General features: G+C 65.1%; 35 protein-coding genes. 12 read left to right on the plus strand and 23 right to left on the minus strand.

Annotated features, from left to right (window positions below; translation table 11 throughout):
- Window positions 1-100 precede the first annotated feature (100 nt).
- Window positions 101-1,306 carry a CaiB/BaiF CoA transferase family protein gene (locus tag AC0L3X_RS13660; protein WP_063985441.1) on the minus strand — a complete coding sequence of 402 codons (1,206 nt, stop codon included), beginning with the start codon at window positions 1,304-1,306 and terminating at the stop codon, window positions 101-103.
- Window positions 1,307-1,422: 116 nt separating this feature from the next.
- Window positions 1,423-4,422, minus strand: coding sequence for a bifunctional proline dehydrogenase/L-glutamate gamma-semialdehyde dehydrogenase PutA (putA, locus tag AC0L3X_RS13665; RefSeq protein ID WP_231143619.1), 3,000 nt, complete (start codon window positions 4,420-4,422; stop codon window positions 1,423-1,425).
- Between the two features lie 114 nt (window positions 4,423-4,536).
- Here putA and AC0L3X_RS13670 point away from each other — a divergent pair, with 114 nt between their 5' ends.
- Window positions 4,537-4,998 (plus strand): Lrp/AsnC ligand binding domain-containing protein, encoded by a 462-nt coding sequence (locus tag AC0L3X_RS13670; RefSeq protein WP_038954741.1) that lies wholly within the window; start codon window positions 4,537-4,539, stop codon window positions 4,996-4,998.
- A gap of 170 nt (window positions 4,999-5,168) precedes the next feature.
- On the opposite strand, the gene AC0L3X_RS13675 is transcribed toward AC0L3X_RS13670, so the two are convergent.
- The 4 genes from AC0L3X_RS13675 to AC0L3X_RS13690 form a co-directional block, all read right to left on the minus strand.
- Complete coding sequence (locus AC0L3X_RS13675; RefSeq protein ID WP_008134691.1) at window positions 5,169-5,369, minus strand: cold-shock protein; 201 nt, start codon at window positions 5,367-5,369, stop codon at window positions 5,169-5,171.
- Between the two features lie 208 nt (window positions 5,370-5,577).
- Window positions 5,578-5,886 (minus strand): SorB family sulfite dehydrogenase c-type cytochrome subunit, encoded by a 309-nt coding sequence (sorB, locus tag AC0L3X_RS13680; RefSeq protein WP_063985439.1) that lies wholly within the window; start codon window positions 5,884-5,886, stop codon window positions 5,578-5,580.
- A gap of 12 nt (window positions 5,887-5,898) precedes the next feature.
- Window positions 5,899-7,098 (minus strand): SorA family sulfite dehydrogenase catalytic subunit, encoded by a 1,200-nt coding sequence (gene sorA / locus AC0L3X_RS13685; protein WP_283017702.1) that lies wholly within the window; start codon window positions 7,096-7,098, stop codon window positions 5,899-5,901.
- 217 nt (window positions 7,099-7,315) lie between these two features.
- Entirely contained in the window at window positions 7,316-9,046 is a 1,731-nt protein-coding gene (locus AC0L3X_RS13690; RefSeq protein ID WP_155794894.1) for an adenylate/guanylate cyclase domain-containing protein, read from the minus strand.
- A gap of 428 nt (window positions 9,047-9,474) precedes the next feature.
- Between AC0L3X_RS13690 and AC0L3X_RS13695 the strand changes: the two genes are divergently transcribed.
- Window positions 9,475-10,980: a glycosyltransferase family 39 protein gene (locus AC0L3X_RS13695; protein ID WP_063986685.1), complete on the plus strand. Its 1,506-nt coding sequence runs from the start codon at window positions 9,475-9,477 to the stop codon at window positions 10,978-10,980.
- Window positions 10,981-11,236: 256 nt separating this feature from the next.
- Complete coding sequence (locus AC0L3X_RS13700; protein ID WP_063985436.1) at window positions 11,237-11,479, plus strand: hypothetical protein; 243 nt, start codon at window positions 11,237-11,239, stop codon at window positions 11,477-11,479.
- Between the two features lie 12 nt (window positions 11,480-11,491).
- Here AC0L3X_RS13700 and AC0L3X_RS13705 read toward each other — a convergent pair whose 3' ends face one another.
- The 4 genes from AC0L3X_RS13705 to AC0L3X_RS13720 form a co-directional block, all read right to left on the minus strand.
- Window positions 11,492-11,695 carry a hypothetical protein gene (locus AC0L3X_RS13705; RefSeq protein WP_063985435.1) on the minus strand — a complete coding sequence of 68 codons (204 nt, stop codon included), beginning with the start codon at window positions 11,693-11,695 and terminating at the stop codon, window positions 11,492-11,494.
- A 313-nt stretch (window positions 11,696-12,008) separates the two neighbouring features.
- On the minus strand, window positions 12,009-12,143 hold the full coding sequence (locus AC0L3X_RS13710) for a hypothetical protein (protein ID WP_256376432.1): 135 nt from the start codon (window positions 12,141-12,143) through the stop codon (window positions 12,009-12,011).
- A 586-nt stretch (window positions 12,144-12,729) separates the two neighbouring features.
- Window positions 12,730-13,755 (minus strand): YcjF family protein, encoded by a 1,026-nt coding sequence (locus tag AC0L3X_RS13715; protein WP_063985433.1) that lies wholly within the window; start codon window positions 13,753-13,755, stop codon window positions 12,730-12,732.
- Entirely contained in the window at window positions 13,752-15,221 is a 1,470-nt protein-coding gene (locus AC0L3X_RS13720) for a YcjX family GTP-binding protein (RefSeq protein WP_063985432.1), read from the minus strand. Before AC0L3X_RS13720 ends, AC0L3X_RS13715 begins: the two co-directional genes overlap by 4 nt.
- A gap of 179 nt (window positions 15,222-15,400) precedes the next feature.
- Between AC0L3X_RS13720 and trhA the strand changes: the two genes are divergently transcribed.
- Window positions 15,401-16,096: a PAQR family membrane homeostasis protein TrhA gene (gene trhA, locus AC0L3X_RS13725; protein ID WP_028151267.1), complete on the plus strand. Its 696-nt coding sequence runs from the start codon at window positions 15,401-15,403 to the stop codon at window positions 16,094-16,096.
- A 93-nt stretch (window positions 16,097-16,189) separates the two neighbouring features.
- The gene (locus AC0L3X_RS13730; protein ID WP_063985431.1) at window positions 16,190-16,984 is read left to right on the plus strand and encodes an SDR family oxidoreductase; all 795 of its coding nucleotides are present in this window, start codon (window positions 16,190-16,192) and stop codon (window positions 16,982-16,984) included.
- A gap of 75 nt (window positions 16,985-17,059) precedes the next feature.
- On the opposite strand, the gene AC0L3X_RS13735 is transcribed toward AC0L3X_RS13730, so the two are convergent.
- Window positions 17,060-17,521 carry a MarR family winged helix-turn-helix transcriptional regulator gene (locus AC0L3X_RS13735; RefSeq protein WP_084795397.1) on the minus strand — a complete coding sequence of 154 codons (462 nt, stop codon included), beginning with the start codon at window positions 17,519-17,521 and terminating at the stop codon, window positions 17,060-17,062.
- Window positions 17,522-17,596: 75 nt separating this feature from the next.
- On the opposite strand from AC0L3X_RS13735, the gene AC0L3X_RS13740 reads away from it, so the two are divergent.
- Window positions 17,597-18,373, plus strand: coding sequence for an SDR family NAD(P)-dependent oxidoreductase (locus AC0L3X_RS13740; RefSeq protein WP_063985429.1), 777 nt, complete (start codon window positions 17,597-17,599; stop codon window positions 18,371-18,373).
- A gap of 110 nt (window positions 18,374-18,483) precedes the next feature.
- Here the strand turns inward: AC0L3X_RS13740 and mdlC are convergent, their stop codons facing one another.
- The 4 genes from mdlC to AC0L3X_RS13760 all read right to left on the minus strand — a co-directional run bounded on the left by mdlC (window position 18,484) and on the right by AC0L3X_RS13760 (window position 23,396).
- Complete coding sequence (gene mdlC, locus AC0L3X_RS13745) at window positions 18,484-20,106, minus strand: benzoylformate decarboxylase (RefSeq protein ID WP_063985428.1); 1,623 nt, start codon at window positions 20,104-20,106, stop codon at window positions 18,484-18,486.
- Window positions 20,107-20,246: 140 nt separating this feature from the next.
- Window positions 20,247-21,098, minus strand: a complete 852-nt coding sequence (locus AC0L3X_RS13750; protein ID WP_063985427.1) for an HTD2 family dehydratase — start codon at window positions 21,096-21,098, stop codon at window positions 20,247-20,249.
- A gap of 15 nt (window positions 21,099-21,113) precedes the next feature.
- Complete coding sequence (locus AC0L3X_RS13755) at window positions 21,114-22,217, minus strand: CaiB/BaiF CoA transferase family protein (RefSeq protein WP_063985426.1); 1,104 nt, start codon at window positions 22,215-22,217, stop codon at window positions 21,114-21,116.
- A 9-nt stretch (window positions 22,218-22,226) separates the two neighbouring features.
- On the minus strand, window positions 22,227-23,396 hold the full coding sequence (locus tag AC0L3X_RS13760; RefSeq protein ID WP_063985425.1) for an acyl-CoA dehydrogenase family protein: 1,170 nt from the start codon (window positions 23,394-23,396) through the stop codon (window positions 22,227-22,229).
- A gap of 125 nt (window positions 23,397-23,521) precedes the next feature.
- Between AC0L3X_RS13760 and AC0L3X_RS13765 the strand changes: the two genes are divergently transcribed.
- Window positions 23,522-24,442 carry a LysR substrate-binding domain-containing protein gene (locus tag AC0L3X_RS13765; protein ID WP_063985424.1) on the plus strand — a complete coding sequence of 307 codons (921 nt, stop codon included), beginning with the start codon at window positions 23,522-23,524 and terminating at the stop codon, window positions 24,440-24,442.
- Between the two features lie 234 nt (window positions 24,443-24,676).
- Here AC0L3X_RS13765 and AC0L3X_RS13770 read toward each other — a convergent pair whose 3' ends face one another.
- Window positions 24,677-25,951: a cytochrome P450 gene (locus AC0L3X_RS13770; RefSeq protein WP_063985423.1), complete on the minus strand. Its 1,275-nt coding sequence runs from the start codon at window positions 25,949-25,951 to the stop codon at window positions 24,677-24,679.
- 54 nt (window positions 25,952-26,005) lie between these two features.
- Complete coding sequence (locus AC0L3X_RS13775) at window positions 26,006-27,271, minus strand: cytochrome P450 (protein WP_063985422.1); 1,266 nt, start codon at window positions 27,269-27,271, stop codon at window positions 26,006-26,008.
- Window positions 27,272-27,661: 390 nt separating this feature from the next.
- Here AC0L3X_RS13775 and AC0L3X_RS13780 point away from each other — a divergent pair, with 390 nt between their 5' ends.
- Entirely contained in the window at window positions 27,662-28,816 is a 1,155-nt protein-coding gene (locus AC0L3X_RS13780; protein WP_063985421.1) for a YjgN family protein, read from the plus strand.
- 3 nt (window positions 28,817-28,819) lie between these two features.
- Window positions 28,820-29,932, plus strand: coding sequence for a M48 family metallopeptidase (locus AC0L3X_RS13785; protein ID WP_063985420.1), 1,113 nt, complete (start codon window positions 28,820-28,822; stop codon window positions 29,930-29,932).
- Window positions 29,933-29,997: 65 nt separating this feature from the next.
- Here AC0L3X_RS13785 and upp read toward each other — a convergent pair whose 3' ends face one another.
- From upp to AC0L3X_RS13800, 3 genes are read right to left on the minus strand one after another with little or no spacing between them, the layout of a single operon-like run.
- Window positions 29,998-30,627: a uracil phosphoribosyltransferase gene (gene upp, locus AC0L3X_RS13790; protein WP_014492299.1), complete on the minus strand. Its 630-nt coding sequence runs from the start codon at window positions 30,625-30,627 to the stop codon at window positions 29,998-30,000.
- 57 nt (window positions 30,628-30,684) lie between these two features.
- Entirely contained in the window at window positions 30,685-31,923 is a 1,239-nt protein-coding gene (locus AC0L3X_RS13795) for a URC4/urg3 family protein (RefSeq protein WP_063985419.1), read from the minus strand.
- 7 nt (window positions 31,924-31,930) lie between these two features.
- Window positions 31,931-33,187 (minus strand): GTP cyclohydrolase II, encoded by a 1,257-nt coding sequence (locus tag AC0L3X_RS13800; RefSeq protein ID WP_014492301.1) that lies wholly within the window; start codon window positions 33,185-33,187, stop codon window positions 31,931-31,933.
- 383 nt (window positions 33,188-33,570) lie between these two features.
- Here AC0L3X_RS13800 and AC0L3X_RS13805 point away from each other — a divergent pair, with 383 nt between their 5' ends.
- Window positions 33,571-34,698 (plus strand): threonine synthase, encoded by a 1,128-nt coding sequence (locus AC0L3X_RS13805; protein ID WP_063985418.1) that lies wholly within the window; start codon window positions 33,571-33,573, stop codon window positions 34,696-34,698.
- Between the two features lie 49 nt (window positions 34,699-34,747).
- On the opposite strand, the gene AC0L3X_RS13810 is transcribed toward AC0L3X_RS13805, so the two are convergent.
- Window positions 34,748-35,458 (minus strand): DUF2927 domain-containing protein, encoded by a 711-nt coding sequence (locus AC0L3X_RS13810; protein WP_473316460.1) that lies wholly within the window; start codon window positions 35,456-35,458, stop codon window positions 34,748-34,750.
- A gap of 189 nt (window positions 35,459-35,647) precedes the next feature.
- Window positions 35,648-36,226: a L,D-transpeptidase gene (locus AC0L3X_RS13815; RefSeq protein ID WP_063985416.1), complete on the minus strand. Its 579-nt coding sequence runs from the start codon at window positions 36,224-36,226 to the stop codon at window positions 35,648-35,650.
- 269 nt (window positions 36,227-36,495) lie between these two features.
- Here AC0L3X_RS13815 and AC0L3X_RS13820 point away from each other — a divergent pair, with 269 nt between their 5' ends.
- Together AC0L3X_RS13820 and AC0L3X_RS13825 are read left to right on the plus strand one after the other, a co-directional pair.
- A complete protein-coding gene (locus AC0L3X_RS13820) occupies window positions 36,496-38,043 on the plus strand; it encodes an acetolactate synthase large subunit (RefSeq protein ID WP_028151250.1) in 1,548 nt (515 codons plus the stop codon).
- A 38-nt stretch (window positions 38,044-38,081) separates the two neighbouring features.
- Window positions 38,082-38,612, plus strand: coding sequence for a hypothetical protein (locus AC0L3X_RS13825; protein WP_063985415.1), 531 nt, complete (start codon window positions 38,082-38,084; stop codon window positions 38,610-38,612).
- Window positions 38,613-38,806: 194 nt separating this feature from the next.
- On the opposite strand, the gene AC0L3X_RS13830 is transcribed toward AC0L3X_RS13825, so the two are convergent.
- On the minus strand, window positions 38,807-40,345 hold the full coding sequence (locus tag AC0L3X_RS13830) for a peroxidase family protein (RefSeq protein WP_231143615.1): 1,539 nt from the start codon (window positions 40,343-40,345) through the stop codon (window positions 38,807-38,809).
- Window positions 40,346-40,755 lie beyond the last annotated feature (410 nt).

Consider the following 40,755-nt stretch of genomic DNA (forward strand, 5'->3'; position numbering starts at 1 on the left):
CCCGCCCCCCCCCCCAAACAAACCCCCCACCCCCCGGGTTGGTTTTTTCCGGGGGGGGGGCCGCGCCCCCCAATGCACGGGGGTTGCGCCAGCGACGCTTCTAGCCGACCGCCCCCGAACCCCGCAGCTGCTTGATCGCCTTCTCGTCGTATCCCGCCCCGCGCAAAATCTCGTCACTGTGCTCGCCGACGGCGGGCGGCTTGCGCGGCTGGACCTTCTTGGCGCCGTCGATCCAGATCGGGCTGGAGATGGTGAGCATGGTGTCGTTCTCGAACGGCACCAGCACCTCGTTGTCGAGCATCTGCTTGTCGTTGGGGATGTCGTCGAGAATGCCGACGATGCCGAACACGAGGCCGTTGCCGTCGAGGATCTTGCGCCATTCGGCAAGATCCCTGGTGGCGAAGGTCTCGTCAAAAATCTTGATCAGTTCGACCGAACGGGCGTGACGGTCGGCCTTGGTGGCGAAACGCGGATCGTCAATCAGGTCCTCGCGTCCCAGGCATCTGGCCAGTATCGGAAACTGCTTCTCCTCGCTCAGCAGCGACAGGATCAACCAGCGGCCGTCCTTGCACTGGTAGTGGTTGGCCACGGCGTTCAGCGCACGTTCGCGCGGCCGCCTCTCGGCGAACTTGGAGCCGCACAGTTTTGCCTGCGCCAGCGTGCCCGCGGCCCACACCCCGTTCGCCATCAGATTGGAGGCGACATGCGAGCCCTTGCCGGTCTTCTCGCGCTGATACAGCGCGGTGACGATGGCGCCATAGAACGCCATGGCGCAGGGATGGTCGCCCATGCCGGCGACCGAGCGGGCCGGCGTCGTGTGGGTGTCGGCGCGGACGAGGTCCATCAGGCCTGAACGCGCCCAATAGGCGTTGCTGTCGAAGCCGGGCTTGTTGGCCTCTTCGCCCTTTTCGCCATAGCCGGTGAAGGAGGCGTAGATCAGCCGGTCGTTGAGATGGGCGAGATGATCATAGGTGATGCCGAGCTTGGCGCGCACCGGCGGCGGCATGTTGGTGATGAAGACGTCGGCCTCTTCGACCAGCTTGTAGAGCACGGCCTGCGCCTCCGGCTTGGAGAGGTCGAGCGCGATGCTTTTCTTGTTGCGGGCCTCCAGCAGCCAGGCGAAATTGTGCTCGCTGGTCGGATAGCCCGGAATGTTGGGCAGATTGCGGTAGGGGTCGCCGGCGCCGGGCGGCTCGATCTTGATGACGTCGGCGCCGAAATCCGACAGCACGGTCGCGGCGGCGGGCGCTGCGATGAAGCTCGCGCAGTCCAGAACCTTGAGCCCTGCAAAAATGCCCTTTTCCATCGCGGCGTAGCTCCCTCGCTCTTGTTGTTTCCCGCGCGCTGGAATTGGCGCAGGTCAAGTCATGGCAGCATTAGACCGATGTTTCGGCGGGATGCAACGGCGCCAGGCGCAGGGCTTCACTCCTCCCCCGCAAGCAGCGCGGCATTGCCGCCGGCTGCCGCGGTGTTGATCGTCACGGTCTGCTCGGTCGCAAAGCGTGCGAGATAATGCGGGCCGCCCGCTTTCGGGCCGGTTCCGGACAGCCCGTTGCCGCCGAATGGCTGCACGCCGACCACGGCGCCGATCATGTTGCGGTTGACATAGATGTTGCCGACCTGGACGCGATCGATGATCGCCTCGATGGTGTCGTCGATCCGGGAGTGAATGCCGAGCGTGAGTCCATAGCCGCTGCGCTCGATCGCCTGCAGGACGCGGTCGAGGTTTTCCGCGCGATAGCGCACGACGTGCAGGATCGGGCCGAACACCTCCTCGGTGAGCTGGCCGGCGTCCTTGAGCTCGAAAATGTGCGGGGCGACGAAGCAGCCGTCGGGCGCAGTGCCTGCAAAGTGTAGCCGCGCCTCGCACTTCATCCGCGCGATATGCGCATCGAGGCGCTGCTTGGCCTCAGCGTCGATCACCGGACCGACATGGGTCGCGACATCGCCGGGGTCGCCGATCTTCAATTCGCGCGCCGCGCCCGCGATCATCTCGATCATGCGGTCGGCGACATCCTCCTGCACGAACAGCAGCCGCAGCGCCGAGCAGCGCTGGCCGGCGGAGCGGAAGGCCGAGGTCACGACGTCGTCGGCGACCTGCTCGGGCAGCGCGGTCGCATCCGCGATCATGGCGTTGATACCGCCGGTCTCCGCGATCAGCGGCACGATCGGCCCCTCCTTGGCGGCGAGCGTCCGGTTGATCAGGCGCGCGACCTCGGTCGAGCCGGTGAAGACGACGCCGGCGATGTCGGCATGCGCCGTCAGCACGGCGCCGATGCGGCCGTCACCGGTGACGAGATGCAGCGCGCTCCTGGGAATGCCGGCCTCGTGCAGCAGCGCTACGGCCTCACGCGCGATGCGCGGCGTCTGCTCGGCGGGTTTTGCGATCACGCTGTTTCCGGCCATCAGCGCCGCCGTGACCTGGCCCATGAAGATCGCCAGCGGGAAATTCCACGGCGAGATCGCGACGAAGGCGCCGCGGCCGCGCATCGCGAGCGCATTGCTCTCGCCGGTCGGGCCCGGCATGGCGGCCTCAACGCCGAACAGCTTTCGACCCTGTGCGGCATAGTAGCGGCAGAAGTCGGCGGCCTCGCGCAGCTCCGATAGCGCATCGTCCAGCGTCTTGCCGCCCTCGGCTTGCAGCAGCGCGATGAAATGGGCGCTCCGGCTCTCCAACAGATGCGCGGCCTGCTCCAGTGCGGCCGCGCGCGTGGCCGCCGGCGTTCGGCTCCAGGCGGCAAAGCCGGCGCGCGCAGCAGTCACCGACGCATTGGCTCGGTCCGGCGTTGTGTCGGCTATGGGCTTGAGGTCGGCTGCCTCGGCCTTCGCGTCCGCCAGCAGCCGGTCGAGCGCCGCGCGCGCGCCGAATTCGACGCCGCGCGAATTGCGCCGGTCCGGCGCGAACAGATCGCCCGGCAACGGAATTCTGGGATGGGCCGCCGCTTGCGGCCGGACGATGGCATCGGCCGGACGCTGCAACAGCGCCACAACCGGCACACGATAGTCGGCCGCCTGCGCCACGAACGACGAGTTGGCGCCGTTCTCCAGCAGCCGCCGCACCAGATAGGCGAGCAGGTCGCGATGGCTGCCGACCGGGGCATAGGTGCGGTAGGCGATGTCAGGATGATCCTTGGCGAGCTGTTCGTAGAGCGCTTCGCCCATGCCGTGCAGGCGCTGGAATTCGAAGCCGCCGCCATCTTGCGCAAGCTCCAGCACGGTCGCGACCGTCAGCGCGTTGTGGGTGGCGAATTGCGGAAAGATGCGCGGCCGCAGACTCAAAAGCTTCGAAGCGCAGGCGACGTAGTTCAGATCCGTCATCGCCTTGCGCGTGAACACGGGATAGCCGTCCAGCCCGCGCTCCTGCGCGCGCTTGATCTCGGTGTCCCAATAGGCGCCCTTGACCAGCCGCACCATCAGCTTGCGGTCATGCGCGCGGGCGAGCGCGTCGACATAGTCGATCACGGCGCTCGCGCGCTTCTGATAGGCCTGGATCGCCAGGCCAAAGCCGTCCCAGCCGCTGAGCGAGGGATCGGCGAGCGTTGCCGCGATCACGTCGAGCGACAGCTCCAGCCGGTCCGCTTCCTCGGCGTCGACGGTGAAGTTCAAATCATGCGCCTTGGCGCGCTGCGCCAGGTCCAGCAGTTGCGGCACCAGCTCGCCCATCACGCGGTTGCGGCTGATGGCCTCGAAGCGCGGATGCAGCGCCGACAGCTTGACCGAGATGCCGGGCCGGTCGGGCAGGGGATAGCTGCCCGCAGCCTTGCCGATGGTCAGAATCGCGCTCGCATAGGCGTCGAAATAGCGCCTGGCGTCCTCCGCCGTGCGCGCGCCCTCGCCGAGCATGTCGAAGGAGTAGCGCGTCTTTTGGCCGGAGCGCGGCTTACCCCGCTCCAGCGCCTGCTCGATGGTCTCCCCCAGCACGAAATGGTTGCCCATCAGCCGCATCGCCTGGCGCGTGGCGGTGCGCACCGCCGGCGCGCCCAGCCGCTTCACCAGCCGGCCGATGGTGCCGTCGGGCGTCTCGCCGGGCTGGATCACTCGCGCCGAGAGGCCGAGCGCCCAGGCCGAGGCATTGACCAGGAAGGCCGTGGACTTGGTCTCGTGGTGGATGAAGTCGCCTTCGCCGAGCTTGTCCTCGATGAACTGGTCGGCGGTGCGCGCGTCGGGCACGCGGAGCAGCGCCTCGGCCAGCACCATCAGGGCGAGCCCCTCCTTGGTCGAAAGCGCGAACTCCCGCAGCATGTCCTCGACCCCGCCAAGCCGGTCGTCGCGCTTGCGGATCGCCTCGATCAGCCGCGTCGCGGTGCGGTCGATCCGCGCCTCCTGCGGCGGGCCGAGATGCGAAGCGGGCAAGAGTCGCGCGGCAATCTCGGCATCATCGGGCGCATAGGGGGCGGTGAAGGGCGGCGGGATGTTCGGCATGGCGTGTCCTGTGGCTCGAATCCAGGATAAGGCCCGCTAGACCGTAGTTCGATAGACAAATTAGCCATTTTGCCTTAGAAAATGAAGATCATTGGTACATTGGCCACATAAAATATGGAACTCGATCGAATCGACCGGAAGATCCTCTCAATTCTGCAGCAGGACGGGCGCATCGCCAATGTCGAGCTTGCGGAGCGCATCGGGCTTTCGCCGACCTCGGTCGGCGAGCGGCTGAAGCGGTTGCAGCGGGAGGGCTTTGTCGAGGGCTACGGCGCGCGGCTCAATCCGCACCGGCTCGGCCTGGGTCTTCTGGTGTTCGTCGAGGTGCTGCTCGACAAGACCACGCCGGACAATTTCGAGCGGTTCGCGCGCGCGGTGAAACTCGCACCCGAGGTGCTGGAGTGTCACATGGTTGCAGGAGGCTTCGACTATCTTGTGAAGGCGCGGCTTGCGGACATGACCGCCTATCGACGCTTCCTCGGCGAGACGTTGCTGTCGATGCCGGGCGTGCGCGAGACGCGAACCTATGCGGTGATGGAAGAGATCAAGCGCGACGCACCATTGCCGGTGGACTAACGAAGGGCCGTCGCGATTGTCATTGCTGTGGCGTTGAACGAGCGGTCTTCGCGGGAAAATAGCTCTCCGTGTGCAATCGCAACGCCCGTCGTCGAATGCACTGGCCGTCTTCTAAAATTTTTTTGGCCCGGCTCCCGGACAGATCCGGGAGGCAGCAAAGGCTGCCGGGCTTATACTTTGAGGTTCTCTGCGGAGGTCTTGCCCCGGTTTGCGATCTCTTCGTATTCCACCGTCTGTCCTTCGTTCAGGGACGACAGACCGGCTTTCTGCACTGCCGAGATATGCACGAACACATCCTTGCCGCCCGACGCAGGCTGGATAAATCCATAACCCTTCGTCGGGTTGAACCACTTGACCGTACCTTTAGCCATCACGTCTTCTCCGCGGGTCTTCCTCCGAGATCTCGAACCGCCAGTCCCCGCCAACCGGCCGGTTCGGTCCTAACAGGATACGCGGAATGTGGCCGGCTTGGTAGCTCAAACCATATCGGCATTTCGCCGAATTCCGCTCAACTTCGCAGCGATTTTGCCGATTCTGCCCGTTTCGCGGTCAATTGATCGGCACGCCGCGCGCCATCCGTCAATAAGTCGCGGCCAGATAATCGACGATCTTGCCGACATCGGCATCGTCGATCGGGGCGCCATAGACCTTGATCATCTTGGTCACCTCGGCCTGCCAAAAACCTTTCTTGTCCTTCATCGGCGGCTGCGTGTTGACGTAATCGGCCGAGTGGCAGGCGCTGCAATTGCCCTGCACGACCTCGAGATTGGGGCCTGGCTTGAAGGCCGCGACCTCGTCGGGCGTCTTGTAGTTGAGCGGCGCTGCAAGCGCCGAACCCACCATTGCGGCGACGGTGAGTGAGATGGCGAGGAGAACGGTGCGCTGCATGATCATTCTCTCTCAGGCCACGGTGACGCGGACGGTTTCGACGACGTTGCGTAGATAACCCGCAGGGTTCCAGCGTGGCGCATCCGGCTGGGTCTCGCCGCCATTGCCGGTGGCGCGCACCCTGAGCTCGTGGGCGCCCGCCGCGAGCTTCACCGGCAGCTTCCATTCACGGAATGAGTATTTGCCGAGATCCTTGCCGAGCTTGGCGCTGACCCAGGTCTTGCCGCCGTCGGTGGAAACCTGGACGTCCTTGATGCCCTTGCCGCCGTCGAAGGCGATGCCGCGCAGCGTCGTGCCGCCTGCCTTCAGCTTGGCACCGTCGGGAACGCTGGTGATGAAGGATCGGATGGTGAAGCGGTTGATCGGGATCGTCGCCTTCGGCGCGGTGCCCGGCTCGACCGCATTGTTCGGCGTGTCCGGAATGCGATAGGCCGACTTCATCCAGAAGCCGTCATAGACATTGTCGATGACGGTGATCTCGTTGAGGTGCTTGACCCAGTAGGTGCCGTAATAGCCGGGGACGATCAGGCGCAGCGGAAAGCCGTTGAGGAACGGCAGGTCCTCGCCGTTCATGCCATAGGCCAGCATCACCTCGCCGTCGGTGGCGTGCTCGAGATCGAGCGCCTTGACGAAATCGGGCGTCTTGTCGCTGACGGGGCCGTCCATGCCGTTGAAGGTGACCTGCTTGGCGCCGCTCTGCACGCCTGCCATCTCCAGCACGGCCTTCAGCGGCACGCCGCGCCAGCGCGCATTGCCCATCGCGCCGTTGGCGAGCTGGCCACCGGCGACACGCGGCTCGGAGAAGCCGCGGCTGTTGCCGGAGCACTGGTTGACGGCGACGATCTCGGTCGCCTTCATTTTCCTGATGTCCTTGAGCGACAGCTTGAGCGGCTTGTCGACCTTGCCCTTGACCTCGAGCGTGAACTTGTCGGGATCGAGATTGTAAGGCAGGTCCGAGAGGTGATAGCGCACGAAGAACGCGTTATTCGGCGTGATCGGACCGTCGTTGAAGATCGCGAACGGCGTCTCGAGCTGCGGCGGCCGGCTGGTCAGGCCGATCATCGGCCGCTTCTGCGGATATTTCACCAGCGGCCGCTCGCCATTGGCGAAGGGAAGCGTGACGGTGTCGAGTGCCAGCGCCTTGGTGGAATTCAGTGTGGCCGCCATAGCGGCAAGGCCCGCTCCTTTGAGCAGGTCGCGTCGATCGAACATTCTCGTCTCCTCCCGGAGCTTTTCGTTGGACCGCAGTCATCACCGCGATCCCGCGCTCATCTGTCGCAACGATCGAGATGAAGTCAATTCGTGCTTTCGCAGCAGGCCCATGTCGCTGCGTTGCAGCAAGCCGGTGTTACGTTCGTAACGAGATTGCCGAGCTGTAGCCGCAGTGACAGTGCACTCCCTCTCCCCGCAAGCGGGGAGAGGTGAAGAATCAAGCTGCGACGCGCTCGCTTCGGTCAACCAGCGCCGACAGCTGCCTCGTGTCCGCAACCACGCGCACGGCCAGGGGCTCGTCGCGGCCGCGGATCGCGACCTCCTGCTGCGGCAGCGCATCGTCGGCAAGGCCCGCGGTACGGCGGACCTCCTCCGAGACGATTGCTTCGCAGGCCAGTGTCTTGGTCATGTCCTGGAGCCGGGCCGCGACGTTGACGGCATCGCCGAGCGCGGTGAAGACGATGTGATCGCGATAGCCGATGTCGCCGATGATGACCTCGCCGCCGTGAATGCCGATGCCGAAGCGGATCGGCTGGCGGAGATCGTGGCTCAGGAGCTCGTTGAGCTCGTCGATATGCGTGGCGATGCCGGCGGCAGCCTTCAGCGCTTGCCGGCAGGCGGTCTCCGGATCGGCTGACAGCCCGAACAGCGCCAGCATGCCGTCGCCGACGAACTGGTTCGGCTGGCCGCCATTCTCGATCACGGCCCGCGAGACGGCGCCGAGGAAACGATTGACGATGAAAACGGTGTCGAATGGCAGCCGCTTCTCGGCAAGCTGCGTCGAACCGCGCATGTCCACGAACAGGCTGACGAGGTAGCGCTCCTGGCCGATTCTGGCCGATGTCGAGGCCTGCCCGTCCGCCGAATGCGTGTGGGGCGTGAACAGCTGGAAGAAGGAGAGGTCGGAGTCCGGCCGCAGCTGGCAGGCAAGCCGGATCGAGGGATCGGCAGTGCCGACGCGCGCGAGCACGAAGGCCTCGCGCTGCGACGGCTCGGGCAGGGCGGCATGGTCACCGATGATGCGGATGCGGCAGGTCGAGCAGCGGGCGCGGCCGCCGCAGACGCTGGCATGCGGCACATTGTGGCGCAGGCTCGCCTCCAGCACGGAGAGGCCCTTCGGCACGCGCACCGTCTTGCCGTTGCCGTAGGACAGCGCGATCATGCCGCGGCGCCGCTCGCGCAAGGCGCGCACGCCGCGTGCCGCCAGCGCCAGTCCGAGCAGGCCGACATAGCCGATGGTGAGGCCGCCGGTGATGCGGTCGAGCGTCGCGGCTTCCGCGGTCGAGCCGAGCTGGCGGCGGGTGAGATTGTGCGTGCGCCATTCGCCGTCGTCGACCTCGATCTGCACACTGCGTCCGCCCTGGTAGACGCCGAGCAGCGACAGCGTCGGGATCAGCACGGCGGCGGCGAGCAGATAAGGCGCGGCGCGCGCGAAGAACGGCTTCAGGCGCAGCCAGAAATAGATGCCGATGCAGCCATGGACCCAGGCGATGATCAGCAGGACCGTCATGGTCCAGATGCGGTTCGACGTGACGAAGAACAGATAGAGTTCCTGCGGATAGAGCTTCTGGTGTCCGTACAACGTGTAGCCGAGCCGGACGCCGATCACATGGGCCATGACGAGGGCGGGGATGCTCAGGCCCAGCACGAGCTGGAGCGGCTCGATCGTTCGCCAGCGGAACTGGCGGCGCTGATAGAGCGCGTAGATTCCGAGCCCCATATGCGTGAGCGCGGCCGTATAGAACACGATCGCGATGGGGAGGAACCGCCAGAACGCCGTGTGATAGTAGACCCCGATCTCCATGGCATCGACCGAGATGTTGCCGAGCGCATGGTTGAGGAAATGGCTCACCACGTAGGAGAACAGGATGACGCCGCAGACCAGCCGAACCTGCCGCATGCTGGTCGCGCGGGACAGTTCGGACAATCGTGAGGATGCAGTGGCCATGATTCGGTTTGTATCAGTTCATGAAGGAGAACAGCCAGCGTAGCGTTTAATTCCAGGGGCGGACAGCTGGCCTGATCACATGCGCGGCAAGGTTACCGAACCGTAGGGTGGGCAAAGGCGCGCGCCACACCCACCGCTGTCGTCCCGGACAAGCGGCGCGGCGATCCGGGATCCATAGCCACAGGATCGGATTTGACGAAGACTCGTGGTTACCAGTTCGCGCCACGACTCCTCCCTGTGGCTATGGGTCCCGGGCTCGCGACTATGTCGCGCCCCGGGACGACAGCGATATGCGCGGCGCCCCCGCATTGACTCCCCCTCCCAGGTTGGCGAAAAGCGCGGCCGTGACGACAGCCCCTGATATCACTACGCCCGCAGCCGGCGCCGTGCGCCGGCCCCTCGTCGTGGCCGTGCTCGTCATCGCCGCGATGACGCTGCTGCGCATCGTCTACGCCTCCGCCATCGAGCTGCGCACCGACGAGGCCTATTACTGGACCTGGTCGAAGGAGGGAGCGCTCAGCTTCCTCGATCATCCTCCCATGATCGCCTGGTTCATCCGTTTTGGTACCGCGATCTTCGGCGACACCGTGCTCGGCGTCCGTTTCGGCGGCATCGTCGCGATGCTGGTCACGCAGCTGCTGCTCGCCGACATCGTCCGCCGCCTCACTCATGATGCGCGCGCCATCATGTTCGCGGTGCTGATGCCGGAGGCTGCGCTCTATTACGGCCTGCTGATGGCCAAGGTCGCGCCGGACGTTGCCATGATCCCGTTCGCGGTGGCGATGATGTGGTCCCTGGTGCGGCTCGCGCAGGGCGGCGATGGACGCTGGTGGCTGGCGGCGGGCCTGTTCGCCGGACTGTCGATGTTGTCGAAATTCACCGCGATCATGTTCGCGCCGGCGGTCGCCGCGTTTCTGCTGGTGCCGGATTGGCGCTGGCGCTGGCTGCGCAGTCCTTACCCCTATCTCGCGGTGCTGATCGCGATTGCCGTGTTCTCCCCGGTGCTGATCTGGAACGCGCAGCACGACTGGGCCTCGTTCCGTTTCCAGGGTGTGCGGGCCACCGCCAATTACGGCATCTCGCTGCGCACGATCGGCGACTACATCGGCCTGCAATTCGGCCTGGTCGGCTTCGTCATGCTGCCGGTCGTGCTGTCAGGCCTCGTGATGACGGCGTGGCGCGGCTATCGCACGCGCGAGCCGGTCGCGATCCTGCTGTCGACCGCGGTGCTGGTGCCGTTCCTCTATTTCTTGTTCAAGTCGACGACGCTCAGGGTCGGCGACACCTGGCCGATGTTCATGTGGCCGGTCGGCTTTGCCGCCGCCGCGGTCAACCTCGTCATGCTGTCGCGCGAGCACTGGTCGGCGCGGATGATCCGGTCGAGCATTTTCTGGCTCAACACGGCGGTCGTCACGGGGATCGCCTTCGTCGTCATCGTGTTCCTGTACTACGTCGCCGCGCCCTGGAATCTCCTCGGCAAGATCGATCCGATCGGCGCCGAGGCCGGCTACGAGCAGGTAGCTGCGCGTGCGCAGGCCGCGCTCGACGAGACCGGCGCGACCTGGATCGCGACGACGGACTATCGCACCTACGCGATGATGCGCTGGTTGTTCAGGGGCCGCGTGCCCGTCGTCGAGATCAACGAACGCGGCCGCTTCCAGGATTTTCGCGATCCCGGCATCGATCGGATCAGCGGGCATGCAGGCATCTATGTCGGGCGAGAGCCGGACAATCGCGCACCGGTGTGGGGATCGATCCCGGCGAAGCGCGAGCAGCTCGGCCAGGTCGAACGTCGGTGGCGCGGCGTTCTGACGGATACCTACGTGATTGAGAAGCTCACCGGCTGGACGCCGGAACTCTCGCCGCCAACGGATTCGCCGCTGTTTCAATGGCGGGTGCTGGCGGGGGAATTCGAGAAACGTACGCTCGCCTAGCGAGGCAACCTTCTTCCCTTCTCCCCTTGTGGGGTCCCAAAGGCAAACGAGGCCACGCGTTGAAGCGGCCTAGCGTGACATGAGAACAACATAGAGCAGAAATCTGAGCTGATCGCTTAGCTGCAACCAGCATTTTTCCCGACATTCACAGGCCGCCATCCCAGATTACCACCCGCTCAAGCATTTAAGCCGCTAAGCTGGAGCTATCGTGACGAAACATATTTTCTCTTATTGATATTATCTGCGGGGATAGGACATGTTTGATGTCTATCGCAATGGCAAGCGGGACTTCCTCGTCGTCAGCAACGGCTCTCCGATGCCCGCGCTCTACTCTTCCAACAAATGGCGCAAGAGCAGAGCGAGAGTTCTCAAGGTCAGCGACGAGATCAGGGCAGCCGTCCAGGAGCGAGGTTATTATCTTGGCAGCGTGCGGGTGACCAAGAAGGACCTGATCCACACCGGGTGCACCGTTGCCGATACGACACCGGGCAATCTCTAAACATCCGGCCGACTAGGTCGGCAACCGCGCCAGCCCGGCCTCAATCACGACGATGTCTTCCTCGATCTGCCGGATGGTACTCCTGCAGTCGATCCCGGTACATGCATCGAGATCTGCGATAAGTTTGCGACGCTGTGTCCGAAGCTCATCAAGAGCTGCTTGGTCCTTGAGGGAAACGTAGCCCTCCACGATCAGCTCAATTGCACCTGCCGCCATCAAACTCCCCACGCCTTGTTAGCCCCGTCAAGGCACTCCCGACCAGGCGAGGATCGATCGTGCCAATTGGTTGCGCGGCTCAATCCCGCGCACTGAGTTCTTCCAGAACAACGCGCCTCCGCAGCTCGTGCGCAGCAGCGGTCAAATGAGACCCTGCGATCAGCCCGAGCCGCTTCAATCTTGGGAGAGCGACGGGGTCACACAGCTCGATCGGGAGCCCGGCGCCCAATATCGCAATGGCGCGTTGCTCCTCCGCGTCGAGATCAGTCCAGGGGATGCCCTTCATCACCGGCCTCAAATCGTCCAGTGCACCTCAAAATCCAAACGCGCGCCTGATTTGCCGCAGCATATCCGTGGCCGCGTCGGTGTACCGACCATTGGTCAGGTATCGATCCAGCTGCAGTGTGCTGATCAGCGCCACAAGCGCTGCCATTAAGCCCTTAAACATTGGGCCTCTCCTGAAAGAGACCGCCAACCGAGCGTGTCGAAATATTGAGACGTTCTCAGAATGCGCGCCGCATATGGCGGCCTAATATGCAAATGGTGACATTGACTGGTAACCAGTTTCTTAACGGGCTGATGCGCCGTGGTATGGGGCGGCCAGAGGCTGACTTGAAAGCGGCGACTTGAATTGCCGCCTCCTTGTGCTCAGTTGCCATTAACTGCGGCACATAATCCTCCAATACTCGAAAGGGCTAACTCGATAGTTCGCTTGCGAGGTGCGGCTTGACTGAGCAAGGTCATTTTACCGGACAATTGCCCTTTAACCCCGTCCGGGTCTGCCTCAGATCAGCCGGCGAGGGATGATATTCCGCTCGTTGGCTCGATTGGGTGGCATCAGCTGCTCGGAGCCTTTCGTGTGGTCCTTTGCTGTTGCGGCACTGTTCCTGGCGCTGTTGGTGTTTGGTGCGGTCGGGTTTATCATTGTCAGCTTCGACTTTCCCGATGAACCGCGAGCTTAAGCTTCGCTCATTCAGGCGCCGCGCCATGTGTCGGTCCGGCGAATGGCGCGAACGATGGCGCGGATAGCGCCGCTACTCCTCGTCCTTCTTCCGCAGCAGATCCGTCGCGAGGTCCGACAGTTTTGGCGGCGGCAGCGCCGCGAACGGCAGCGGGCGCGTCACGTCGATCGCGGCCAGACCCAGCCGCGCGGTCAGCAATCCGTTCAGCACACCTTCGCCGAGCCGCTGCGACAGCTTTGCCGCGATGCCATGGCCGAGCATCTGCTGCACCAGGCTGTCGCTCGCGGCCATGCCGCCGGTGATAGCGAGATGGGCGATCACGTGGCGGAGCAGGCGGATCATGCCGAGCGCGCCGGGGCGGCCGCCATAGAGAAAAGCGAGCTGACGGATCAGGCGCAACGCGGCTACGAACACGAACAATACGTCGATCGCCGCGCGTGGTGAAACTGCGGTCACGATCGAGACTTTTTGTGCGGCCGACGACACCAGTCGCCGCGCTTCCGCATCCAGCGGCGACATCAATTCGCGCTCGGCAAGCCGGATCATGTCGGCGCCGTCGATGATCTCGCCCGTGTGGCTCTCCAGCGTCGCGCGCGCGCGTGCAAGCTGCGGATTTTGGTGCGCGATCTTGAGCAGGTCCTGCACGATCACGCGGCTCTCCTTGCGGTCGTCACTGGCAAGGACTGCCGCGGCGCGCGCATGCAGCTTCTCGATGGTTGCAAGGCGCGCCAGACCAAAGGCCTCGCGCCCGATCACCACCGCGAGCGCCAGTGCGGTGACGAAGGCGAATGCGAGGCCGACGAAGCCGAGCGTTTCGCTGCGCGCAAACAGATCCTCGATCAGACGGACCACGCCGAGCCCGGTGCCGAGCAGCGTCAGCCCGCCGAGCCCGGACCAGAACAGCGTGCCCCAGGGAAAGCCGCGACGCGCCGGGAGCGCGGCCTCGATCGGCACCGGCAATGCCTGCGGATCGTGCTCGGGCGTGATCTGGATCGTGGTGCGGCCAAGCCGCGCCGCTTCGTCGGCTTCGGTGACAACGACGCCGGGATCGTCGAGCCGGAACGTCGCCGGCCGCCGCGGCTTGGATCGGTCGTTCATGACAGCTTGTCTCCGATCAGGAACTGCAGGGCACGGTCGAGGCGGATGTGTGGCAGCGCCGGCTCGTCATTGCCTTCGCGTTCGAGCTTTGGCGGACGGAAGCGCAGGAAGCGAAAATCGCTCTTCTCGGCGGCCTGGGTCGCGAGGCCCCGGAATGCGTCGGTGCCGTTGAACAGCGCCTCGGGGTCCGGCGGCAGGTCACCCGGAAAGGTCGCAACCTCCGTGTTGCCGTCAAAGAACTCGCCGCCGGCGCTTTCGCCGGCCGCTGGCGTTCCCAGGATCGACGGCAATTTGTCGCGGCCATGCGCGACCTGGGCCTCGCGCGTGGCGCGAACGGCGGCGAGCGCCACCACGTCGATCTCCGCGCCGGTATCTTCCGCACGCACCACTGCCCGGGTGACCGCGCGGCGCAGCACCGCCTCGAGCCGGTCGTGACTGGAATGATGCAGATGGTCCGCCTTGGTCGCCGCGAACAGGATGCGGTCGATACGCGGCCGGAACAGGCTGGAGAGGAACGTGCTGCGGCCGATGCGGAAGCAGTCGAGAATTCCGGCAAGCGCGGCTTCGAGATCGTGCAGCGCTTCGGGGCCGGAGTTGAACGCGGCGAGCGCATCGGCCAGCACGATCTGGCGATCGAGCCGGGCAAAATGATCATGGAAGAACGGCCGCACCACGACGTCCTTGTAGGCCTCGAAGCGGCGGACCATCATCGCCCACAGCGAGCCGTCCGGTGCCTGGCCGCCCACGCGTACGTCGAGCGGCGCAAAAGTCAGCGCCGGCGTGTCGGCGAGATTGCCGGGCATCAGGAAGCGGCCGGGCGGCAGCAGGCTCATCGCAAAGCGCTCGTCGCGGCAGGCGCGCAAATAGCCGGTGAAGAGCTTTGCCGCGGTGAGCGTCGCCTGCTCGTCCTCGCGCGCCTCGGGCTTGAGCGTCGCGAGATGCGCGTGCCAATCCCCCGCAAGATGCGCGCGGGGCGCCTCGCGCGACAGCGCGAGGCTTTCGACCGACCATTGCTCATAGCTCTTCTGGAGCAGCGGCAGGTCGAGCAACCACTCGCCGGGATAATCGACGATGTCGAGCGTCAATGTGCGATCGGCGCCGTTCTGGCGCTGATAGTCGATGACGAGCCTGAGTTCGCTGATGTCGACGGTCGAGTTCGGCCAGCGCCGCTCCTCGAGCAGCGCGCGCAAATGGTTCTCATAGGCGAAGCGCGGCACGGCGTCGTCCGGCTGCGGCGCCAGATGCGCCCGCGCGATCCGGCCGGAGGCATAGGCCTCGAACACCGGAAAGCGGCCGCCGCGGGTGAGGCCGTGGATCAGCGCGGTGATGAATACGGTCTTACCGGCCCGTGACAGGCCGGTGACCCCGAGACGCACCGTCGGGTTGAAGAAGTGCTCGCCATAGTCGATCAGCGCCCTGGCCGACAGCCGCGCTTCTTCGACCATATCCTGGAAACTGAATGCCATATGAACGTGATTGATCTCGGGGCGGGCGGAACAGTGAAGCCGTTCACAAAAGTGGCAATTGCGTAGGGAAAATCAAGCTTCATACTTCCACCGCCTTTGTCGGCAAATCAGCCGTTTGAACGATGCGCCGATCGCGAAAGACCCTACAAGAGGGCATTGTCTGAGCCTTGCGGATTGCCATGACCGTCTTCCAGCTGAAACAGCTCGCATCCACCTCCGTCCACGCCGCGGCCGACGCGATCGGCTGGAACTACGACCGTGCCGAATTGATCGCGGACGGCGTGATCCACGCGATCGGCGTGTTCTGCGGCATCGTCGCCGCCACGGTCCTGGTGGTGCTGACGGCGGTTTATGCCGACGCCACCAACATCGTCGGGGTCTCGATCTATGTCGCCGGCCTGCTCTCGATGCTGGTGCTGTCGGCGACCTATAATCTCTGGCCGGTCTCGCCGGCCAAATGGCTGCTGCGGCGGTTCGACCATTGCGCGATCTATCTGCTGATCGCGGCGACCTATACGCCGTTCATCCTCGAGGTGAGGGACAGTGTGTTCGCGCTGGTGCTGCTCGGCGGCGTCTGGTGCGTCGCGATCCTCGGTATCGTGCTGAAACTTCTCTACCCCGGCCGGTTCGACCGCGTCGCAGTCGGAATCTATCTCGCGATGGGCTGGAGCGGCGTGATGGTCTACGACGCCGTGGTCAAGGCGCTGCCTGCGCTGGTGCTGGGCTTCATCCTTGCGGGCGGCCTGCTCTACAGCTTTGGCGTGATCTTCCATGCCTGGCGGCGGCTGCGCTTCCAGAATGCGATCTGGCACGGCTTTGTCTTGGCCGGCGCGGCGTGCCATTATACCGCGGTGCTCGACCTCGTGTTGAGCTGAGCAAGATCCGCGAAGCGGAATTAGCGAAGCGGTATAAGATAGCGAAGCGCTATCCGAAAAGAGAAGCGCTACAAGACAAAGAGGAGACGTCGCATGCAGGTGACCGGCAAGGTCGTGGTCGTCACGGGCGGCGCAAACGGCATCGGCAAGGCGCTGTGCGAGGCCTTCCACAAGGCGGGTGCCGCCAAGGTCGTCGTCGCGGACATGGACGCCGCCAATGCAAGAGCCGTCGCCGCCACGGTGGATGGTGCGGCCTTCAGATGCGACGTCGCGCAGGAAAAAGAGATCGCCCACGTCATCGAGGAGACCGAGCGGCAGTTCGGCCCGATCGAATTGTTCTGCTCCAATGCCGGCATCGGCGGCGGCTTCGATCCGATGTCGGTGAATGCCGGCGGCGCCTCGGACGAGCCCTGGCAGCGGAGCTGGGCGATCCATGTCATGGCCCATGTCTATGCGGCGCGGTATCTCATTCCCCGCATGAAGGCGCGCGGCGGCGGCTATTTCCTCAACACGATCTCGGCGGCAGGCCTGCTGTCGCAGGTCGGAAGCCCCGCCTATTCCACCACCAAGCACGCCGCGGTCGGCTTTGCCGAAAATCTTGCGATCTCGCACAAGGCGGACAATATCAAGGTCTCGATCCTCTGTCCGCAGGGCGTCGACACCAACATGCTGCGCTCGATCCCGAAGGGCCCGCAATCCGGCGACGGCGATCTCACGCCGGAGCAGGTCGCGAAAGACGTGCTCGCCGGCCTCGCGCAGGAGACCTTCCTGATCCTGCCGCACCCCCAGGTGCTCGGCTACATGCGCAAGAAGACCGAGAATTACGACCGCTGGATCGGCGGCATGGCCAAGATCCAGGCGAAGATGCGGGAGGAGTTCGGGAAGTAGCCGGCGCAGTTTCCGCGATTGACCCTGTCATGCCCCGCCTAGTGCGCAATTGCGTACGGGGGGCGGGACACCTAGCTACGCCGCCGACTCCCCCTCGTCCTCCATCCGGCTCTGCCGCAGCGCCCGCGCATAGAGCATCATGCCCTCGCGCACCGTGCGCTGCTCGGTCTCTGTCAGCGCGGCCAGCGCGCCGCGCACCTGCTGGCGTCCGAACGCGTGCAGCGCCTCCAGCGTGCGCCGGCCCTTCGCCGTCAGCGACAACAGCTTGCTGCGCGCATCGGCTTCATCAGGCGTCTCCCGCAGCTCGCCGCAATCGACCAGCTTGCGCACCAGGCGGCTGACGCTGGATTTCTCCAGCCGCAGGAAATCGCCGAGCTCGCCTGAGTTCATCGGGCCGCGGATGCCGATCTCCAAAATGGTGTGCACCGCCGAGGGCGGATAGTCCGAGGCCGCCACCGTCGCATCCATGAAGCCGAGCTCCCGCACCATCAATCGCGAGGCGGCGCGGATGTCGTCGATCAGCGCAAGCTCGGCCATCTTGACTCCCAGCATATAGTTGTATCATACAACTATATGCGCGCAACGTCGCGCGCAAGCGTTTTGGAGTGAGCCATGAGCGGAACTGTGCCGGCCGGGATGCGGATGAGAGGCAAGGTCTGCCTCGTCACGGGCGGCGGCAGCGGCATCGGCCGCGCCACGGCGCTGCGGATGGCCTCGGAAGGCGCCGAGGCGATCGTCGTTGCGGGGCGGCGCGAAGCCGAAATCAAGGACACCGCCGCAGCGTGCCGGGAGCTCGGCGCTGACGCGATCGCGATCCAAACCGACATCACGCAAGAGGATGACGTCGAACGTCTGGTTCGCACGGCGGTCGAGCGTTGCGGCCGGCTCGATGTCGCCTTCAACAATGCCGGATTCCAGGAGCGCCGTGCGCCGCTGGAAGAGCAGGGCACGGAGATCTACGACACGGTGTTCGACACCAATGTCCGTGCGCTGTTCCTGTGCCTGCGCCATCAATTGCCGGCGATGCTGGCGCAGGGCCGCGGCAGCATCGTCGTCAACGCCTCCGTCAGCGGCGTGCGCAATCCCAATCCCGGCTTCTCGCTCTACTCGGCCTCGAAGGCCGCCGCGATCTCGCTGACACGCTCGGCCGCGATGGAGAATGCCCCGCGCGGCATCCGCATCAACGCGATTGCGCCGGGCCGGGTCGTCACCGACATGATGCTGCGCGCCGGCGTCGGCGATGTCGCGACCGTCAGTGCGGGCCTGCCGCTGCGGCGGATGGGGAGCCCGGAGGAAGTCGCGGAGGCCGTGGTGTGGCTGTCGTCCGACGCGTCATCCTATGTCGTCGGGCACGTGCTGGCGGCGGACGGGGGATTCTTGGCGTCGTGATGTCGTAGTCGTAGTTCGTAGCCCGGATGGAGCGCAGCGTAATCCGGGGCCGACTCGCTTGCGGCACGATTCCCGGATTTCGCTTCGCTCCATCCGGGCTACGCGCCCCCCTAATGCTTCTGCCCGTACAGCACCGGCACCGTCGAATCCACGACGACCTCGACGAGGCTCGTCCCCTCGAACGCCATTCCGCGCTCGAGCGCCTCGCCCAGTTCCGCGGCCTTGCTCACCCGCACCGCATGGCAGCCCATGCCCTCGGCGAGCCTGACGAAATCGATCCCCGGCAGTTCCAGCCCCGGCACGTTCCTCACCTGCATCACCTGGCTGAACGAGCGCATCGCGCCGTAGCCGGAATTGTTGATGACGACAATGGTCAGCGGCAGTTTTCGTTGCGCGGCGGTCCACAGCGCCTGGATCGAATACATCGCCGAGCCGTCGCCGATCAGGCACACCGTCCGCTGCTTCGGCTTGCCGAGCGCCATGCCGACCGCGGCGGGCAGCGAGTAACCGAGGCCGCCGCTCGCCATCGTGTAGAAACTGTCCTGGCCGCGCATCGGCATGAACTTCTGCATCGCCGGCCGGTGCGAGGGCACTTCCTCGACCAGTGACGCGTCGTCCGGCATCGCCTGCGACAGCGTATGCAGCAGGAATTCAACCGGCAGCGGATCGGCGGCCTGCGGTGCCGACGGCAGCGTGCGGCCCTTTGGCGTGGCGCGTTTGCTCTCCGGCAGCAGGTCGAGCAGCAGGCTGAGCGCCGGCTTCATCGTCGCGACGATGCTGGTGCCGACCGGCGTCACCGCGGCCGCGTCCGGATCGTCGGTGATCTGGAAGATCGTCGCGCCGCTGTCGAAGATCGCGGCATGGCCCTCGACATGAAAGGTGAACACGGGCGCGCCGATAACCACGACCACATCGTGCTCACGCAGCGCGTCGGACAGCTGCGCCGGCGAGGCGTGCAGGAAGCCCGCGAACTGCGGATGACGCTCGGGGAACGAGCAGCGCGCGGAGAACGGGCTGACCCAGACGCTGGCCCTGGCCTTCTCGGCCACGCGCACCATCAAATCGACCGCGCCGGCGCGGTCGACGCCGGGGCCGACCACGAGGGCGGGATTCTTGGCTGAGCCGAGCGCGGCGACCAGCGCCTTCATCGCGTCAGGCTCGGGCCCGATCTCGCGGCTGACCTTGCGCGCATCGACCGGTGCGGTCGCATGGGCCCAATCGTCGATCGGGATCGACACGAAGGTCGGCCCGCAGGGCGGCTGCATCGCGGTGTAATAGGCCCGCGCGATCGCGGCCGGAACGTCCTCGGGCCGGGCCGGCTCGACGCTGTACTTGACGTAAGGCCGCGGGAATTCCGAGGCGCGCTCGGCATAGAGGAACGCCTGCAAGGGCAGGATCGAGCGCGCCTGCTGGCCCGCGGTGATCACGAGCGGCGTCTGGTTGCGGTGCGCGGTGTAGATATTGCCGAGCGCGTTGCCGACGCCGGCCGCCGAATGCAGATTGACGAAGCCGGCATTGCGCGTCGCCTGCGCGTAACCATCGGCCATGCCGACGGCGGAGGCTTCCTGCAACGCCAGCACATAGTCGATATCATCAGGCCAGTCGCTCAGGAACGGCAGCTCGGTCGAGCCGGGATTGCCGAACACCCTGTCGATGCCCAGCGAGCGCAGCAGATCGAGCGTCGCCTGCTTCACGGTGACGGACTTGCTGCCGCTCTTGCCGTTCTTGGCCATGGTTTCCGTCCCCTGTAAATTCCTCATCCTGAGGAGCGCGGAACGCGCGTCTCGAAGGATGAAGGCCCGGCTGGTGGCCTCGCCCTTCGAGACGCGCGCGAAGGGGTGCGCTCCTCAGGGTGAGGGTCTAATAGCGGTGCCTACCACACCGCCGTGCCCTTCATCGTCGGCTGTCCCTCCGCATTCGCGGTCCACAGCTCCAGGCCCGTCTCGGTCTCGTTGGCGTTGATGGAGAACTCGGTGCCCTCGAACAGCGGCTGAAGGCCGCGATAGGTGAATTTCCTCGGCGCCTTGCCGTCGTGCAGTTTCGCCGCCATCTCCACGATCAGCGCCGCTTGCAGCGGGCCGTGGAAGATCAGGCCCGGGTAACCCTCGACCTTGGTGACGTAGTCACGGTCGTAATGGATGCGGTGGCCGTTGAAGGTCAGCGCGGAATAACGAAACAGCAGCACGGGATCGGACACATGCGTCTCGCGGTGCTGCGCCTTGGGCGGCGGGGGCGGGGCCCTGGCGCCGGCGGGCGCGCTGCTCGTCATCTCGCGATAGACGATGTCCTGCCGCTCGCGGATGGCAACGCCCCGCGGCGACGAGATGCTGTGTTCGACCGAGACGAAGCACAGCGTGCCGGTCGAGCCCGATTTCACCTGGACGTCGGCGATGCGCGAGGTCCGCGTCGATTCATCGCCGACGCGCAAGGGCTGCAGGAACTCGATCTCGCCGCCGGCCCACATCCGGCGTGGCAGCGGCACCGGCGGCAGGAAGCCGCCGCGGGTCGGATGGCCGTCGGGTCCCAGCATCGACATCGGAAACACCGGCTGCGCCAGGCACCAGTGTACCGTGAACGGCGCGGCGTCACCCTTTTTGGGCTCGCCGACCTCCTGGAACAGCGTCGCGCGCAGGCCCTTGACGAGCTGCGCGGTGACGATGTCGGTGGCCTCGGTGCTGCGGCCGATCCATTGCCGCAAGTGATCGATGTCGAGCTTCTCGGTCATGACGCCTCGCTCTTGTTATGACTTCTTGGCCGGCCGCTCGCCGATGCCCGGCACGGCGCCGTAGCTGCGGGTGTCGCCGACGATGATCGGCGCCGGCGCGGGATAGCTGACGCGCCCCTGCGGCGTGTCGACCTCGATGCGGCGCAGATGCGGATGATTGGTGAGGTCGGCCATGGTGTTGACCTCGGCAAAGGCGATGTCGGCGTCCGACAGCCGCTTCAGCAGCTCGTCGCGCGTCATCTTGCCGAAGATATCTGCGACCGTCGTGTCGGTGAAATCGCGATTGCGCACGCGCTCGACCATGTTGGCGACGCGCGGATCGGCCGGCAAATCGGGCTGGTCGAGCACCTTGACGCAGAGCGTCTTCCACTCGCGCTCGCTCTGGATCGAGATCAGGATGTCCTTGCCGTCCTTGGAGGTGAACACGCCGTAGGGCGCGATCGAGGGATGGCGCAGGCCCATGCGCTTGGGCGGATTGCCGGCTTCGGAATTGAGCAGCGGCACGGTGCACCAGTCGGCCATCACGTCGAACATGGAGATGCGGATGTCACAGCCCTTGCCGGTGCGCCCGCGCGCGATCAGCGCTTCCAGGATCGCCGCATGCGCGGTCGCGCCGGTCGCGACGTCGACGATCGACATGCCGACCCGCGAGGCGCCGTCAGGGTTGCCGGTGATCGAGGCAAGGCCGCTCTCGGCCTGGATCAGCAGGTCATAGGCCTTGCGGTGGGCGTAGGGACCTTCGTCGCCATAGCCGGTGATGGTGCACGAGATCAGCTTCGGATAGTCCTTCAGCAGCCGCTCGCGCGAAAAGCCGAGCTTGTCCATCGAGCCCGGCTTGAGGTTCTGGATCAGCACGTCCGCGCTCGCGATCAGCTTCTCGAGCTCGGCGCAGCCTTCCTTGGTGGCGAGATCGACCACCGCCGATTGCTTGCCGCGGTTGAGCCACACGAAATAGCTGCTCTGGCCCTTGGCCGCCGCGTCATAGCCGCGGGCGAAATCGCCCTCGGGCCGCTCGATCTTGATCACCTCTGCGCCGGCGTCTGCCAGCCGCGACGAGCAGAACGGCGCCGCGACCGCCTGCTCGACCGCAATCACCCTGATCCCGTCCAATGCTCCCATGATGCGACCTCAGTACGAGCGGGGCATGCCGAGCACGTGCTCGGCGACGTAGGACAGCACGAGGTTGGTCGAGATCGGCGCCACCTGATAGAGCCGCGTCTCCCGGAATTTGCGCTCGACGTCGTACTCCTCGGCGAAGCCGAAGCCGCCATGGGTCTGGATGCAGGCATTCGCTGCCTCCCAGGACGCATCGGCTGCCAGCATCTTGGCCATGTTGGCTTCGGCGCCGCAGTCGAGCCCGGCTTCATATTTGCGCGTGGCTTCCTTCACCATCAGCTCGGCCGCGCGCATCGAGGCGTAGGCCTTGGCGATCGGGAACTGAATGCCTTGATTCTGGCCGATCGGCCGGCCGAACACCGCGCGCTCCTTGGCGTAGTTCGTGGCCTTGGCAATGAACCATTTGGCGTCGCCGACGCATTCGGCCGCGATCAAAATGCGCTCGGCATTCATGCCGGAGAGGATGTAGCGGAACCCCTTGCCTTCCTCGCCGATCAGATTCTCCGCCGGCACCTTCATGTCGGTAAAGAACACTTCGGTGGTGGCGTGGTTCATCATGGTGCGGATCGGGCGGATCTCGAGGCCGTTGTTCTTGGCCTCGCGCATATCGACGATGAAGACCGAGAGACCATCGGTGCGCTTCTTGCTCTGCTCCTTCGGCGTGGTGCGCGCCAGCAGCACCATCAGGTCGGAATGCTCGGCCCGGCTCGTCCAGATCTTCTGGCCGTTGACGATGTAGCTGTCGTTGCCTTCCTTGCGCGCAAACGTCTTCAGCGAGGAGGTGTCGGTGCCGCTGGTCGGCTCGGTAACGCCGAACGCCTGAAGCCGCAATTCGCCGCTGGCGATCTTCGGCAGGTACTTCGCCTTCTGCTCGTCATTGCCGTGCCGCAGCACGGTGCCCATCGTGTACATCTGGGCGTGACAGCCACCGCCGTTGCAGCCGGCGCGTTGGATCTCTTCGAGAATCGCAGCCGCGGCGGAAAGCTTCAGGCCCGCGCCGCCATATTCCTCGGGGATCAGCACCGAGAGATAGCCGGCCTGCGTCAGCGCGTCGACGAAGGCCTTGGGATAGGCCATCTCGCGATCGAGCTTGCGCCAGTATTCGCCGGGAAACTGCGCGCAGAGTTTTGCGACGGCTTCGCGGATGTCGGCGTGATCTTCGGTGTGGTGTTCTTCACTCATGGCGTTTCCCGTATCTAGCGGCAGTCAAGATAACGCCGGCCGACCCTCTGGCGTTGTGAAAACATCGCCAGCCCCCTATGCTCATTTGCTATAGCGTATGAAGTAGCCTTCGAGGATTGGCAAGCATGGATTTCCGGCAGCTCAGGACCTTCAGTTGCGTGGCGGAGCTCGGCAGCCTCTCCAAGGCGTCCGACACGTTGCGCGTGGCGCAGCCGGCGCTGAGCCGGCAGATCAAGCTGCTGGAACATGAGCTGCGCACCGAATTGTTCACCCGCAACGGCCGCGGCATGGTGCTGACGGAAGCCGGCCGTCTCCTGCTGGCACGCACCTCCGGCATCGTGCGGCAGATCGACCAGATCCGCGACGACATCCAGTCGACCAAGGGGCCGCCGTCCGGCCAGGTCGTGCTCGGCCTGGTTCCGACCGTGAGCTGCGTGCTGTCGGCGCGCTTTGCGCGCCGCTGCGTCGAAAAATTTCCCGGCATCTCGCTGCGCATCGTCGAGAGCTACAGCGGCCATCTCGTCGAATGGCTGCATCGCGGCGAGATGGATCTGGCCATCCTCTACGGCCGCTCCGCCGATCTGCATCTCAACGTGGAGAGCCTCGGCCGCGACAATATCGTCGCGGTTGGCCCGCGCGGCTGCGGCCTCGCGCGCAAGAAGAGCGTCGATGTCGGCTGGCTGCTGCGCCAGCGGCTGGTGCTGCCCAGTCATTCCCACGGTCTCCGCGCGCTGATCGAGCACGCCGCCGCCCAGCGCAAGATCAAGCTCAACGTCCAGCTCGAGGCGGATTCGTTCCGCGTGTTGACGAGCCTCGTCGAGGAAGGCCTCGGCTTCGCGCTGCTGCCGCCCTCGTCGGTCCACGGCGAGGTCGCCGACGGACGGCTGGAGACCGCGCCCGTATCCAAGCCGATGACGCGCGAGCTCATTTTCGCCTCTCCGATCGACCGTCCGGCCTCAACGGCGTCGCTCGCCATCACGACGCTTCTGCGCGAGGAAGTCGCTGCCTGCCGCAAGGAAGGCCTGTGGGACATCAAGTTGAGTTAGATGCACGCGTGTCCTAGAACAGCCGCGCGCCAACTTGGCTTCGCATCTGGCGCGACCTGTCATGCCGGAATTTTATAGCTGGGCTGGACGATGCGTGAGCGTGCGCTCCCAGCCTCACCCTCAGTGTCATCGCCCGCGAAGGCGGGCGATCCAGTATTCCAGAGGCTGCAGTGCTCGAGCCGAGAGGCCGCGGCGTACTGGATGCCCCGCCTTCGCGGGGCATGACAGTGGGGCCTACCCCGGAATCCTCACCGGCAGCGACTCATAGCCCTTGATGAAGCTCGAATAGATCCGTTTGGGCTCGCCGACCACCTCGATGCGGTCGAAGCGCTTCAGCATCTCCTCCCAGACGATCCGAAGCTGCAGCTCGGCCAGCCGCATGCCGACGCAGCGGTGGATGCCGAAGCCGAAGGAGAGGTGGGTGCGCGGGCGGGGGCGGTCGATGATGAAGTCGTTCGGCTTCTCGAACATCTCCTCGTCGCGGTTGCCCGAGACGTACCACATCACGACGCGGTCGCCCTTCTTGATATGCTTGCCGCCGATTTCGGTGTCGGCAAGCGCGGTACGCCGCATATGCGCCAGCGGCGTCTGCCAGCGGATCACCTCGGGCACCATGGAGTCGATCAGCTCCGGATTGGCGCGCAGCTTGTCGAACTGGTCCGGGTTCTCGCTCAGCGCCAGCACCGAGCCGCTCATGGTGTTGCGCGTCGTGTCGTTGCCGCCGACGATGAGCAGGATGATGTTGCCCATGAGATTGTCGGGGTCCATGAAGCGCGTCGCGTCGTTATGCGCCATCAGCGACAGCAAATCGTTGCGCGGCGCGGAGTTGACGCGTTCGTTCCAGAGCTTGGACATGTAGGCGTAGCACTCGTCCATCTCGCGGCGGCGCTCTTCGGCCGAGGCGACGATGCCGCTCTTGGGCAGCGCGGTCGCGACATCAGACCAGCGCGTCAGCTTGCGGCGTTCTTCCCAGGGGAAGTCGAACAGGGTCGCCAGCATCTGCGTCGTCAGCTCGATCGAGACGCGTTCGACGAAATTGAAGGTCTCGTTGCGGGGCAGATTGTCGAGCACGGTCTGCGAGCGCTGGCGGATCAGTTTTGCCAGCTCGTCCAGATGCGTCGGCGTGAACATCGGCGACACCGTCTTGCGCTGCGCCGAGTGCTGCGGCTGGTCCATCGCGATGAAGCTCGGCCAGTCATAGCCCTGCGGCACGTCGCGGATCCCGATGCCGCCGAGCGTCGAGTCCGAGGAGAAGATGCCGTGACTGGTGTCGACATGCATGATGTCGTTGTACTTCACCACCGACCAGTACGGCTCGATCGGCGCATTGGTGCAGTAATGCACTGGCTCTTCCTTGCGCAACCGCTCGAACCACGGCCACAAGGTGTCGTCCTGGAACAGCCGGGGTGCGCCGGGGTGGAATTGCGCCAGCGGCGTCGCATAGGCCTCCTCGCGGGCCCTGCGCATGCGTTCGGCGTTGTCGGTTTTGACCGGAGTCTGGATGTTCATGGTAGTAGCTCCAGTGTTTCTCTTTCTCCCCGCAAGCGGGGAGAGGGAGTGATCTCACGCCGTAATCTTCACCGGCAAGGTTTCAAGTCCCTTTACGAAACTCGAATAGACCCGCTTGGGTTCGCCGACCACGTCGATATGGTCGAAGCGCTTGAGGATCTCTTCCCAGATAATCTTGAGCTGAAGTTCGGCAAGCCGCAAGCCGACGCAACGGTGAATGCCGAAGCCGAAGGACAGATGCGTGCGCGGGCGGGCGCGGTCGATGATGAAATCGTAGGGCTTTTCGATCGCTTCCTCGTCGCGGTTGCCCGAGACGTACCACATCACGACCTTGTCACCTTGCTTGATCTGCTTGCCGCGGAACTCGAAGTCGGCAAGCGCGGTGCGGCGCATATGCGCCAGCGGCGTCTGCCAGCGGATCACCTCCGGCACGAAACTGTCGAGCAGGCCGGGGTTCTCGCGCAGCTTGCGATACTGCTCCGGATGCTGGCTCAGCGCGTAGATCGATCCCGACATCGTGTTGCGGGTGGTGTCGTTGCCGCCGACGATCAAAAGGATGAGATTGCCGAGGAAGTTTTTTGCATCCATGTCGCGCGTCGCGGCGCCATGCGCCATCATCGAGAGCAGGTCGCTCTTCGGCGGCTGCTCGATACGCTCCTTCCACAGCCGCGCGAAATAGCCCGCGCATTCCGTCAGCTCTGCCTGCCGTTCGTCTTCGGTGGCGACGAGGCCGTCCGGCCCGGGAATGGTGGTGGCGATGTCAGACCAGCGCGTCAGCTTGCGGCGGTCCTCCCAGGGAAAGTCGAACAGCACCGCGAGCATCTGCGTGGTGAGCTCGATCGAGACCTTGTCGACCCAGTCGAACACCTGGCCCACGGGCAGATTGTCGAGGCACTCGGCGGAGCGCTCGCGGATGCTGAGCGCGAGATTGTCCAGATGCGTCGGTGTGAACATCGGCGCCACGGTCTTGCGCTGCGCCGCGTGGCGCGGCGGATCCATCGAGATGAAACTCTCGCGGCGCAGATCCGGGTCGATGTCGCGGATGGTGATGCCGCCGAGCGCAGAGGCCGAGGAGAACACCGAATGGTTGGTCTCGATCTCCATGATGTCGTTGTAGCGCGTCACCGACCAGTACGGCCCGAACATCGAGTCCTTGCAATAGTGCACGGGATCTTCGCGGCGCAGCCGATCGAAATACGGCCAGAACGTATCGGTCCTGAACAACTCGGGATCGCCCGGATCGAACTGCTCCAGCGGCAGTGACGTGGCGCGCGCGCGTAGCTCGTCGAGCTTCGCCGCGCTCTCGATGGTCCCATGCATGACCGCTCTCCCTGACATGAACCGCGCGTTCTCGTTGAATTCTGCGCTGCGGTATTTGATTTGCAATTACAGCCGGTTGTCTGCGTCGGAGCAAGGGAGACTTTTGCCACATCCAACCTTTGCGAGAGGTGGCTAGATGCGTAGCCCGGATGGAGCGGAGCGAAATCCGGGATTCGGGCCTCCATTGGCGCTGTCCCGGATTACGCTCCGCTCCATCCGGGCTACGGATCAGCAACCGTCACGCAGATGTGTCAACGTGATCTCCCGCACCCCCGCGCCTGCGGAATCATGCGAGAAATCGAGGTAAATCGAACCCAGCCATCTTGGGGATCGACCAAATCTCTGATCTATAGTTTGACCGTATCAGGTCCGCACCCCGAGGTTGCCGCCGTGAACGACATGCAATGGGCCCCCATCGGGTCCGAACCCTTACCCCCGCCGCTGCCGCCCACGCGGGTCGACTTCACCGGCAACCGCTCCGAGTTCCGCAAAATGGTCACCAAGGGTGCCATGCTTGAGCTCGTCACCTTCGGCTTCTACCGGTTCTGGCTGGTCACCGACATCCGCCGTCATTTGTGGACGAACACCGCGGTCGACGGCGATGCCGCCGAATACACCGGCCGGGCCAAGGAGCTGCTGGTCGGCTTCCTGTTCGCGCTCGCGATCCTGGTGCCGATCTACCTCGCTTATTTTCTCATCGGCATCGAGTTCGAGCGCTGGCAGGGCTTTGCCTCGACGCCGCTGTTCATCAGCTTCTATGCCTTCGGCCAGTTCGCGATTTTTCGCGCGCGGCGCTATCGCCTGACGCGCACGGTCTGGCGCGGCGTCCGGTTCTGGATGGACGGTTCGGGCTGGGCCTATTCGTTCCGCGCCATGGCGTGGGGCCTGCTGGTGTTCCTCACCCTCGGCCTGGCGCTGCCCTGGCGCGAGGCGTCGCTCGAACGCTACAAGATGCGGCACACCCATTACGGCGATCTCCCCGGCGATTTCGAAGGCGACGGCTGGACCTTCTTCAAGCGCGGCTGGTGGCTGTGGCTCTTGAGCCCGATCGCGCTCGTGATCTTCCCGCTCGCCCCGTTCTTCTATGCCGAGTTCAAGGCGCGTGAATGGCGCTGGTGGCTCGACGGCATCCGCATCGGCGGTGTCAGCCTGTCCTCGGAGTTGCCGCACAACGCGTTCTACGGCCTGTACTGGAAAGTGATCGGCTGGTGGATGCTGCTTTCGACCATTTTCGCCGCCTATATGGGCGGCGGTGCCTTGCTCGTCGTCCAGCTGAGTGGCGTTCCGGCTGATCAGGTCTTCGGCCCCGGAAATGCCGGCAAGAGCATCCCGATGCTGGTCATGATGGTCATCGGCTATTTCGCCGTGGCGCTAGCGATCAACATCGTCATGCGGGTCTATCTGCAGCGCGATCTCTGGGCCAAGGTGCTGGAAACCGTCGAGGTGCATAACATCGGGGCCGCGGCGGATGTACGCGGCAGCGGTGAGCTTGCCAGCGCGCTCGGCGAAGGCTTTGCCGATGGCCTCGATGTCGCGGGATTCTGATCTGTGAGTGAGTTGTCCACCGAGGTTCCGGCGCAGTCCGCCAAGCCGACGATCTTCTTCGACGGCGTGTCGAGCCGCAGGCGGGAGGTGTCGCTGGCGCTCGGTGACGCGCTCGACATCGTCGAGGAGGGCGGAGCGCCGGTTCGCTGGACCTATGCCGACATTCGCCGCGCCGACAGTCCGGCCGGGATATTGCGCCTGGCCTCGACATCCGCGCCGCCGCTGGCGCGGCTTGAAATTCGCGACGCCGCGCTCGCCGCCGACGTGACCGCCCGCTGCATGCGTCTCGACGAGCACCAGACCTCGCGCCGCGGTGTCGCAAAGATCGTCGGCTGGTCGGTGGCCGCCGCCGTCTCCATCGTTTGCGTCGTGCTGTTCGGTGTGCCGCTCGCTGCCGACCGGCTCGCGCCGCTGGTGCCCAAGCCGATCGAACGGCGCATCGGCGACGCCTCCGAAGTCCAGGTGAAAACCATCTTCGGCCGCAAAGCATGCGAAGACCCCGCGGGCAAGGCCGCGTTCACAAAACTGGTCAATCGTCTGCGCGATGCCGCCGGCCTCGACGACGATTCCATGACGGCCGGCGTGCTGCCGACCTCGGTGCCGAACGCATTCGCGCTGCCTGGCGGCAAGGTGTACGTGCTGAGGGGCCTGGTCGACAAGGCCGAAAACCCCGACGAGCTCGCCGGCATCCTTGCCCATGAGCTCGGCCATCTCAAGCATTACGACAACATGCGCGGGCTGATCTACAACGGCGGCACCTCGTTCCTGATCGGCCTGTTGTTCGGCGACGTCACCGGCTCGAGCGCTGTGATCTTTGCCTCGCGCAGCGTGGTCGAAGCCTCCTATTCGCGCGAGGCCGAGACCGCCGCGGATACGTTCGCGATCGAGATCATGCACAAGCTCGGCCGCTCGCCGAAACCCGCGGCCGAATTGATGTTCCGCATCACCGGCAAGGAAGGCGGCTCCGGCCTCACCACGATCCTGGCGAGCCACCCGCTCACCGAAGACCGCCTCGCGCGCATGACGAAGGAAGATCGTCCCGCCAGCGGCCCGCCGCTGCTGACGGACAAGGAATGGCAGTCGCTCAAGCTGATTTGCGGCAGCGGGAAGATCTAGAGCGTTTTCGAGCGAAGTGGCGACCGGTTCGCGTGAAGAAAACGCGTCAAAAAAGAGCTCCGCGCCTACCGCGTCCCGTAAGCGCGGTCGCCGGCATCGCCGAGGCCCGGCAGGATAAAGCCGTTCTCGTCGAGACCTTCGTCCACCGCAGCCGTCCAGATCGGAACGTCGGGATGCAGTCCGCGCAGCCGTTCGAGCCCTTCAGGGGCCGCGATCAGGCAGGCGAGGCGGATGTCCCTGGCGCCGCGCTCCTTTAGTCGGTCGATCGCGGCGACGGCCGTGTTGGCGGTGGCGACCACCGGGGTCACCACGATCGCCAGGCGCTCGCTGAGATCGGACGGCGATTTGAAGAAATATTCGACCGCGGCAAAACTGTGCGGCTCGCGGTAGAGGCCGATATGGGCGACGCGCGCGGTCGGTACCAGATCCATCATGCCGTCGACGAAGGTCGTGCCGGCGCGCAGCATCGGCACGAACACCAGCTTCTTGCCGGCGATCTTGGCCGAATGCATCGTCGCCAGCGGCGTCTCGATGACGGTATCGGCGAGCGGCAGATCCCGCGTGATCTCGTAGCACAGCAGCATGCCGATCTCCTTGATCAGCTCGCGGAAGGACTTGGTCGAGATGGATTTGTCCCGCACCAGCGTCAGCTTGTGCTGCACCAGCGGATGATCGACGATCGTGACGCCTTCCATGATGGGATGCTCCTGAAATTCATCGATACGCAATGGATTACGCTGCGGACGAATGGATTAAAAAACCGTGCCGTCGCTGATCACCTTGAGCGGCGGTGCGCCGTCGGGTCGGCGCGCGAAGGCGATAGCGCGGCCGGCAGCCCAGCTGCCACCTTCGAGAATGCTCGCGAGGGGCAGGGTCTCGGGCTTGCGGCCGAGCCTGGCGCGGATGCTGCCCGCAAGCCGGTCGAGCAGCGCAACGGTGAGCGCGCGCCATTCTACGACGAGCAGGGAATCCACAGCATGCGCGCGCTCGGCATCGCCGGGATCGCGCAGGCGCAGTACCTCGTGATCGACGAACAGGCCGCCATTGCGGTATTCGGCTAGTCCGGTGAGGCCGTCGATGTCGGTGACGTCAAAGCCGGCGCGCTGTAGCGGTTCGATTAGCGAATAGCTCAGCCATTGCGACAGCTTGTGCAGGGGCACGAGGCCTGCCGTTCCGTCGTCCGTCTCGATCGCCGGATGACGCCAGCAATCACCGAGCGGAATCCCGGCAAGCTCGAGCCGTGACGGCCAGATCGGTCCAAGCTGGTTCAGCACTGCGGACAGGATGGCGGGCGCGGCGACCGCGCCGCCCACAGCCTGCGCCGCGATGTGATCGAACAGGCCGCCTGGCCGCGGCGTATCGTGCAGGCCGAAAATGTCCGCGCGCTCGGCAACCAGCTTGCCAAGGCGTCGCAGCAGATCAGTGCGTCCGTCGAGACTGAGCAGCGGATTGGCATCGCTCACCTGAAAGGCCGAGGTGAGGGAGGCCAAGGGCAGTTTCGCCAGCACGTCTGCATCGGCCCTGAACGGCGCACGCGCATCGCCGGAGAACAGGCCGGCTGCAAACATGTCGAGGCTTGCGATGGCAAGCCCCTCCGATCGGCCGATACTTTCGCCGGTCACGGCATCGCGATAGCGCCACGTGGCTCCCGCGCCTGCGTCGAGCAGCACGCTGACGATGGCGAGGTCGAACTCCGCGCGCGCACGTGCCGCGCGATCCGGCCACGATACTTTGTCGGCAAGGCCCGCCCAGCGATCGACGCCGCCGAGCACGAAATGCCGCCAGCGGGCATGGAAGGGGATATCCAGCGTCGGATAGGCTTTGCGCGTGACCGCGACCACGGCATCCGCAACGCCATCCATCCGATCGAGATCGATCGTGAAATGATTGAGCCCGCCGGCAAGGCCGATCTCGAGCATTTTGCCGGCACGCGCACGAACAGCTCCTGCGCTGAGCAGGGAGCGGGCCTGTTGTTCCAAAGCCTCCGCCATCGCGCGATCAGTACTTTTCCAGCGAGCGCCCGACCACGCCGTTCACATCCTTCTCCGGCGCGATGTCGGTCGAGTAATAGCCGGCGGCCTTCTTCGCGGCGATCTCGACATAGGCGTCGGCCGGGATCAGCTCCGGCGGGATCGGCACGCGCTCGACGATGTCGATGCCCTGCGAGGTCAGTGCGTCATGCTTCATGTCGCTCATCGACAGGAAACGGTCGATGCGCTTCAGGCCGAGCCAGTGAATGGTATCCGGCATCAATTGCTGGAAGCGCGCGTCCTGGACGCCGGCAACGCATTCGGTGCGCTCGAAATAGGCGGCCGCCGCGTCGCCGTCCTCCTGGCGCTTGCGCGCATTGTAGACCAGGAATTTGGTGACCTCGCCGAGCGCGCGGCCTTCCTTGCGGTTGTAGATGACGAGCCCTAGCCCGCCCTCCTGCGCGCCGCGCGCGGATTCCTCGATGCCGTGGATCAGATACGGACGGCAGGTGCAGATGTCGGAGCCGAACACGTCGGAGCCGTTGCACTCGTCATGCACGCGGCAGGTGATCTTGGTGCGGTGGTCCGGCAGTTTTGTCACATCGCCGAACATGTAGACGGTGGTGCCGCCGATCGGCGGCAGGAATACCTTCATGTCCGGCCGCGTCACGAGCTCGGGGAACATGCCGGCGGTCTGCTCGAACAGCGTGCGCCGCAGCTCGGTCTCGCCGGTGCCGAAGCGCGTCGCAAGGCCCGGCAGGTACCAGACCGGGTCGATCGCGATCTTCACCACCGACACGCTGCCATTGGCGTGCACGACCTCGCCGTCGGCGCGCAGCCGTTTTGCGGCGAGCGCCTCGCGGATCTCCGGCAGGTCGAGCCGCGCGCGCGTCACCGCGATGCTTGGACGGATGTCGACGCCCTCGGCGATGTCCTTGCCGAAATTCTCCGCGACGAGATGCCCCCAGGGATCGAGCGCGACGATCTTGTCGGGATCGCGCCATTGCTCGAACGGTCCGATGGTCGCGGCCGGAAAGGTGTTGGTGAGGTCGGGCCGGCGGATCGGATCGAGCGCGCCTGCGGACACCGCGAGCGCCCGGTACATCGCGTAGGAGCCGCCATGGCTGCCGATCACGTTGCGATCCCCAGCGCGCGACACCGTGCCGATGATCGGCCCCCGGGCGCGCGCGTCGGCTGCGCCCCAGTGAATCGGAAACGCGGCCTTTTTGCCCGGCTCCGGGTGGGAGGTCAGGCGGATGTGATCGGTACGGTTCGCGCGGCTCATGTCCAGGCTCCCAAAAAGCCGACGGCCCGCCGCTCGGACGGGCCTGGCTCACCTGCGTTGCCGGTGCCGAACACCGGCGATGCAAGCTCAATCCAACATATTGTAGCGGCTGGCGACGACAGACAAGTTAATGGTACCGCGCCGGGCAGGCGATCATGGCCAAATTCCCGTCATCGACGGGCCGGTCGGGCTCGCCTGGATGCCGCGCCTTCGCCCCGGCCGAACCCTGCTATTCGATCCGCGCGATAGGTCTAAGGATTTGAAATAGTTTTATTTTTTATGTTTTCAAGAGGGTGTCCTGCAAGTTGCGCCACCGCGGTGCCTTGGGCTGGACCGGACCCACATAATCGGACAAATAGGTCGCCTCTCGCTTGGAGACTGCCATGCCCACCGCCAGCTACATCGACCCCCGCAACGGACAGCTCTATCCGCTGGACCAGCCGCGCTGGTGCTCGGATGAGCGCACGCCGCTGCTGGTGACGCCGGGACCAGGCATATCGCGCGCGGACATTGACGGCGCCACGCGCTCGCTCTGGCGCTACCGGGCGGCGCTGCCGGTCGAGATCAAGAAGCCGATCACGCTCGGCGAAGGCTGCACACCGCTGGTCCAGCAGGACTGGGGTGATTTGCGTCCGTTCTTCAAGCTCGAATGGTTCAACCCGACCGGCAGCTTCAAGGACCGGGGCTCTTCGGTGATGCTGTCGTTCCTGCGGCAGATCGGCGTCGACGCGATACTGGAGGATTCTTCGGGCAATGGCGGCTCGTCGATGGCGGGGTTGGGTGCCGCCGGCGGCATGCGCGTGAAGATCCTGGCGCCGGCCTCGACGTCGCCGGCCAAGATCGCGCAGGTGCGCGCCTATGGCGCGACGGTTCAGCTCGTCGAGGGCCCGCGCGAGGAGTCGGAAGCCGAAGCCATCCGCCAGTCGAGCCAGACCTTCTATGCCAGCCACAACTGGCAGCCGTTCTTCCTCGAAGGCACCAAGTCGCTCGCCTATGAAATCTGGGAAGACCTCGGTTTTCGCGCACCCGACAACGTCATCGTTCCCGTTGGCGCAGGCAGCAGCCTCCTCGGTTGCGCCTTCGGCTTCCGCGAGCTGCTGAAAGCCGGGCAGATCGCGAAGCTGCCGCGCCTGTTCGCGGCGCAGCCGCTGAACTGCTCGCCGATCGATGCCAGCTTCAAGGCGGGTGTCGACACGCCGGTCGCCCGCGAGGTGAACAAGACCGTCGCCGAAGGCACCGCCATCAAGAATCCGCTGCGCCTGCGCGAGATCATCGGGAGCTTGCGCGAGAGCGGCGGCGGCACCGTTGCGCTGACCGAGGACGAGATCGTCGCCGCGTTGCGGCGTCTTGCGCGGCAGGGATTGTTTGCCGAACCGACCAGCGCCAGCGCGGCCGCTGCGCTTGAGAAACTCTCCGGCGCCGGATCGATCAAGGCGAACGAGACCACGGTCGCGGTCCTCACCGGCACCGGCCTGAAAGCCGCGACCACCGTCGCCGATCTCGTGCAGTAGGGGCGGAGGAGGCGCGCCGCTTACCCTCCAGGGGAGGGTAAGCAGTACCTCACTCCTTCAAATCATTCACGCGCTTCACCCAGGCGCGCACATCGGCGAGCACTTGGGGCAGCACCGCCCTGACCTCCTGCACGGTCATGCCGGCCTTGATGCGGGGATCGTAGAGCAGGTTGAGGATGTACTGGTCGTAGACGTCGAAATAGCCCATCGACACATTGTCGTTGAACATGGTCCACGGCACGCTCGCGGTGTCGTTGATTGGGCCGAGCGATTGCAGCAGTTCCTCATAGGCGCAGTCGAGGAAGGTGAAATCGCCGTTGTCGACGGTGAGGATCACGTCGGAATGCTCGATCTCGAAATTGTCGTTCTTGCGGAAGCCGGACAGGCATTGCGGATCGAGCGAGGTGCGGATCTCGCGCGCCTTCTCCGCGCCGTAGAAGCTGGAAATCGTCCGAAACAGGTCGCGGTCGCGAACCAGCTTCACCCGCACGTTCGCGGCTTCGCTGGTGTCGATCATGGCGATGTCGAGATGCTGCACGCGCCTGCCGATGTCGGCCACGACCTTGGCGAGCTGCGTCTTGCGGTCGGCGCGCTCGCTCTCGGCGTAGACGCGCACCGGCCCGTCGAATTTCCGGATGCGGTCGACGCGGCCGGCGAGGTGGTATTCGGCGCCGAACGCCGTCTTCAGAAAGCCTTCGACGATCTCGCCGTCGGTGAAGCTCTTCTTCTCGGCGCGCTGGCGCGAGGCGATCGCGGGCAATTAGCCCGCGACGGCGATGGTAGCGGTGTCAGGGGCGAACGCGAAAGTGGCGAGCGCCAGCAGGGCGATGCGAAAGCCTGACGAAGGCGGGGCCAATGCGCTCATTGCGTCCCGACGCTGCCGTATTCGGCAGCGACGCACAAGACCGCATATTCACGCGCCCTGCGGGTTCCCGCAGTTCGCCGACGGCTAGTTGTTGAGCACGACCACCTTGGTGCCGACCGAGACGCGGCTGTAGAGATCGCTGACGTCCTCGTTGGTCATGCGGAAGCAGCCCGAGGACACGGCCTGGCCGATCGTCTCCGGCTCGTTGGAGCCGTGGATGCGGTAGAGCGTCGAGCCCAGATACATCGCGCGCGCGCCGAGCGGATTCTCGATGCCGCCCTTCATGTGGCGCGGCAGGTCGGGCCGGCGGGCCAGCATCTGCGACGGCGGCGTCCAGTCCGGCCATTCCTTCTTGGCGGTGATCCTGTGCACTCCGCCCCAGCGGAAGCCGTCGCGGCCGACGCCGATGCCGTAGCGCAGCGCCTGGCCGTTCTGGAGCACCAGATACAGGCGGCGCTCGCTCGTGTTCACCACGATCGTGCCGGGGGCGTAATTGCCGTTGTACATGATGGTGGTGCGGGGGATCGGGCTAGAGCCGCCGCGGAAGAAGCTCGGGCCGAAGCCCATGATCTCGCGCGAGTCGAACCCCTCGGCGAATGCGCCGCCGGCGGTGGCCGACAGCAGTGCGATGGCGGCAATCGGCGCGGCAAAAAATCGGATCATTGTTTCCCCCAGCAAAAAAATCGGATTCAACTGAAGTTACAGGCCATATTTGCGGGCTTTTCGCAAGCCACGGCCCCGTGAGGGAGATCATCCTTAACGTTTGGCGTTACCAAACCGGCAACCACGCTAATTTGCCTGAAAGCATTAGCCAAACAAGCGCATCGTCGCGCGGAGCAGGCCAGCGATGCCGGCTATTGCTTTGACGGAGGCGGCGAACAATGATTGATCGAGCGGACATTTGAATATTGCCGGTTGCAGGGAGCTTTGGGATGAACGGTGCGGAAAGCCTGGTGCGGACGATGGTCAAGGGTGGGGTGGATGTCTGCTTCACCAACCCAGGCACCTCCGAGATGCATTTTGTCGCGGCGCTCGACCGCGTGCCGGGCATGCGCTGCGTGCTCGGCCTGTTCGAAGGCGTGGTGACCGGCGCCGCTGACGGCTATTTCCGCATGAAGGGCACGCCCGCCTCGACGCTGCTGCATCTCGGCCCCGGCCTGGCCAATGGCCTGGCCAATCTGCACAACGCCAAGAAGGCGAATTCCGGCATCGTCAACATCGTCGGCCAGCATGCGGTCTACCACATCGACTACAACGCGCCGCTGACCTCCGACATCGAGGGCCTGGCCCGGCCGATGTCGTCCTGGGTCCGCACTTCGCCGGACTCCAAATCGGTTGCAGCTGACGGCGCCGCGGCGATCGCCGCCGCCAAGAGCGCACCGCCACAGATCGCGACCCTGATCCTGCCCGCCGACACCGCCTGGAACGAGGCCGATGGCATCGCCGAGGTACCGGCCGAGCAGCAGCGCGCCAGCTATTCGCCGCAGGCGGTCGAGCGGGCCGCGAAGATCCTGCACGGCGACGGCGAGGGTACGCTGCTGCTGATGACCGGCAGCGCGCTGAGCGAACAGGGCTTGGCGCTGGCCGAGCGTATCGCCGGCAAGACCGGCTGCACGGTGATGGGCCCGACCTTCCGTCCCAAGATGGCGCGCGGCCGCGGCCGCTATTCGATCGACCGCATTCATTACGTGATCGAGAACGCGCTGCCGATGCTGGCGAAGTTCCGGCACATCGTGCTAGTCGAGTCCGATGATCCGGTGGCGTTCTTCGCCTATCCGAACAAGCCGAGCATGCTCAAGCCCGAGGGCTGCGAGGTGCATCGCATGACCTCCTGGGGCGAGAATTCGGTCGCGGCGCTCGAAGCACTGGCCGGCGCGGTGAAGGCGAGCGCGAAGGACGTCAAGCCGCAGGCCTTGGCTGAGCTGGTGAAGCCGACCGGCGCGCTGACTTTTGCCTCGATCGCGCAGGCGATCGCATGCGCCATCCCCGAGAACGCAATCATGGTCGACGAATCCCTGACCACCGGCCGCGGCTTCTTCCCGCCGACGGCGGCGGCCGCTCCGCACGACTGGCTCCAGAACATGGGAGGTTCGATCGGCTTCTCCACGCCGCTGTCGATCGGCGCCGCGATCGCATGTCCGGACCGCAAGGTGATCACCATGGTCGGCGACGGCAGCGCGATGTACACGATCCAGTCGCTGTGGACGCAGGCCCGTGAGAACCTCAACATCGTCACCATCGTGTTCGCCAACCGCATCTACCAGATCCTGCGCGGCGAGTTCGACAATGTCGGCGCCGGCGAGCCCGGCCAGCGCGCCAACGACATGCTGCGGCTTGACCGTCCGACGCTGGACTTCGTCGCGCTGGCGAAGGGCATGGGCGTCCCCGGCCGGGCCGTCACCAATGCCGAAGAGTTCAACAAGGCTCTGGCCGAAGCCGTCGCCGAGCCCGGGCCGCGGCTGATCGAAGTCCAGATGTAGGGCGCAGCATCAGGGAGCGCCGAGGGCCGGGGGGCAAGATGCAGACCGAGCTGAACAAGGTGATCGCGGCGCTCCGGGACTTCTACGCTCACGAAGGATTCTTGTTCGAAAAGGACGTCGGCGAGCGGGCGGTGACGCACCGCTTCGCCGTCTATCTGGAGCGGCAATTCGCCGGCTGGTCAGTCGATTGCAACTACGACCGCCTCGGCGAGCGCACGCTGCATCTGCCGCACGGCACCATCGTCTCCACCGACGATCATCTGGGAAAATCGATCTACCCCGACGTCGTCGTGCATCAGCGCGAGATCCCGAACAACCTGCTCGCCGTCGAGATCCGCAAGGCGAGCAATCACACCTCGCTCGACCACGACCAGCACAAGCTGATGGCGCTGACCGACGCGCATGTCTGGTTCGCGTACTGGATCGGCGTACTGCTGGTGCTGGACAGGCAGCAGGTGACGATTTCGGAAGTCTATGTCAGCGGCGTCGTTGATCAACCGCTGTCGCTATGGTTTGCGGCGCGGCTGGAGGAGAGCGGACTGGGGGCCGCGCATAAAACTGCGTCGTAGCGGGTTGAAGTCCGAATTGAATTCGGACGGCAGCAAGACCCTCCCCGTTCCCTCTCCCTTGTGGGAGGACCGACAGTCACCGCAGCGTCATGGCCGGGCTTGTCCCGGCCATCCACGCCTTGCCACGTGGTACTGAGAACGTGGATGCCCGGGACAAGCCCGGGCATGACGACCTCCCGTGAACTGTCACCACCTCAGTGCAGCGGATCGCCCTGGCCGAGCGCGTAGGCGACGAGGTCCTTCAGCGCGAAGCTGGAGCCGGTCACCGGCGTCCATTGCGGGTCGAGCGACAGCACGGAGGAATGGTCGCCGAACATCATGCCGAGGAAGACCTCGGCCACGATGCGACCGCCGACGGGGCCGAGCTGCGGCGTGTTGATTCCGGTCGCCGGCGCGCCGGTAGCCGGGATCGTCACCGCGGTCTGGAATTGCCGCGCCTCGGCCAGGATGTAGGTCCAGAGCGGGCAATTGCCGGCAAACACCCCGTTCGCGATGGTCGCGATCCCAGTTTGCGGATCGCCCGCGCCGGGCTCGTCGACGGCCTTGCCGACGATGATCTGATCATCCGTCAGCGGCGTCAGGTTCATCGCCTTGGCGACGGCCTGGCCGGACGGCAGGCCGAGCCGCCAGCTGCGCTCGAGATTGCGCAGCGCCAGCGACGACGGATTGGACGCGACCTCCGGCGGCAGCTTGCGCAGCGGATCGACCAGCGATGCGTCGATGCGATAGGCAAACTGCAGTCGCTTCTTGTTGTCAGGATTGGTGTCGTCGTCCTCGACACCATAGGGGCGCGTGTCCAGATCGATGAAGCGGCCCCAATCCATGGCGCGTCCCGGGCCCATGGCGCGGAAGCCGGTCAGCGCGTTCTTGTCGGGATTGTGGGGGTCGGGGAAGATCTGCAATAGCATGTTGTCCGCATCGTTCAGCCGATAACCGGGGCGGATCATGGAATGGCCGAGACGGTAGGCCGCAACCGAGAACTCGACCGGCATGAACGGATAAGTCTTCCAGTGGTAGTGAGCGAGCTTGCTGCGGTCGTATTGGCCCGCGGTCCTCAACTCGTCCAGCACGCTGGCGTGAACGATTCGCGGCAGGAAGTCGTTCAGCACGACGTATTGATAATGGAATCGGACGCGCTGCTGCACGTCCTCGAACGACAGGCTGTCATTATCGTCGACCATGCGGTTGTGAAAGCGCAGCATCAAGGCCTGGAACTGCGAGACGATGCTGTTCTCGTCGTTGCGGGGGTCGCCGATCAGGGCGCGGCCCTTGAAGCGCGGCAGGTCGCTGGCATCGGGCACGCCCGCGCCGGTCAGCTTCTCGCCGAGCCGGAACTTGATGCCGTCATACATGTAGGGCTGATCGTTCGGACCACGGCCGTAGAGATTGTCCAGATCGAGCGACGGCGTGCGGAAGTCGACGAGCCCGTCGGGATCCTGCTGCTTGGTCAGCGAGCTGACCGGATCGAAGGTGATGTCGTGGTCGATGAACTGGCCGAAATAGGTGTAGAGCGCGGGAATGCCGCTCTCCTCCGCGTCCGGCCCGTCCTTCGGACCATCGAAGTCGGCGACCATCTTGTCGGCCAGCGCCGAAAGGTTCGCGACATTGTCGGCGTCGTTCGGACCGAATTTCGCCGGCGTGAGCTTGCGGAACATGCGTCCGAAACGGCCCTGGGAAAGCGGCGAACGCGTTGCGTTCAGACCGCGCGGAACAACGCTGTGGCGGCTGCTCATTGAAAACACCTCCCTGAAAAGTCACGACGTGCAACGAATAAAGCTAAAGTTGTTCGCAACAGAATATGCATGTCACGCTAGATCAGGCGATTGGGTGCCACAAGCGATCTGCTTCACACACTGTGCGGCATCGATGATGTTCCGAAAGGGAGCGTTGCGAACAAGCTGCGGTCGCGCTTTGCAAATTTTTCCCGGAGCGATGACGGATAACATTCTCGTCATCGGCATGCGCGAGCAGCTTCGCGCAAGTGAGTTCGCCGGACTGTCGGCGAAGTGGATCGTCTTCACGCAATAAGTGTGGCGGGGGGGGGGGGGGGGGGGGGGGGGGCGCGCCGGCGGGGGGGGGGGGGGGGGGGGGGGGGGGGGGGGGGGGGGGGGGGGGGGGGGGGGGGGGGGGGGGGGGGGGGGGG

Source organism: Bradyrhizobium sp. MI1.7 (assembly GCF_055811795.1).

What these genes read in the sequence shown, in the direction of transcription:
- AC0L3X_RS13660 (WP_063985441.1), bottom strand. Translation starts at nt 1,306, where the DNA reads ATGGAAAAGGGCATTTTTGCAGGGCTCAAGGTTCTGGACTGCGCGAGC.
- putA (WP_231143619.1), bottom strand. Translation starts at nt 4,422, where the DNA reads ATGCCGAACATCCCGCCGCCCTTCACCGCCCCCTATGCGCCCGATGAT.
- AC0L3X_RS13670 (WP_038954741.1), top strand. Translation starts at nt 4,537, where the DNA reads ATGGAACTCGATCGAATCGACCGGAAGATCCTCTCAATTCTGCAGCAG.
- AC0L3X_RS13675 (WP_008134691.1), bottom strand. Translation starts at nt 5,369, where the DNA reads ATGGCTAAAGGTACGGTCAAGTGGTTCAACCCGACGAAGGGTTATGGA.
- sorB (WP_063985439.1), bottom strand. Translation starts at nt 5,886, where the DNA reads ATGCAGCGCACCGTTCTCCTCGCCATCTCACTCACCGTCGCCGCAATG.
- sorA (WP_283017702.1), bottom strand. Translation starts at nt 7,098, where the DNA reads ATGTTCGATCGACGCGACCTGCTCAAAGGAGCGGGCCTTGCCGCTATG.
- AC0L3X_RS13690 (WP_155794894.1), bottom strand. Translation starts at nt 9,046, where the DNA reads ATGGCCACTGCATCCTCACGATTGTCCGAACTGTCCCGCGCGACCAGC.
- AC0L3X_RS13695 (WP_063986685.1), top strand. Translation starts at nt 9,475, where the DNA reads ATGACGCTGCTGCGCATCGTCTACGCCTCCGCCATCGAGCTGCGCACC.
- AC0L3X_RS13700 (WP_063985436.1), top strand. Translation starts at nt 11,237, where the DNA reads ATGTTTGATGTCTATCGCAATGGCAAGCGGGACTTCCTCGTCGTCAGC.
- AC0L3X_RS13705 (WP_063985435.1), bottom strand. Translation starts at nt 11,695, where the DNA reads ATGGCGGCAGGTGCAATTGAGCTGATCGTGGAGGGCTACGTTTCCCTC.
- AC0L3X_RS13710 (WP_256376432.1), bottom strand. Translation starts at nt 12,143, where the DNA reads ATGTTTAAGGGCTTAATGGCAGCGCTTGTGGCGCTGATCAGCACACTG.
- AC0L3X_RS13715 (WP_063985433.1), bottom strand. Translation starts at nt 13,755, where the DNA reads ATGAACGACCGATCCAAGCCGCGGCGGCCGGCGACGTTCCGGCTCGAC.
- AC0L3X_RS13720 (WP_063985432.1), bottom strand. Translation starts at nt 15,221, where the DNA reads ATGGCATTCAGTTTCCAGGATATGGTCGAAGAAGCGCGGCTGTCGGCC.
- trhA (WP_028151267.1), top strand. Translation starts at nt 15,401, where the DNA reads ATGACCGTCTTCCAGCTGAAACAGCTCGCATCCACCTCCGTCCACGCC.
- AC0L3X_RS13730 (WP_063985431.1), top strand. Translation starts at nt 16,190, where the DNA reads ATGCAGGTGACCGGCAAGGTCGTGGTCGTCACGGGCGGCGCAAACGGC.
- AC0L3X_RS13735 (WP_084795397.1), bottom strand. Translation starts at nt 17,521, where the DNA reads ATGGCCGAGCTTGCGCTGATCGACGACATCCGCGCCGCCTCGCGATTG.
- AC0L3X_RS13740 (WP_063985429.1), top strand. Translation starts at nt 17,597, where the DNA reads ATGAGCGGAACTGTGCCGGCCGGGATGCGGATGAGAGGCAAGGTCTGC.
- mdlC (WP_063985428.1), bottom strand. Translation starts at nt 20,106, where the DNA reads ATGGCCAAGAACGGCAAGAGCGGCAGCAAGTCCGTCACCGTGAAGCAG.
- AC0L3X_RS13750 (WP_063985427.1), bottom strand. Translation starts at nt 21,098, where the DNA reads ATGACCGAGAAGCTCGACATCGATCACTTGCGGCAATGGATCGGCCGC.
- AC0L3X_RS13755 (WP_063985426.1), bottom strand. Translation starts at nt 22,217, where the DNA reads ATGGGAGCATTGGACGGGATCAGGGTGATTGCGGTCGAGCAGGCGGTC.
- AC0L3X_RS13760 (WP_063985425.1), bottom strand. Translation starts at nt 23,396, where the DNA reads ATGAGTGAAGAACACCACACCGAAGATCACGCCGACATCCGCGAAGCC.
- AC0L3X_RS13765 (WP_063985424.1), top strand. Translation starts at nt 23,522, where the DNA reads ATGGATTTCCGGCAGCTCAGGACCTTCAGTTGCGTGGCGGAGCTCGGC.
- AC0L3X_RS13770 (WP_063985423.1), bottom strand. Translation starts at nt 25,951, where the DNA reads ATGAACATCCAGACTCCGGTCAAAACCGACAACGCCGAACGCATGCGC.
- AC0L3X_RS13775 (WP_063985422.1), bottom strand. Translation starts at nt 27,271, where the DNA reads ATGCATGGGACCATCGAGAGCGCGGCGAAGCTCGACGAGCTACGCGCG.
- upp (WP_014492299.1), bottom strand. Translation starts at nt 30,627, where the DNA reads ATGGAAGGCGTCACGATCGTCGATCATCCGCTGGTGCAGCACAAGCTG.
- AC0L3X_RS13795 (WP_063985419.1), bottom strand. Translation starts at nt 31,923, where the DNA reads ATGGCGGAGGCTTTGGAACAACAGGCCCGCTCCCTGCTCAGCGCAGGA.
- AC0L3X_RS13800 (WP_014492301.1), bottom strand. Translation starts at nt 33,187, where the DNA reads ATGAGCCGCGCGAACCGTACCGATCACATCCGCCTGACCTCCCACCCG.
- AC0L3X_RS13805 (WP_063985418.1), top strand. Translation starts at nt 33,571, where the DNA reads ATGCCCACCGCCAGCTACATCGACCCCCGCAACGGACAGCTCTATCCG.
- AC0L3X_RS13815 (WP_063985416.1), bottom strand. Translation starts at nt 36,226, where the DNA reads ATGATCCGATTTTTTGCCGCGCCGATTGCCGCCATCGCACTGCTGTCG.
- AC0L3X_RS13820 (WP_028151250.1), top strand. Translation starts at nt 36,496, where the DNA reads ATGAACGGTGCGGAAAGCCTGGTGCGGACGATGGTCAAGGGTGGGGTG.
- AC0L3X_RS13825 (WP_063985415.1), top strand. Translation starts at nt 38,082, where the DNA reads ATGCAGACCGAGCTGAACAAGGTGATCGCGGCGCTCCGGGACTTCTAC.
- AC0L3X_RS13830 (WP_231143615.1), bottom strand. Translation starts at nt 40,345, where the DNA reads ATGAGCAGCCGCCACAGCGTTGTTCCGCGCGGTCTGAACGCAACGCGT.